Here is a 57671-nt window from a genome sequence, read left to right as displayed (position 1 = left end):
AGTTGGCCCCAAAGGTGAAGGTCAACGCCATCGCCCCGGCGCTGATCTGTTTCAACGAGCATGACGATGCCGCCTATCGCGAGAAGGCCAGGGCCAAGTCGGTATTAGCCAGAGAGGGCGGCGAAGCCGAGGTGTTGCATGCGATAGACTACCTGATGCAGAGCCAGTATGTGACGGGGCGCTCCCTGGCACTGGATGGTGGCCGGCAGCTGAAATAGGCTGCCGCTTGATATCGCCGCCGAGCGAGAGACTAACGATGAGACACAAAAAAGCGAGGCCTTAGCCTCGCTTCTTATTCAACTACCTAGATCAAACCACCCAGAAGTAAGTAAATACTCACACACCACATACCTGACAGTGAGACTGCTTAGGCAGCTTCATCTCGCGAAACTCCATGGTCATGGCATCTATCATCAGGATGCGCCCGCTTAGAGTCTTACCCATCTTGGCCAGCACCTTAATCGCTTCCACCGCCTGCAGGCAACCTATCATACCCACCACGGGCGCCAGAATGCCCGACTCGACGCAGGTCAGCTGTTGGTCGCCAAACAGCTTGCTGTAACAATGATAACAGGGGCTCTGCTCACCATAGTCGAATACGGTAACCGTACCCTCCATACGGATGGCAGCGGCCGACACCAAAGGCACCTTGTGTTGAAAACAGGCCTGATTGAGCTGCTCGCGCACCACTATGTTGTCGGTACAGTCCATCACCAGATCATGCTCGGCCACCAGCGCCAGGATCTGCTCGTCATCGAGCACGGCGTTGATGGTCTCGACCCTGAGGTGGGGATTGAGCTGCATCAAGGAGGTCTTGGCCGACTCCACCTTGGGCTGGCCGATAGTGGCGTCGTGGTGCAGCACCTGCCGTTGCAGGTTCGACAGCTCGACGGTATCGAAATCCACCAGGGTTAGCTGACCCACTCCGGCGACCGCCAGATATTGGGTAGAGGCACAGCCTAGGCCGCCGGCCCCTATCACCAGCACCTTGGACTGCTTGAGTCGCTCCTGGCCTTCGAAGTCCATCGCCTTGATGGAGATATGGCGGCTATAGCGCAAGATCTCCGCATCGGAGAGGATCTCTTCTTGGGTATTCGGCTCCATCTGTCCGCCCCTAGAGTGCCAGCACTGAGTTGAAGGGTTCCACAGTCACCAGGCTACCGTCCGGCGTATCGCCCTGCTCCTGCGCCAGGATAATGAAACAGTTGGCCAGACTCATTGAGGTAAGCATGCCAGAGCCCTGGCCGCCGGTGACACTCACCTCGGCCTCACCTTGGGCATTTTGACTCAGCACACCACGTTGATACTCGACGCGGCCGGGGAACTTACGCAGGTCGCCCTTGAGCTTGGCCTGTAACAGGAGCGGCTTGACCTGAGGCAGCCCCTGCATCTTGTTGAGCAGCGGCCACACCAATTTGTAGAAGGTCACCATGGAGGAGACGGGATTGCCCGGCAGACCACAGAAGACCGCCTCGCCGATACGACCGAAGGCGAAGGGCTTACCCGGCTTGATGGCCAGTTTCCAGAAGGTGATCTCACCCTCCTCGTCGAGGATCTGCTTGGTAAAGTCGGCATCGCCCACCGAGACGCCGCCCGAGGTGATCACCATATCGGCATTAGCCGCGGCATTACGAAACGCGGCGCGGATCGCCTCAGGGTCGTCTTCGATCACCCCAAGGTCTATCCACTCGACGTTGGCGCGGCTCAAGAGGCCCTGAATGCTGTAACGGTTGGAGTCGTAGATCTGACCCGGCGCCAACTCTGTGCCCACGGGGCGCAACTCGTCACCGGTAGAGAAGAAGGCCACCTTGACCAGGCGGGTCACCCGTACCTGGCTGGCACCTATGGTGGCCAGCACGCCCATCTCGGCGGCGCCGATCTGGGTGCCGGCGCAGAGCACCTTGCCACCCGTCATCACCTCTTCGCCGCGACGGCGCACGTTGGCGCCTAATGCCTTTGGCGCCTCAATCACTATGCTGTCGCCGTCGACCTCGACTTTTTCCTGCATCTGCACTGTGTCATAACCCGGCGGTACAGGCGCGCCCGTCATGATGCGTACACAGGTATTGGCACTGGCCTCGCCCTCGAAGGGATGCCCGGCAAAGGAGTGACCTATGAGGGTGAAACGATTGCCCTGGGCCAGATCCTCGAAGCGGAAGGCATAACCGTCCATCGCCGAGTTGTCGAAGGGTGGCAGGTCTATGCTAGAGGCCAGATCCTCGGCCAGCACACGTCCCAGCGCATGGGGAAGCTGCACCATTTCCGATTCTTCCAGTGGACGAACTTGTTCCAGAAGCTTGATGATGGCTTCATCGGGATGCATTAGGCTGGGTTTTGCACAGGGATCGGCTTGCATAGACATAGAGTACCTTAGCGTTAACTGTAGGATATGAGTAAAAGCGAATATTGCCGCTCATTATGCCACGCTGAGATCAGAAGACTATGATCTCGACGGCAGTTTTTGGCCGCAATCCGCCGAGATTCAACCAAAAAGCCGACAGCGGCTGGGCGGATGTCGGCTCGGCTATCTCCAAAGGTATAGATTAACCGGCGCTCAGCTCCAGGGTATTGGCCTGCACCTTCACCTGCTGGCCATCTTGCAGCGTCTCGGCGCCGCGGATCACTACCTGGTCGCTGTCGCTGAGTTCACCCTTGACGGCGATCCACTCCCCTTCACCATCGCCCAGCTCCACGGCCACCTTCACCGCCTTGTTACTCTCGTCTATCTTGAACACGAAGGCACCGGCGGAGCGCAGCACCACGGCGTCGCGGGGCACTAAGGTGGTCAGCTGTTTAGGAGCAATTGGCAGGGCCAGGGAGACCAGCTCGCCGACGTTGAGCATATCCTGCCGCTCCAGCGGTAGGTCGATGCGGGCCTCGAAGGTCTGGGAGCGCACATCAGACACAGGGATCAGGCTGCGGATCTTGGCAGAGAACTCCCCCAGGCCATGATAGACCCTAAGTTCATCCCCCACCTTCACCCGGCGACTGTGCTTGAGCGGTGCATGCAAGCGGATCTCCAGGTTGTCCGGGTCTGTGATGGCGACGATAGACTCGGCGCGGCTGATATCCTCGCCCGCCTGACGCTGACGCGCCGTGATGATGCCGGCAAAGGGCGCCTTCACCTGAGTGCGGGCAATATCATCGAGGATCATCTCGAGTTTAATCTGCGCCAGCTTGAGGTTAGCGGCGGCCAGGTCGCGATCCGAGCGCGCCTTGTCCAGCTCGGTCTCCGAGGCGTTCTTGTTGGCCATCAGCTTCTGCAGACGCTTCAGCTCGCGGTTCAGCCTAGACAGCCCCACAGTCTCATACTCTATCTGCGCCTCCTGCTGAGCCTTCTGCAGCTCGAGACGAGTCTTCTCTATGCGGGCGACCACTTCACCCGCCTTCACCAGGGTGCCGGCCTCGATCACCCACTCGAGCTTGCCCTCGATGCCCGCGGTCAGCTCGGCATAGTTACGGGAGTGCACAGATCCTATCACCATGATCTTGGGCGACAGGGCACGGTTCTCAACCTGAACCACCTGCACCAGACGCTCTGGCGCCTCGCCCTGGGCCCAGCTCATGGGACCGATTAGAGAGAGCGCCAGCACGCCGGCAATTAAGGATCTCATGACTTCACTCCTGTGGTGGATGCGAGGGCGGGCTCGTCGGCCTGCCTATTGGTAACTGGGCTCAGCCTATGGGTCAGACGCAACAGGCTGGGCATCAAAATAAGGGTAAACAAGGCGCTAAAGGTCATGCCGCCGACGATAACCGCCGCCAGGCCGCGATAGATCTCGCTGCCGACACCGGGCACCAGCATCAGCGGCAGCATGCCGAAGATGGAGGTCAGGGTGCTCATATACACGGGGCGGGCGCGGGTCGCCACGGCCTGAGCGATAGCCAGATCGATATCCGGCGTCTCGCGATAACTCTGGCGGGTCTGATCCACCAGCAAGATGGCGTTATTTACCACCAGCCCCAGCAAGATGATGAAACCGATCATGGTCAGCAGATCCAGGCTCTGAAAGCTAAACAAGTTTAGCAGCCGCAGGCTGACCACGCCGCCACAGATCGCCAGCGGCATAGAGAGCAAGACCAGCAGGCTATCCTTGGCCGACTTAAACATGGCGGCCATCAAGAGGAAGAGGATCACCACCGCCAGGGCGAAGTTGGCGCCCATATCCTTGATGGTACTGTCGAGCTTGTCGGCGCTGCCACGATAGCCTAGTGAGCTGTTTTCCGGCAGGCTGGCTCTCAGGGTCGGCACCGCCGACTCATTGAGTTTCTCCAGCGCCTCATCCAGGGACATATCCGCCGGCGGGAAGATCAGCAGGCTGACACTGCGCTTGCCGTTGACTCGCTGCAGCTGGGTCGGCCCCACAGTTCGCTTGAGGGTCGCCAGCTCGCCTATGGTTTGAATACCTGCGGCCTGGGTATAGACAGGAGTCGCCGACAGCTGCTCGGGCACCTGCCACTTGGGCCCCTTGAGCAGTACATCCATGCGCTCGTTGCCGTCGAAATACTCACCCACAAACAAGCCAGAGGTGTAGGCGCGAATGGCGTTAGCTATCTGAATCCGGTCGACGCCCGCCTGGGCCAAGCGACGCTCGTTGGGGATCAGCTGCAGCTCGGGTTGTGCCATGGAGAGGCCTGGAATCGGCCTAACCACGGCGCCGGGCAGCGCCTCTTGAATGAGCCCCATCCCCTTGCCTGCCGTCTCCATCAGAGCCTCCATGTCGGCCCCCTGGAGGTCGATATTGATCGCTCTGCCGCCGTTAAAGCCAAACTGCAGCAGGGAGCCGCGGTTGGTAAAGGCCTGGGTATCGGGCAGTCCCACCAAGATCTCCTTGTTGAGCAGCTCTATCATGGCATCGGCCTGGGACGGGTCTTCGGGATAGATAAACAGCACGTTGAAGGCGCTGTACATGGAGAAGTTATATCCCTTGATATAGGGCTGCTTCTCCTTGTCATAATATGGCTTGAGGCGCTCGATGATCACATCGCCCACCTCCTTCTCCAGCGTCTTGACGTTTGCGCCCGGTGGCAGGGCAAAGAAGGCAAATATGCCGTCCGAGCGCGCCTGGGGCAGAAAGTCGGGTCTCGGCATCAGGACCACCGTCAGCATGGCGGCTCCTAGGATCAGGGTGACACACCAGAAGACGGCGCGTTTGGTGTCGCCGGTTAGGCGCTGCACGGTTGCCGATATCCAGCGCCACAGGCGGCCGCTCTGCTGGCCATCATCCTGGGCCGAGAGCTTGAGCCACAACAGACTAAATACCGGGATCAGGGTGATGGCACTGATAAAAGAGGAGACCACGGCCACCGACAGGGTGAGCGCCAGATCAGAAAACAACTGGCCCTCCACCCCGGGCATAAACAGGATCGGCAGGAAGATGGCGACCGTCGTGGCGGTGGAGGCCAACAGGGCGCCCTTGACCTGATCTGTGCCCTTGGCGATGGCCTCGCGGATCGGCGTTCCCTGCTGCAGGATGCGCACGATATTTTCCTGCACTATGATGGCCGCATCCAACACCAGGCCGACGGCGAAGGCCAGGCCCGCCAAGGAGATCACGTTCAGGGTACGCCCCATCATCTCGAGGAAGAAGAAGGCGATCAGCAGGGCGACGGGGATGGTCGAGGCGATCATCAGGGTCGCCCGGAAGCTGCGCAGGAAGGCATAGAGGATCACCAGCGCCAGCACCACACCTATCGCCAAGTTACCCTTCACCAGCCAGATGGCCCGCTTGATATGCACAGAGGCATCGAAGGAGAGATCCATCACCAGCCCCGCCTCCTTGAGCGGCCCCTGATTGAGCTCGGCAATCGCCTCGTTGACCCCATCGAGCACCTTCACCGTATTGGCATCGAAGGTGCCCTCCACCGTCATATAATAGGCGGGGTAACCGTTACGCTTGGTAAAACCCTGCACATCGGCGCTCGATACTTCCACATCCGCCAGCTCGTTGAGGTAGATGGGACGCCCCTCGTTGTAGGTGACGATAAGATTCCCCAGGTTTTCCGGCGTGTACTGACCGATAAAACGTACCGTATATTGGCGACGACCCACGTTAGCTGTGCCGCCCGAGATATCCGCCGCCCGCGACAGTGTGCTGCGCAGTTGATCCAGAGTGATCCCCAGCGCCGCGGCGCGGTAGGGGTCGAACTCGATATGTAACTCTTTCGGCAGGCGGCTTTGCAGTTGCACCGAGCCTACGCCTGAGATCAGCCTCAGTCTGGGCTCCACCACATCATCGATCAGCTTCTGATATTGGGCGAAGTCGGTGGCCGGATTGTCCGGCGCCATGCGGATCAGCAGAGAGGCCAGATTCGGCGCACCGTTGCCCCCGCCGACATTGATGAAGGGCTCGTTGGCGTCCAGCGGCCGCGGCGGCGTCTGGTTGAGGGCGTTGATCACATTGATCATCCCCGCCTGCATGTCGCTGCCCACCTCGAAGGTCAGTGTGATGCCGCCAAAGCCCTGAGAGATGTTGGAGGTCATCTCCACCACGCCGGGTACCTGGCGCAGCACATTTTCCTGAGGCTCTATGATGTTGGATTCCATCTCCTGTGGCGCCGCCGAGCGCCAGTTGTTGAAGACGGAGATCTGCGGCCGCTGAATATCCGGCAGCAGCTGGATCGGCAGCTTGCCTATGGCTAACACGCCGAATATGGCGATCAGCAATAGGGCCACTAGGGTGCCGGCAGGGTTATTGGTGCTTAATTTGGTGAGGTTCATCGGTTGTCCCACCCCAGGCACGTCGACCCGGCCGGGGTTATGAGCTTAGTTTCTTGACCCTAAAGCCTAGAGACAAAATGTTAATAAATCCGCCTGATTTGGTTAGCAAATGTAACAAGCAGACATGAATGCGCCCCAACAGGCTATTAACGATAATTATTTGCATTTAAAAACATTGAGTTAAGTAAAGATGGTTGCAATTCACTAAGGGGTTAAACACAATGAGAAGGGCCTGTTGACCTTTCCTGTTTGTTTTTGCAGCAGTTTGAAGGTGATTGATACAAGGCAGAGCCTGAGTCGTGTAGTGGTTCTACACAAACAGGCGATAACGCAGTAGAAATAGCCTACAAACACTGCCCAAAGGGTTCATCTAAACGCGCCCAGCCCTATGTTGTTCGCAATTTACATAGTGCAACTATGCTTCATTGCTCTCGCCTCGAGCAAAACGCGTTTAGATAGAACAAAAATTAAACCTGAAAGGTGAACAGGCCCTAGCACCAAGAAATGACTTAATTTAAGGAAGTAACTATGCTGGCACAAACGATGATAGATCAGTTGAACGCGCAAATTAATGTGGAGTTCTTCTCCTCTAACCTCTACCTACAGATGAGCGCCTGGTGTGAAGACAAGGGCTTTGAGGGTGCCGCGAAATTTATGCGTGCTCACGCCGAAGAGGAGATGCAGCACATGCATCGTCTGTTTACCTATGTGAGCGAAACCGGCGGCATGCCGTTGCTGGGGGCGATCGAGGCGCCGCAGTCACAGTTCGATTCGCTGCTGGCCCTGTTCGAATACACCTATGAACACGAGCAGATGATCACCAGCAAGATCAACGCCCTGGCCCACACAGCCTTTACCAATCAGGACTACTCGACCTTCAACTTCTTGCAATGGTATGTGTCTGAGCAGCACGAGGAGGAGAAGCTGTTCAAGTCTATCGTCGATAAGATCCGTCTGGTGGGCGAAGATGGCAAGGCGCTCTTCTTCGTCGATAAAGATCTGGCGCAGATGGCTCAGCAGGAGTCTGCCAGCGTGATGACAGTCGGCGAATAAACCAGATGCGGGGCATGGTGCCCCGCCTTTCCCCCGTTAGACTTTCTGTAAATACACTCTGCAAAGGCACTCGCCTATCAAGCTTCGCCTCAAGCCCAATACCCAAGCACCTCTCCCCAAGCGTTGTTAAGCAATCTGGCTATCGGCAGCGATTGAGTTGAGCAGTCAAAGCAGGGAGGTCGGTTTCTCTCTGACGATACGACGCAGCAAGGGCTCGAGCTCCTTGAGCGGCATGGGCTTGGCCACTAGATAGCCCTGCACGAAGTCACAGCCTAACCCCTGCAGGAAGCTGCGCTGCGGCTCGCTCTCCACCCCTTCGGCCACCAGGCGCATATCCAGGCTCTGCCCCATGGTGATGATCGCCTTGATCAGGTTGGCATCTGCCCTATCTTCCAGCATGTTATCGACGAAACTCTTGTCTATCTTAATCACCGAGATGGGGAACTGTTTCAGATAGCTGAGGGAGGAGTAGCCTGTGCCGAAATCGTCCAGGTAGATCTCCACCCCGAGGTGACGAATCGCCGTCAGCGCCTTAAGCGACAGCTCGGTATCGGCCATCAGAATCGATTCGGTGATCTCGATGTGGACATATTGGGGCGCCACATCATATTTCTGCAGCAAGCCGTTGAGCATGCAGGCGAAATGGCTGGGATCGCCGTGGGCCAGCTGACGACCAGAGACGTTAATCGCCATGTTGATCATTATCCCCTGGCTATGGCACTGGCGCAGATCACGCAGCGCCTGCTGGATCACCCACTCGCCGATTGGCTCGATAAGCCCAGTCTCCTCGGCGATGGGGATAAACTCATCCGGAGGCACCAGGCCTCGCTGTGGATGACGCCAACGCAGCAAGGCCTCCAGGGCGACCCCTTCGCCGCTGCTGGTATCGACAATCGGCTGATAATGCAGGCAGAACTCGTGTTGCAGCACGGCGCTGCGCAGCGACTGCTCCAGGGTGATACGTGCCAGCATGTTGTTGTTCATGTCGGGAGAGAAGTAGCCGAAGCAGTTGCGGCCATCCTGCTTCGCCTGATACATGGCGGTCTCGGCGTTACGGGTCAGCACCTCGACACTGGTGCCGTTGCTGGGGTAACAGCTGATGCCGACACTGGCGGAGATCAGCAGCTCGTTGCGGTTGATGCCAAAAGGCGACGACAGGTGCTGCAATATATGCTGCGCCCGCTGCTCTATCTCCCCCTGATGCTTGGTGTGCCCCATGACCACCACAAACTCGTCGCCACTGAGACGGGCGACAAAGTCATGCTGTTCTAGCAGGGCTTCCAGCCTGGCGGCCGCCACCTGCAGCAGCTCATCGCCCACCGCATGGCCATAGATATCGTTGATGTATTTAAACCTGTCCAGATCGATGAAGAGCACGGCCACAGAGCAGCAACGCTGCTCCGCCAGTTGCAGCATCTGCGACAGACGCGAGGTATAGAGCTGACGATTAGGCAGGTTGGTCAGGGCGTCGTAGTTGGACTTGTACCAGATATCCTGCTCGTACTTCTTACGGTTACTGATATCCAGGAAGAGGCCGATATGCTGCACCACCCGCCCCTTGTCATCCTTCACCACGGTAATGGCCAGGTATTCGGGATAGATCTGGCCGTTCTTACGCTTATTCCAGATCTCCCCCTGCCACTTGCCATATTGCTTGAGCGACTGCCACATCTGTTCATAGAAGTGATGGGGCTGTTGGTGAGAGTTAAGGACGGCCGGGCTGCGACCCTTCACCTCCTCCAGGGTATAGCCGGTGATCTGGGTAAAGGCGGGGTTTACCGCCTCGATCAGGTTGTCCTTGTCGGTGACCACTATCCCTTCGGCGCAGTATTCAAACACCGCAGAGGCCAGGGAGAGTTCACGGTTGGCCTTCTGGCGCTCACTTAACATGGCGTTGAGGGCCATCGCCATCTTGGCCACCTCGTCTCGTCCATCCACCGGCACAGACAGCTGCAGCTGAGTATTCTGCGCCATGCGCTGCATCAGGGAGGCTATGGTGCCAATACGGGTCACCAGGTTGTTGACTATGAGACGACCCAAGACGATCAAAAACAGAAAGTTGCACATGGCTGCCATGATGCCTAACACCAGGAAGCTGAGCGCCTCGCGCCCCTGACGTTGTACCAAGTTAGCGATGTTATTGCTCAGGGTCAGGCTCGCCTGATTCATCTGGCCAAGGGCCTCAGTGGCCAGCGCCCACCAGGCCTCGCTGGCCACCGCAGGGTGTTGGTGTTGCAGCTGAGAAAGAGCCGCCAACATAGCTTGGTCGGCTATGATGGATCGCTCCTCTAGTGACAGGGGGCCGGCATGACCGGATAGCCTCTGCTGGCGCTGGGCGTCCACCGCCTGACGATACTGCTCCACGGTATTATCTATCTGGGCTAGCGCCTCGCGCTGTGGTGAGGTCACATGGGGCAGCTTCTGGGCCTGTTGCAGAAGCCCCTGTATGGCCAGGCAGTCCTCTTCGAACAGTATGATGTTGGTCTCTTCGCCCGAGAGCAGGTAATCCTGATAGTGATCGATCAAGCCGCCATACCCTAGCCTCTCCCTGAGGCGATTGGCCAGCATAATAAGGTTCACCTGAGCCTTCACCCGCCCCTTCATCAGCAGCAGCTCCTGAGTCGCCTCGTTATCTAGGGTCTCCTTGATCAGGGCAAGATCCGCCGGGGAAGTGGTCGAGAGCATTTCGTGGAAGGCGTCCAGCAGGTCATCCTGCATCGAGTATTGGGCGAGATAAGCCTGATGATCTAGGCTGTCGGCGGCCAGCAGACGATTGAGCAGGTCGCGATCTTTACCCGCCAACTCCTGTAACTTGAGCATATGGATAAGGTCATTGTAGGCCTTGGCGAGCAGGGTGTTTTGTACCTGGGACTGGATCTGGGAGATTAGCACCAAGAGGTGCTGAGTGAACTCGCTGTAGAAGTTAAAGCCGCTTCCCTCACCGCGACTATCTATCGCCCGGCGCACCTGCTTGAGGCGAGCACCCAGAGCATGAATGGTATCGACACTCTGTTGCAGGTTGACGCTGGGCCTGTCTATGTCGCTGAGGGAGAGATGCAGGTTAGCGATATTGGGGGCATCCAACAGCTCCTGCAATGCCTTGTCTGTCTGGCGCCGCTGGGTCTGTAGCCGCCGCTCGAATCGATTACCCTGGCTGGCGACAAAACCGGCCGACAGGCCGCGCTCGTTCTGCAGGGCGAAGATGAGCTTCTGGGTCTGCTCAGTGATCATCACCCCCAGGGCATTGCGCTGAGCCGTCTGCTGACGCTCGATCAGATCGAGCATGCGCAAGCTGCCGAAGATCAGCAGCAGCAACATGGGGATAGTCGCCAGCAAGATTAATTTCTGGCTCAGACTATACCGGTTCAGCATAGATGACATCTTAAGCGCTCCTTGCTCGATTATCACAAAAGCAGACGCGAGGAATTTAGGGTCTGAGAGTAGTAACATAGCCTACCCCCCGCCGTCATACCTATTTCACCAAAGTCTAATCTAGGTCACGAAATTAACGCTTCAATAGTGAATTATTAGATAAGCCTTTATTTTTTATTAACATTTAAATTGACAAGAAGATTTTGCAGGAAGGCGTTCGGCGCAAGCAGAGCGAGGCTGGCACAGGGATTGACACAAAAAAAGGCCGATGAAATCGGCCTTTTTATCGATTTTAACTAAACAAATAACCAATAATTGACTGTTTGTTTAATTGTACATGACAAACTAGTTTGCTCATATGAGTTAACTGATTTGCGCAAACGCGTTTGGGTTAGCTTGCCTTTTCCAGCAATGACTTGCGATAGCAGACGATATCTTCGATGGTCAGCACAGGCATCTTATGCTGCTCGCCGAAGGCGATGATCTCTGGCAGACGCGCCATGGTGCCGTCAACATTGGTCACTTCACACAGCACGCCAGCCGGCTTGAGTCCCGCCAGCTTCATCAGATCTATGGTGCCCTCGGTATGGCCGCGACGGGTCAGCACGCCACCGGGCTGCGCCCGTAGCGGATAAACATGGCCGGGACGGGCCAGGTCGCTAGGCTTGGCATCATCGGCGATGGCGGCCTTGATGGTGGTCACGCGATCGGCCGCCGACACACCTGTGGTTACCCCCACCTTAGCTTCGATACTCACCGTGAATGCAGTGCCGTATTGGCTGGAGTTGTCTGCCACCATGGGCGGTAGCTCCAGCTGCTTCACCCGCTCGTCGGCGAGGCAGAGACAGACGATACCGCTGCATTCGCGGATCAGCAGCGCCATCTGTTCTTGGGTCAGGTGTTCTGCGCTATAGATAAGATCCCCTTCGTTTTCGCGATCTTCATCGTCGACCACCAGCACGCCTTGACCGGCTCTAAGCGCGGTGAGGGCTGCTTCGACGCGAGTGATGGCATCGCCAAAGGGAGAAAGTAGAGACTGATTCATGGTTAAATCCTTAGTAAGACTAATAAAATGGTTTTTCCAGAATCAGGGCATGCAGAAAATGACGCGCCTTGGGGTCTCTTTGAAAAAGATATCCAGGCTCGCCGAATAAGAGGTGTGCAGGCACGAGAAAAGCGTGAGGCCAGCCTCATCTTCTCGCGGTCACGCTATCTTATATTCTCTTTCATCCGGACTTAGTGCACTTGGTGCTCATTACCGTCGGCTCTGGAATAGATGGCTTGTTGCACATTTCACCAGATCTGCTGACCCTAGCCGCAAACTAATCTCTAGATGCAAATAGGCGCTCGCGGGCTGACATCCCATAGGATGATTACCGCCGGTGGGGAGTCTCACCCCGCCCTGAGAATGTACTCTCCTTTGATGGAAAGCGCCGCTATGGTGCGCCTAAAACCATCAAAGTACAAGCGCTAGGGGTGACAAATATAAGCCAGATCACCTAAGCTCTTGCTCCAGTACCCGCTCACTTTCGGCTCAGAATAAGGTCAATCCAATGTCAGGGATAACGCCCCCAGTCGCACGCAAACAAGCCCACCCGCTCAAGCATCACAGCAATGAGCGTATCGATGACTATCATTGGCTGAGAGATGATGAGCGCCAATCCCCCGAGGTACTGGCTCATCTGGAGGCAGAAAATGCCTATCACAAGGCCTGTTTTGCCCCCTTCGAACCACTACAGCAGACGCTGTTTCAGGAGCTTATCGGCCGCGTCGACAAGGATGAGTCGAGCGTCCCCTATCGCTGGCACCATCATTGGTACTACAAGCGCTATCAGGGAGAGCAGGAGTACCCGCTGTTTGGCCGCAAACGCAAGCTAGAAGGCGAGGAGCAATTACTGCTCGATGCCAACGAGCGCGCCCAGGGTAAGGAATTTTATAGCATGGGCGGACTGAGCGTTAGCCCCGACGAGACGCTGCTGGCCATCAGCGAAGATACCCTGAGTCGGCGCCTGTATCGCATCAGCATCAAGCGCCTGGACACGGGTGAATGGCTCAGCGACAGCCTAAGCGACACCGATGGCGAGATCGTCTGGGCCAAAGATAACCAGCGCCTCTTCTATATTGCCAAGGATCCTCAAACCCTACTGGGCAATCGCGTCTATTGCCACCGCTTGGGTGATCCCCAGGCCAATGACCGCCTGGTGTATCAGGAGGCGGACGACAGCTTCTACCTGTCGATCGGCAAGAGCCTGGATGAGTCGCGCATCCTGCTCACCCACGAGAGTACGCTCACCAGCGAGGTGTCCATCTTAGATGCCAACCAACCAGAGGCATGCTTTAAGCCGCTGCTTCCAAGGGAAACTGGGCACGAATATTCGGTGGCTAAGCGCGGTGAGGAATATTACATACTCACCAACTGGCAGGCGGTGAACTTCCGTCTGATGAAGGCCACAGAGTCGAGCTTCGCCGATAAGCGCAGCTGGCAGGAGATCATCCCCGCAGATGAGTCGCGCCGCCTGGAAGATCTGCTGGTGTTAAAAGACTATCTTGTGGTGCAGTATCGCCAGCAGGGACTGAGTCAGATCCGCATCCTGCCCCTCAACGGCTACCCGGAATATGAACTCGACTTCGACGATGCAGCCTACGTGGTGGGTCTGGATGTTAACCCGACTCAAGATAGCCATCATCTGCGCATCTACTACGCCAGCCCATCGACGCCCGAGTCCATCTTCTTGGTGGATCTCACCCAGGCCAGCCCGAGACACCTGCTGAAACGGGAGCAAGTACTCGGCGGCTTCGATAGCCAACACTACCAGACTGAGCGGCTCTTCGTCGACGCCAGAGACGGCACCAAGGTGCCCGTGACCCTGGTCTATCGCAAGGACAAGTTCCGCCAGGACGGCAGTAACCCCTTGTATCAATATGGCTATGGCGCCTACGGCTACACCATAGAACCTGACTTCGACAGCGCGATCCTTAGCCTGTTGGATCGCGGCGTCGTCTATGCGGTCGCCCACGTGCGCGGCGGCGAGATGTTGGGGCGCCCCTGGTACGACGCCGGCCGCCTGATGCACAAGCAAAACAGCTTCAACGACTTTATCGACGTTACCCTCGCCCTGGTAGAGCTAGGTTACTGTGCCCGGGACAAGGTGGTTGCCAGTGGCGGCAGCGCCGGTGGCCTCCTGATGGGCGCGGTGATCAATCAGGCGCCGCAACATTATCTGGCCGTGGCGGCCCACGTGCCCTTCGTCGATATCGTCACCACAATGCTCGACGAGTCGCTGCCCCTGACCACCAACGAGTATGATGAGTGGGGTAACCCGAATCAGGCCGAGGCTTACCACTACATGCTGAGCTATTCGCCCTACGACAACGTCAGTCGTCAGGCCTACCCTCACCTGCTGGTCACCACAGGCCTGCACGACTCTCAGGTGCAATATTTCGAGCCCGCCAAGTGGGTGGCGAAACTCAGAGAGTATAAGCAAGACGAGCACCTGTTGCTGTTTCATATCGACATGGAGGCGGGTCATGGCGGCAAGAGCGGCCGCTATCGTCACTTTGAGGACACGGCCGAAGAGTACGCCTTCTTCCTCGGCCTGTTGGGACTCGCCTAAGATGACCCAGGAGAAGTTAGCTAGCACCATCTGGAGCCTCTACATGATCCGCTGCGCCAACGGCCACCTCTATACGGGGATCACCACAGATATCGACCGCCGCTTCAAGGAACATAGCGACAATGGCCCCAAAACCGCCAAATACCTCAGGGGCAAGGGGCCACTGACCCTGGTCTATCGCGAGCGGGTTGGCAGTCGCTCGGATGCCCTGAAGCGGGAGATCGCCGTGAAAAGGCTCACAAAAACGCAAAAAGTCGCGCTAATACACTTTGATGCAAATGGTGAATGCCCCTAAAAATTACAGGGGAAAGCAGCCGTAAATCATAGGCTAAGGCCAGAACAAACCAGGCAAGCCTGGCTCAACAAGATGTAAACCACAGATTTACCTCAGGTTAAACGTCTTTACTTACCCATAACAAACCACTATCTTAGGCGGGCGCGTTTATGTGGAAAGACTATGAATTTACAACAACAAGCAAAGGCAATGGGAATGCCTGCGCAAGACAAGTACCAGGGACGCGGCTTTATTGGGTTACTCTTGTTTCTGCTCTGTCTGCACCTCTTGGTGTTGAACTCGGCAGTCAATCTATCCCTATTTCGATTCTTTAACGGCATTGCGGCCTACGCCCCAGCCGATCTCCTCCTGCTGATCACAGACTTAGGCGATGGCATCACCCTCGGGGTGATCACTCTCTGCTGTCTGGTGAAACGGCCAGAGCTTCTGCTCAGGGTCGTCATCGCCAGCGTGCTGTCGCTGATCTTGGTGCCCCTGCTGAAGCAGACCTTCGATGCGCCTCGTCCGGCAGTAATATTAGAGACACTGAATATCGTCGGTGAGATCCGCCTGAAACACAGTTTTCCTTCGGGCCATACCGCCACCGCCTTCCTGTTTGCCGGCACCCTCTTCTTCGCCTATCGGCAGACCCAGATAAAATGCCTGGCAATCACTTTCGCCAGCCTGGTGGGACTGTCTCGCATTGTCGTCGGCGCGCACTGGCCAGAGGACGTGATCATGGGCGCCTTCGTCGGCCTCTTCTGCGCCTATGCGGCGGCCCATTGCCCCCTGGTCAAGCTCACCCAGTTCCACAAGGCGCTCATCTTGGCCTTCCTCTGGTGTGTGTTGGTGGTGAGCGAGCTGGATAAGAGTTTCGACAAAGATCATATCTGGCCAATACTCATGCTCAGATGGGGCCTAATTGCCACGGCCGCCCTGTTGATCTGGCGTGAATATGGCGCCATGCACAGGGTAAGACGTTGGCTGGCGTTTCAAGGTTAACAGCCCAAAAGGCGTAAGACTTTCACCAACATTCACGCTTTCTTCACACTTAGGTGCCTACACTGGAGGCTTCTAAGATGAAGAGGTGCGCCATGTTCAGACTGACCCAGGCTCAGACCACCAGAGAAACCACCCTGACGATGACCACAGATCGCAGCCGCTACGGCACGCTGATCCTACTGGTCAGCATGCTGGCGCTGCTCTGTCTGAATCAGGATCTCAACCTGAGCCTCTTTCGTGCCATCAACGGCCTCTCACCTAGCCTGCCCCAGTGGCTACAGCTGGGGATAACCGATCTCGGCCACGGCAGCACCCTAGGCACTATCGTACTCATCTGTCTGCTGCGTCGCCCCGAGCTGATGCCGCGGGTACTGACCGCCAGCCTGCTGTCGATGATCTTGGTCCCGCTGCTAAAACAGTATTTCGATGCCCCCAGACCGGCGGCAACCCTGGATTTTCTCTATATCGTCGGCGAGACGCGTCTGCATCACAGCTTTCCCTCAGGCCATAGCACCAGCGCCTTCCTGTTCGCCGGTAGCTTACTGATGGTGATGCAGGATAAGAAGAGTAAGTGGTTCCTGTTGATGGGGGCGGCCATGGTGGCGCTGTCACGCATCCTGGTCGGCGCTCATTGGCCGGTAGACACGCTGGCGGGCGCGCTGTTGGGGCTTAGCTGCGCCTATGTCGCCTCCTATGTTCCTCTGGTGCGTCTGTCGCCAAGGCACTGGAAAATCCTGGTGGGCATCTTGCTGCTAACGCTAGTGGTGTGCCAGTACAAGGAGACCTCTTCGCAGATGGCCTGGCAGATCATAGGCCTTCGTTGGGGACTCCTGCTGCTGGCCGGCGTGCTGGTGCTTCGCCAATACCTACTATCTCGCCAGCCGCTCGTCCCGCGTAAGTGGGTCAGAGCCTAAGCCTTTTAGAGTCTTAATGGGGTGGGCATCGGCTAATCCACGGATTCGTGCGACCCCGAGATTAGCCTCTGCGCCGGGAAGTCCTGGCCTTAGTCTATGCTGACCTGGCCCTGAATATTGTCGAAGCTTAGGCTACCTGAGCCCGCGTCTATGATGTGAAGCCCCTGAGTGTCCACCACACGGATGCCACCAGAGCCATCGTCTATGGTAACTTTACCCTGAACGCCTCTAACCTCTATGGCACCCGAGCCGTCGTCTATCTCCACATCTCCTTGTACCGAGGCTATGGTCAGGCTGCCTGAGCCATCCTTAACCTGGATATCACCCGCCACATTGGTGAGGGTAATGCTGCCCGAGCCATCATCTATGGTGAGCTTATGGCCGCCATCTATCTCGATAGCACCCGAGCCATCTTCGATCTCCATATCCGCCTGCACGCCGCGAATGACAATGCTGCCTGAGCCGTCATGGATATCCAGTTTGATTCCCGCCGGCACCTTCACCAACAGATCTATGTAGGGCGACTTACCGTTTGAGAAGCTGGCGCGGTGAAAGGCATCGAAGTTGGCGACCAGCTTGGCCTTGTTGCCGCTGCGGGTGAGCGTCAGTTCGGGCTCGGCGCCATCAAAACCATAAATGTCGGCATCCAGGGTGATCTGCTCAACCGAGGCGTCGCCCACTATCTTCAGGCTACCGGCGCCGGTATCGGCGACCAGTGTCTCCAGCGACTGAGCATCCAGCGTCAGCTGCGTCTGTTTGTGATAGTCGAAATCATCCCTTCCCGCACTGTTCACATTTACTATGCATCCAGTGAGGCCAAATACCAGTACCGTCGCCATAGTCATTACACGAGCCAACATAAACACCTTCCTTAATCTCTGTTAAAGTCATTTGAACCGCCTCGATGGGGCGGCTTAGATAGCCCAACTAAGCAGATAACATGCCAACAAGTTATCTAATTGTTTTTGCTATGTTATTATCTTGCTTAACCGATTTTTGGATGGTGATGCCGCCACCCGATTCGTAGGATTAGTTATTATTTAGTGAAATACTTCATCAACTTATGAGGCGCGCAGTGGATTATCTGACCCTAAATCGAACGGCCTGGAATCACAGGACCCTAGAACATCTAGACTCTAGCTTCTACGATGTAAGCGGCTTTCTCGCCGGCAACAGCTCGCTGCAGGAGATAGAGCTAGCCGACCTTAAGGTAAAGGGAAAAAGCCTACTGCACCTACAGTGCCATTTCGGCCTGGACACCCTCTCCCTGGCTCGCCTCGGCGCCGAGGTCACTGGCGTGGATCTCTCCGATACCGCCATCCATCATGCCAAGCGACTGACCGAGGCCTGCGCCCTTAAGGCCGACTTTATCTGCAGCGATCTCTACCAGGCGGGCGCTCAACTGCAGCAGCAGTTCGATATGGTCTACACCTCCTATGGCGCCCTCTGCTGGCTGCCGGATCTAGGTCGTTGGGCCGAGTTGATTTATGAATCGCTACTACCCGGTGGTGAGTTTTATATGGTGGAGTTTCATCCCGTGCAGGCAATGCTGGAGGGGTACAGCTACTTTGCCCAGCAAGAGCCGGATGTCGAGGAGGAAGGCACCTATACAGAAAACGCCAGCGACACCAAACACACCATGGTGACCTGGCCCCACTCCTTGGCCGATGTGGTAGGGGCGCTGATCGGCGCCGGACTCAAGATCGATGCGATTCAGGAGTATCCCTTCAGCCCCTATGATGCCTTCGATAATCTTGTGACGGGAGAGAGCATTGGGCTCTCAAGTGATAGGCCCAGGTATTATCAGCTGTATCAGGGTAAACCTATTCCCATGGTCTACAGCCTGTCGGCGCGCAAACCTGAGTAATCCTTCAACTAGGGATAAATAAACAACATAAAAAAAGCAGGCCAGGCCTGCTTTTTGTTTAGTCTCTCAGTACGGGATAGACCCTGTACTGCTTGTCAAAATAGGGACTACGCTCGTAGAACCAGCGCAGCCTCGCCTCGGCATCCTTGGCAAATTCAGGATCCTTGAGCGCAGCCTCAAACTCGGCCGCCAGGGACGCATCCTCCTTGAGCATCTTGACCGCCAGCGGCTCTACCGCGTAGTGCTCGATATATTCGGTGCGGGTAAAGATAGGATTAAAGAAGCCCCACTGCAGCAGCGAGTCGGGTGACTGCGGCTCCAGCAAGAGGATAGCCAGGTCGCCGAGGGGTTGCTGTGTGCTGATCTTCACAGTGCCCGCCGGCAGCGCCACCTTAGCCGTATGGCTCGACACCTGGGCCGAGACCCGCTGGCGTCCCTCGTAATCCTTGGCATCGAACGCGGGCTCACCGAATCGATATTGAGTCAGGGTCAGGGTCTTAGGCTGCTCCAGACGCGTCATGCGTATGCCATGAATGCTTAGACGCTCGATCACCTCCTGCCACTGAGGCGGAATATAGTAAGCCTTGGGACGATTCACCTTGATGTCTGCGCGCGTCTTACCTATCACGGGCAGGCTCTGGTACAGCTTAGGCTCTCCGGTCCAGCGCACGACCGTCTCGCCACTGATAGGGCTCTGCTCCAGGCGATAGTCTATCCCCTTGAAGTCCCATCCCTTGGGCTGGGTCTCTGACTGCCAGGTCAGTGTGATGCGATCGCTATAACGGTAGCTGTCCTGCTTGATGGCGCTGCGCAGCGCCGTGCCCTGCTCGCCCAGCACCTCCAGGGTCGAGGCCAGCATCACATAGGTGCCAAGCACCCTCTGTTTGAAGGGCTTAAGGCTATGGTTCTCGATCAATATGGTCGGCAGATGGCGGGCGTCGCCATAACCGTTGGAGTAGCGTGGACTGGCGTTCCACAAGGATAAGCCCTGGCTCAAATCACGATTGTCGAGGGCGAAGACCAAAGGGCCGGGCACATGTCCCTGCGCGCTGAGCGCCTGCTCGATTTGGGGACGATACTTGTCGTTGAGCCAGCGATAGCTGGCGGGACTCAGCCCCTGAGCCAGGTTATAGCCGAAGGTGACATCATATTGATAATCTATGCCATCGGTGACATGCACATCGATATAGAGATCCGGCTGCCAACGATTAATCGCCGCCAACATATGCTGCATCTCCAGGGTATCGGCCTTGGCATAGTCGCGATTAAGGTTGAGATTGTTGGCCGTAGTGCGCCAGCCCATCTCCACCGGGCCCCTCTGGTTGACCCGGTTAAACTGGCCGCTGCGCTCGTGGGCATCGGCGCTGAAAATAGGCACAAAGAGGAGGTTCGCACCGGTTAACAGCGCCTGCTTGTCTCCCATGACCATGTCACGCAGCAACATCATGCCCGCATCCTTGCCATCTATCTCGCCCGAGTGGATCCCGGCCTGTACCAAGAGCGTTGGCTTACCATTGGCCAGCAGGGCCTCGGGAGTCGCCGCGCCCTCCTGGCTCGCCACTATCATCCAGATATCTCGCCCCTGAGGACTCTTACCCAAGGAAACCTTGCGGAGCTTGTCGCTGGTGGCGAGCAGCTTATCCAGCCAGGCGAAGGTGTCATCATAGCTGGGACTGGACTTGAGACCGCCCTGCTCGAAGGGGGTCGCCCAAGGGTCATCTGCCGCGCGCAGCAAGGCTTCGCTGGCGCCGTGCCAGGTGATGCTCGGCGGCAAGATGGCATCATTGATATAAGTCTTATTTAACGAGATTTGGGCCGGTTGAGGGCCGCTGGTCTCTGCCATGACGGATGCGCCGAAGGTGGCGAGACAGAGGAGCGTAGCGCGAGAATATAGGGACATCTTAAGTTACCTAACGGCTTATTATTAACCGATTATCTTTCAATAAATAGCCAGCAAGTGCAATACGTTAAGGACTTATTTGCACAGAATAACTATGCGGCACAACACCTGCCTTGAGCAAAACGCGTTTAGATTGAACAAAAATCAAACCTGAACGGTCAACAGCCCCTAAAGCAATAAAAAGCCCGGTTTATACCGGGCTTTTTGACGAAATGGCTAGGCCTATTCTTGTGGTGTCGAGTCGGCGACCTGAGTTGCGGCGCCCTTCTTCTCGCGCTTGCTGAAGATGCGCTCGACGATCACGAAGAAGATAGGGATAAAGAAGATCCCCAGGAAGGTCGAACTCATCATGCCGCCCAATACGCCGGTACCGATAGCGTTCTGGCTGCCCGAACCTACGCCCGAGCTGATGGCCAATGGCACAACACCCAGACCGAAGGCCAGCGAGGTCATCAGGATAGGACGCAGACGCACACGCACCGCGTGTAGGGTCGCTTCCACCAGACCCGCGCCCTTCTCGTAGAACTCTTTGGCGAATTCGACGATCAGGATGGCGTTCTTGGTCGCCAGACCTACGGTAGTCAACAGACCCACCTGGAAGAACACGTCGTTAGGCAGGCCGCGACCATTCATCGCCAGCAAGGCACCAATAATCCCCAATGGCACTACCAAGATCACCGCGAACGGCACAGACCAGCTCTCATACAGGGCCGCCAATACCAGGAAGACCACCATGATAGACAGGGCATAAAGCGCCGGTGCCTGGTTACCCGAGAGACGTTCCTCGTATGACAGGCCGTTCCACTCGACGCCGAATCCTGGTGGTAGCTTGGCCACCATGGCTTCGATGTCGGCCATGGCCGCACCCGTACTATAACCTTGTGCCGTACCGCCCTGGATGTTCATCGCAGGCAGACCGTTGAAGCGCTCTAGACGCGGCGAACCATATTCCCAGGTACCTGTGGCAAAGGCCGAGAAAGGTACCATCTCACCCTGGCTGTTACGCACATACCAGGTATCGAGGTCTTCCGGCTGCATACGGTACTGGGCATCACCCTGTACATAGACCTTCTTCACACGACCTCGGTCGATGAAGTCGTTCACATAGCTACCACCCCAGGCAGTACCGAGCACGCTGTTGACCGCGTCGATATCGATACTCAGGGCGCGAAGCTTAGCGTGATCGATATGGATGCGATACATAGGCGCATCTTCCTGACCGTTTGGACGCACGCCCACCAGGTTAGGATTTTGCGACGCCATGCCCAGCAGCATGTTACGGGCCTCGAGCAGCTTCTCATGGCCTTGGCCATTTCTGTCTTGCAGATAGAAATCGAAACCGTTTGCCGTACCCAGCTCGATCACCGCAGGCGGTACGAAGGCAAACACGAAGGCCTCCTTCATCTGCATGAACATGCCCATGGCACGTCCGGCGACCGATTTAACGTCTTGACCCGGGCCGGTACGCTCAGACCAGTCTTTCATGCCCACGAAGGCCAGACCCATGTTTTGACCACTACCGGCGAAGCTGAAGCCAGATACGCTAAATACTGACTTGACGCTGTCGCCCGTCTCGTTGAGATAGAAGTCGGAGATCTTGCTCATCACCTTCTTGGTACTCTCTTGGGTCGAGTTGGTCGGCAGAATAGCCTGAGTAAACAAGATACCCTGGTCTTCGTCCGGCAAGAAGGCGGTCGGCATGCGCATGAAGATCCAACCCACGGCAACCGTCAGGGCCAGATAGATCAACATGACGCGACCGGCGCGCTTAATCATCGCCGCCACGCCAGCCTCGTAACGCGAGGTCATCTTGTCGAAGGTACGGTTAAACCAACCGAAGAAGCCGGTCTCGACCGCATGGTGGCCCTTGGCAATCGGCTTAAGCATGGTGGCACACAGAGCCGGCGTCAGGATGATCGCCACCAGCACAGAAAGCGCCATGGCCGATACGATAGTCACTGAGAACTGACGATAGATCACACCGGTCGAACCCGACATGAATGCCATAGGCACGAACACCGCCGACAGGGTCAGACCGATACCCACCAGGGCGCCGGTGATCTGGTCCATCGACTTCTTGGTGGCCTCTATCGGGCTCAAGCCGTCTTCGGACATCACACGTTCGACGTTCTCTACCACCACGATGGCGTCATCCACCAGCAGACCGATGGCCAATACCATGGCGAACATGGTCAGGGTGTTGATCGAGAAGCCGGTAGCCGACAGGATGGCGAAGGTCCCCAGCAGTACCACAGGTACCGCAATGGTCGGGATCAGGGTCGCGCGGAAGTTCTGCAGGAAGAGGTACATGATCACGAATACCAGTACCACGGCTTCCAGCAGGGTATGCACTACGCCCTCGATCGATTTCTCAACGAAGGGGGTGGTGTCATAGGGATAAACCACTTCCAGCCCTTGCGGGAAGAAAGGCTTCATCTCATCGACCTTCTCACGCACACGCTCGGCGGTCGCCAGGGCGTTAGCCCCCGTAGCCAGCTTGATCGCCAGACCGGCAGCCGGACGGCCGTTATAGAAGGACTCTACCGAATAGCTTTCCGAGCCCAGTTCGACTCGGGCCACATCTTCCAGATAAACCTTGGCACCCGACGGATCTGACTTGATGATGATCTTCTTAAACTCTTCGGCCGTCTGTAGACGGCTCTGGGCCGTTACCGTGGCGTTGAGTTCCTGACCCGCAATAGAGGGCGCGCCGCCCAACTGACCCGCAGATACCTGAGCATTCTGCTCACGAATCGAGGCCATAATGTCCAGGCTGGTGAGGTTGTATTGGGTCAGCTTGAGCGGGTCTAGCCATATACGCATGGCGTACTGGGCACCGAACAGCTGGATCTCACCCACACCGGGCACGCGGCTCATGGGGTCTAAGATGTTAGAGCCCACATAGTCGGAGATATCATTCTTCTCCAGAGAGCCATCCTGGGACACGAAGCCTAATACCATCAAGAAACCCGAGCTGGATTTGTTGACCTTAACCCCTTGTGCCTGCACCTCTTGCGGTAGCAGAGGCATCGCCAGCTGCAGCTTGTTCTGCACCTGAACCTGGGCGATATCGGGATCGGCCTCGGCGTTAAACGTCAGGGTGATCTGCGCATTACCAAAGCTGTCACTGGTGGACGAGATGTAACGCAGATGGTCGATACCCGTCATGCGCTGCTCGATTACCTGGGTCACAGTGTCTTCCATGGTCTTGGCCGACGCACCCGGATAGATGGCGTTAATCACCACGGTCGGCGGCGCAATACTCGGGTACTGCGACACGGGAAGCTTCATGATAGAGAGCACCCCGGCCAACATAACAATAATTGCAATCACCCAGGCAAAGATAGGGCGATCGATGAAAAAACGAGCCATAACTTTACCTTACTTCTGTGGTTGCTTGTCTGATTGCATCTCGCTGAGTGGTTTACCCACCACAGGGGCGCCCGGACGTATCTTCTGTAACCCCTCGACAATCAGCTGATCGCCAGCCTTCAAGCCGCTGGTGATGCGCCACTGATGATCGATCACCTCGGCGGTCGTCACGACTCTTGGCTCAACCTTGCTCTCGGCACCAATCACCATGGCAACGGCCTGACCCTTGGTATTACGGGTAACAGCCTTCTGCGGCACCAGAATCGCCTTAGGATCTGTACCCGCGTTCAATACGGCGCGCACATACATGCCAGGTAGCAAGACGCCATCCGGGTTAGGGAATTCTGCCCTTAGGGTTACCGAACCCGTGTTCTCATCGACACTCACCTCGGCGAATCTGAGAGACCCCATGTGCTCATATTCCGTGCCATCTTCCAGGATCAGACGTACATCGGCATTGTCAGCCGCCTGCAGTTGTCCCTGCTTAAGCTTGGCCTTGAGACGCAGCAGCTGAGCACTGGATTGGGCGATATCGACGTTGATAGGATCCAGCTGTTGAATCGTCGCCAGTGCGGCGCTCTGATTCGCTGTCACCAGGGCACCGGCAGTCACGGAAGACTTACCGATACGGCCCGAGATAGGCGCCTTCACCTGAGTGTATTCCAGGTTGATCTTAGCCGTGTTGATCGCCGCCTTGGCCACAGTCACGTTAGCCAGCGCCTCTTTGTAGAGGGCATCCGCCTCGTCGAAATCTTGTTGGCTGATAGCATCAGTCTTGATCAAGGCCTTATATCTGGCTGCCTTGGCCTTGGCAGATACCAGGCTGGCATTGGCACGGGCCAGATCGGCCTCGGCACTGACCAGCGCCGCCTTATAGGTGGACGAATCGATCTGATAGAGAGATTGGCCTTCGGTTACCTCACCACCCTCGACGAAGCCGCGCTCGGTGATGATACCCGACACCTGAGGACGCACCTCGGCCTCAAGATATGCCTTGCTGCGACCCGGTAGCTCAACCTGAATAGCCTGGGGCTGCTCGACAACCTGAACCACCCCAACCTCCATGCTTCTTGGGGCTGCTGCCGAATGACCTTGGTTCTCGTCCTGGCCACAACCTGTTATCCATAACGCCACACTAACTAACGAGGCAATTTTTACTATTTGCCGCATGAGAACTCCTAATCAAAGCCGCAACAAAAAACACCCATGCACGGGTAAGGCGCTATGGGGTATCTTGAGGAAGCAAAATTAAAAAAAGATTTAGAAACTATTTATCTCACACCTAGCCAAGGTCAACAAGAAGATGTGGGCAGAGATATTGTAAGTTAATGCAAATTTTTATTTTTAATCATGTTTTCTTGTTAAAAAACAGTTAAAAATTGCGTGTTTTCACCCTGTTTTAGCGTTTTTTGTGTCTAAAATGTGATCGCTGTCATCCAGGCATGATGAAAACTAACACCATATGAAACATGGGGTTAATTCAGACCTATTCATAATTGTTCACATCTTTATTTGATCAGTTCATCTGTGCCGATAAGGCCATTCACATCTTACGCCTATAGTCGCCTCATCAGCCAAACAACAGCTAGATGAGATGAAGATGATGATGAAGACCTTAACCCAGTTAAAATGCTCGATATTCCTTGGCAGCCTGTTAGCCGCAAGCGGCGTCATGGCCGAAGCGCAAGACACCCAAGTCTTAGGCGGCAATATCACAGGCAAGCTGACCTTTGCCTCAGATTATGTCTTTCGTGGTGAGTCAGAAACCATGGATGGCGACGTCCCTGTCGTGCAAGGCACGCTGGGGTGGGGAAATGATCAAGGCTGGTACGGCGGTGTGTATGCCTCCAACATCAAGTTTGCCGATCCAAACCTTGAAATCGTCACCGCCCCCTACATTGGTAAGGCGGGCACCTTCGGCGATTCCGGTATCACCTATGATGTCATGCTCTTCTCCTACCTCTACCCGGGCGCCTCATACTCTAACTACACAGAGCTATGGCTCAAGGTGGGTAAGCAGTTCGGCCGCACTAACCTACAACTGGAAGTGACCCCGACCGTCGATGACTGGTTTGGTGTCGATGGCTGGCAAGGCGTGAACTACGCCGTCCATCCAAGCTACCAGTTCGACAATGGCATTAACCTGTCTGCCAGCGTCGGCTATCAAGATCTAGACGGTAACGGCGCCGAAGGCTGGGGCCACTGGAACCTGGGTGTCAGCAAAACCTTTGTCGGCCTGAGTTTCGATCTCAGATACCACGGCAGCACAGTGGATGAGAGCCACAAGGTTTACGGTACACAAACCAAGATTTTTGATGACCGAGTCGTTATCGGCGTCAGCAAGAGTTTTTAAGCACAGCAGTTTCCAATCTCTGCACGTCTTTGCCAGCCCTCGGGCTGGCTTTTTTGCGCATGGATGTGCTTATCCCCGATGTCCATGGATGGACAAAGAGGGGATTTGTATAGGGCCAAAAATGTTCCAGACATTTTTTGGCATTTCCCCCATCCATGGGGGTCAGAATACTTTTCCCAAATGTTTAGACGGAGCTAGGTTATATCCGGTTATCACCCACGCCACAGGCGAGGATACGGCTGATCTCCGCCAAAGAGCGACCAGACTGCCCCTGCCATTCATTGAATACCTCCTGCACCTGGGTCAAGCCACGTTTAGAGGTAAAACCGGCATCGATCAGTTTGTGAGCCTGAAAATATCCCTTGATATCTTCGGTCAACAGAAAGGTATCTTTACCTATGGTGCGCAGAAAATAGGGGCCGGTATTGCCACCCAGGCGGCAGCCCAGGCGTTTCAGCTCGGCCCAGAGTCCCACGATATTATCGTTGGGCCACTGAGCAATAAACTTGGCAAAGCTGCCGTAAGCGAGCTTAATATCATGCACCATCAGAGCGTTGTCATATATCGCCATGGTCTTCTTCAGGTGGCGGATCAACTCGGGGTCGCTGGCACGCTGCTGGATCTGCTCAGGCGATAGCATCAAGATCTTGTGAGGCTCGAAGTTGAAGAAGGCCGCCTCATAGGCCGGCCACTTGTTGTCGACGATGCGCCATACAAATCCCGATTGAAATACCTTCTTACTCAGCTCAGAAAGCAACTCGGCATCCGTATACTCGGCAATCTGATCCTGAGATAACACCTCAGGCAGGCGAGCGGCCAAGCCTGCTTCTCCGCCTTTGCGCTCACAGGCGCGCTGGTAAATACTGTCGAACGATTCTAATCGCGCCATAATATAAGCAGCTCCTTAAATGCTTGTTGAATACAGATTACGCGCCATGCAGCCATGTCGATCACCCACCAAACGACACGAGACGACCCCGGCCAACTTTGACATATTGGTTACCATGAACAATAAATAACCCATATATGGGGTTATTTTTACAACATTAGTAAACAATAACCAGAGATGATTGCAATTGGCTTGCACCTAGACCGGTGAGAGGCCCTTGAGGTTAATTATGGACGCATCGCAACTCTATCGTATGTTGGTCTTTGCCAGTGTGGTCGAGCATGGCTCCTTGACCCGCGCCGCCGAGTCGCTAAACATTAGCCGCTCCATGGTGAGTCAACACCTAAAGAAACTGGAGCATAGATGCCAGTCGCGTCTATTAAACAGGACCACCCGCAGCCTGTCGCTCACCCAGGAGGGTCAGTCTTTTTACCGCTACTGCGCCGAGCTGCTCAAACTCGCCAAGCAGGCGGAAACCTCGCTGCAGCCAGCAGATGCCGAGCTGCAAGGCAGCATCACCCTCGCCGTCCCCCAGGCGCTAGGCGATGGAGTGATAGCCCCCATCATCAAGGAGTTTCACCAGCATTATCCCAAGGTGCATCTCTCCCTGCTGATCCAGGACAGACAGCTGGACCTCACCGAGCATCAGATAGATGTGGCGATTCAGATAGGTTCCGCCAGTCAGCCAAGTATCAACGAGACCAGACTGGGCCGCTTCGATGAGTATCTGGTGGCGAGCCCTGATTATGTTGCACACCATGGCGCGCCCGTGCATCCGGACAATCTCAGCCATCATCATTGGATAGGCCTGGCAGGCGACAGGCTCCCCAGGCATTGGCAGTTTGAAAACAGCGAAGGCGAGCGTGTCCGCCTGCAGCTTAGCCCTTTTATCAACTGCAACAGCCTACAGGGAACCCTAAGCCTGGTGATGCAGGGGCTGGGCGTTGCCTCGCTGCCCTCCCCCTTGATAAGCCAGCACCTTGCCAATGGACAGCTGGTACAGCTGCTGCCCGACTATCATCTGGGGCGTGGTGCCCTCTACCTGGTGCATCCCTATCTTGAGGTGATCCCGCCAAGAGTCAGGGCACTTATCGAACTGCTGACCGAGCGACTCACACCGACAGCATAAGACTGGCTAAAAAGCAGGCCAGATGCGGGATTTCGAACTAATATTAGCTTATTGGTTCTGGGCAAATGGGAGGTGCATTTGATGGAACTCTTCTACCATCCCCTGTCACGATATTCCCAAAAAGTCTTGATCGCCCTCTACGAGAAACAGGCCAACTTCTATCCCAGGGTGATAGAGCTGAGCGATCCCTTTTCCCGCAACGAATTTAAGCAGCAGTATCCCTTGGGAAAATTACCCCTGCTCAAGACGCGCACCGGCGACCTCTTGCCCGAATCCAGCATCATCATAGACTACATAGACCATGAATTTGCCACCGGCACCCGGCTGCTGCCACAGGATTACTCTCAGCGCCTACAGGTGCGCCTATACGATCGTCTCATCGACAACGACCTGAACAATCCTCTCTATCTACTGGAACAGATGGATGCCCGCGAAGAGGACAATCCGATTAGGGTGAGACAGTTAGAGAAGGAGATCATGCTGCTACTGAATGAGTTGAACGACAAGTTGCAGCGGCATCACTGGCTCTGCAGCGATGCCTTTACCATGGCGGATTGCGCCCTGATCCCTTGCCTGATCCACGCCAGAAATCGCTTCAAGCTGTACCAGCTGGATCCCATCGACAGATACCTGAATCAGGCCAACACCCGAGGCGCCTGGATCCAGGTACAGGAGGAGATAGAACTCACCCGCGCCGCAGTGCAGGCCGGATTTCGCCCCATCCCCTAAATCCTACCCCCTAAAGGAGTTAAGCTGGCAGGTTGCGCTCTTTCTTCAGCGTGAGGAAGGCTTTCCACTTCTCGATTTCCGGCGGTAGGCAAGGTTCGGGGCCTTCGAAGCCCGCCTCCTTGAGCATCTCCTTAATCGGTACCTGCTTGCGGTTATTCACGAACACGCCGCGCACATGCACGATACAGTGAAGGGTGTCGCCGCTGACGAAGCGCTGCTCGACATAGAAGTATTTCTCGTCCCAACCCACCACTCGACTCTGAATGTCGAATTTACACAGGGGTTTGATGTCGCGAATATAGGTGAACTCGGCGGCGTTGACGATAGGCAACCACTTGAGTTTCAAGAAGCGTTTCAGCAGCCCCATCTCGGCCAACATGTAGGTACGGGCCAGATCCATCAGGGCGGGATAGCGGGAGTTAGTCAGGTGCAGGTTAATGTCGCAATCCAGCGGCAAGGCACGATAGCTGATGGTACTCGTGCCCAGAAAATCGATACGACGACAATGGCGTACCCGCCAAAACATCAACCAAAACAAACGAAAATAGAGGTTCATCTCACCCGGCTCCCTTAAATGAAGGGCAAAGGCTACCAGAGGTCAGACCAGGTGACAAGCAAGATCGCGCCGAGGCAAGGGCTGTTGCCAGGGCGCGATGAATAGAGAGTTGAGGCTAATCCTTGAGGGTCAGCAAGTGCTCGGCATATAGCTTAACGTCTTCCCAGTCGGTGTAATCGATCACCGCCTTAGGATCGGTTGGGCCATCGGTGATCTTCATGATTAGCTGGATCATCCACCTGTCATACCAACGCCAGGAGGGGTAGTCCACCTTGCCGGCAATCACCTTAACGTCATTCGGCTTCCAGGGAGAGAGCTCGATAAACTTCTGCAGATACTTGTTGTTCTCGGGGATCCGTTTCTCGGGGTTACGGGCCACCACGTTGACGCTGAAGAAGCTGTTAGGCTTGGCCGCCAGCTCGGCCTGGTAGCGGGTGACAAATTCGAACACAGACTTATGGTAGCTGCCATAGAGTACGCAGGCGCCCACGGCAACATAGTCGTATTTTTCCCAATCGATATGCTCAAACTCGCCAATACGCAGGGCGTCGCAACTATGCCCTTGAGCGTCCAAGTGCGCCGCCATCGCTTGGGCAATCTTGGCCGTATGGCCACCGCGAGAATAGTAAACAATTAGTACTGAAGCCATAAGCGACTCATCTGTATCGGAAAAGAGAGCCACATTGTTGCAGCAAAGTGTCAGAGAAACCCCAAATTGGATCACAATTTAGTTAAGGTTTTTGTGAAATACACCACCAATTGGATATTTAACTCGGGGTAAAATAACTACAAAATCATGAGCAATCCTAAAAGGACACAGGTCGGCTCCCATTGAGTTATCCAGGCTGGCTGAGTATCATTGCTTTCACTTCCCCATTCAATTAGAATAATCTAATTAATAGAGTACAAGAGAGTTGCCGTATGCAAAAAGATATTGATGTAGATGCAATGGTCACCAATGCCCAGAGCGCAGCCAAGTGGCTTAAGGCAATAGCCAATCCCTATAGATTGATGATCTTGTGCCAGCTACTCGACAATGAACTGAGCGTGACACAGCTGAATGAAAACGTGCCTCTGAGCCAGTCTGCGTTGTCACAACACCTGGCGGTACTGCGCGCCGAAGATCTGGTGGCGACCCGCAAGAGCTCACAGATCGTCTACTACACATTGAAGAACGAGCAGGTCACCGAGGTGATCTCGATTCTCTACAAGCGTTACTGCGTATAATTCCTGCGAAGATGAAAGCCTTTAACGCTCGCTAAAGGCTTTCGCAAACTCCTGCACCTTATCCCAATCGGTAAATTCATAGGTACCCGAGGTATCTGTGGGGCCCTTAGTGATCCACATGATGAAACGGATCATGAACTTATCGAAGAAACGATACTTGGGATAATCGATCTTACCCGCAAAGACACCCAGCTGCTGAGGCTGCCACAGCGACAGCTGCAGAAACTTCTTCATGTAAGGGTTAGTCTCGGGCGTATTCTTCTCCGGCTTTCTCGCCACCACGTTCACGGTAAAGAAGGCGTTCTTCTTGCCGTTTAATACGGCTCTGTGGCGATTCACGTACTGGAACAGCTCGGGTCTGTGTTTGCCGTAACGAATGCTCGCCCCTATGATGACCTTGTCAAAATAGGAGAGATTGACCGACTGCGCCTCTTCCAGGCTGACCATGGTCACCAGTTGGGTATCCGACTTACACTGCTCGGCAATCTGATCACAGATGGCTTTCGTCTGACCGTCTACGGTCGAATAGATAATTAGGGTACGACTCATTAATTCTTCCAAAAAGTCGGTGTAAACAACACCAATAAGGTAAACACTTCCAATCGACCGAATAGCATGGCCACCACCAACACCCACTTCTCGCCATCGCCAATGCTGGCATAGTTACTGGCCACCTCACCTAGCCCAGGCCCCAGGTTATTCAAACAGGCCGCGGTGGCGCTGAAGGCAGTGATATTATCCATGCCCAGCGCCATCAGGATCAACATGCAAACCACAAAAACGAGGGCGTAAGCAGAGAAGAAGCCCCATACCGCATCTATGATGCGATCCGGCAGTGCCTTGCCATTGATACGGATGGAAAACATGCCCCTTGGGTGCACCAGGCGTTTGAGTTCTCGGGAGCCCTGCAGCAACAGCAAGATCATCCGCATCACCTTGATGCCACCCGCAGTCGAGCCACCGCAGCCACCGATGAAGCTGGAGAAGATCAGCAGCATAGGCAAAAACAGCGGCCACATGTGGAAGCTTTCGGTACCGAAACCGGCCGTGGTAGAGATAGACACGGCCTGGAACAGGGCGAAGTCAAAGGTCTCCTCGGCACTGTCATAGATGCCGGTATGGTACAGGGTCGCAAAACAGATCAGCGTCAGCGCCAGCTGGATCACGATAAGCGCCTTAAACTCGGCGTCTCTCAGGTAGACCTTGAGGTTGATGCCGCGGCGGGTAAAGGCCGCAAAGTGCAGGCTGAAGTTCAGCGCCGCAATCAACAAAAACACCACACACACCATGTTGATCGCCGTGCTATCGAAGTAGCCCATGCTGGCGTCGTGGGTGGAGAAGCCGCCGATGGCAATGGTTGAGAAAGAGTGACAGATGGCGTCGAACACATCCATGCCGGCAACCCAGTAGGCGAAGGCACAGGCGATGGTCAGCGCCAGATAGATATACCAGAGCGCCTTGGCCGTCTCGGCGATTCGCGGCGTCATCTTACTGTCTTTCACCGGCCCAGGGATCTCCGCCCGGTAGAGCTGCATCCCCCCGATCCCGAGAACAGGCAAGATGGCCACAGCCAGGACGATGATTCCCATACCGCCGAGCCACTGCAATAGGTGGCGATAGAAGAGGATCGCCTTGGGCAGGCTATCGAGCCCCACCAGCACGGTCGCCCCTGTGGTGGTGAGCGCCGAGAAGGACTCGAAGAAACTGTCGGTGAGAGAGAGGTCCGGCTGACTGGAGAAAATAAAAGGCACGGCACCTATGGAGCCCAGCACACCCCAGAAGAGCACCACCAGCATGAAGCCCTCGCGGGTGCGCAGGTCCTTCTTGTGGCGCCTGTTGGGATACCAGAGCACGAAGCCGAGTAACAAGCTGAGGAAGAAGGCCTGCAGAAAGGCGGTGCCCCCGCCATCTTTGTAGATCACGGCAACCAGCGCTGGCGGCAGAAGCGACAAAGAAAACAGCCCCATGAGTAGGCCTGTAATTCTTATAATGGTTCTATATTGCATTAGGGCGTTTTTATTATTCCGTTTGCGAAGACGCACTGGCGCATTCTCGCATAGTTTATCCAGGCAGTTGTATAAAATTTATTGGCGCTTTGTGACCCAAGGCAAAAAGCCCTTTGCAAACATGTTAGCCCGCTCTCGCTTCCCCTTGGGCATCAGTCAGAAAACTCAGCCTTGAGGCGTCCCTGACTCAGGGTCGCAAGCTCCTGATTGAAACGGCTCTGAGTCGCCTTGGGCATCTCGAAGCTCAGGCTCACCCTGTCGGTAAACACCTTGTCGACGATCAGCCCCTCACAGAGCTCGAGAAAGTGCTCCACATCTTTGAGCTGATGATAGTCGCACGCCAGTCGCCCCGGATAACGAATCTGCTTTATCTCGGTCTCCAGCTGCGCCAGACCCTGTTTGATGCCAGAGCTATAGGCGCGCACCAGGCCGCCACCCCCTAACTTGGTGCCGCCAAAATAGCGCACCACGACGGCACCTATCTCGCCTATCTCGGCGCCTTGCAGGCTGGCCAGCATGGGACGCCCGGCGCTGCCGGACGGCTCACCATCATCGCTACTGCCCATGGCCACATTATTATCCGGTGCTCCGGCGATAAAGGCGTAGCAATAGTGATTCGCCCCCGGATACTCCGTCTTGATGTTAGTGAGCGCACACTTCAGTGCATCTTCCGATGGGCAGTGAAATAGAAAAGAGATAAAGCGGCTATGCTTTATCTCTTCTTCTATGGTGATCGGCTTGGCCGGAATGGGATAACTCTCGCTCAAAAACGCCTTACCTGTTAACCGTGCAGACCCAGATCGCGAGTCATATTTTCGTTATGATCGCTATGGACGATCACATTGTCTTCGATACGAATACCACCGAAGGGGCGCACCTGATCCACCATCTGCCAGTTAACCCAATCGGCGCGACCATCCTGTTTCAGCTCATTGAGCAGGCTGTCGATGATGTAAAGCCCAGGCTCTATGGTCAGCACCTGGTTAGCGGCCAGGGTGCGGGTACAGCGCAGGAAGGGATGCGCCTCCGGCGGTGCAATGTGGGTGCCGCGCTCGTCGTGGAGGAAGCCGCCCATATCATGTACCTGTAGGCCCAACATATGCCCCAGACCATGGGGGAAGAAGGCGCTGGTGATCCCTTGCTCTATCAGTCCCTGTGGATCGCCTTGGACCAGCTTGAAGTCCAGCAGCAGCTGCGCCAGCTTCTGGTGTGTTGCCAGATGCAGATCCACATATTTCACGCCCGGACGCATCATCTCTATGATGGCCAGCTGTAGCTTGTCCATGGCGGCAATCAGGTCGCCGAACAGGTTCTTTTCGAAGGCGTAGGTACGGGTGATGTCCGAGGCATAGCCATGGAAGCTACCACCGGCATCGATAAGGAAGGAGAGTCGCTGCTTGGGCGACACATGCTCCAGCGCCGTGTAGTGCAAGATTGAGGCGTTTTGATTCAACGCGATGATGTTGCCATAGGGCACATCGTTCTCGCCCATATCGGTCGCGGCCAGGTAGGCTTGCTGGATCTCAAACTCGCTCGCGCCCGCATAGAAGGCGCTCTTGGCCGCCACATGACCACGCACGCCTATCTCACTCGCCCGGCGCATGCAGGCCAACTCATAGGCTGTCTTGCTGGCTCTGTGATAATGCAGGTAGCTCATCACCGCCTCAGGGTTACGGCTACCAAAGCCCAGCACGTCGGCGACATCCAGATGCTCGCCAATATAGGCCCACTCCTGCAAATTACCCGGCAGCAGATCCGCCACCTTGTCGGCCTTGGTCAGCACCTTGATCTCTATCTCGGTCGTCCAAAAATCCTCTGGTAGATCGGCGACCTTATGCCAAAAATCCACAGGACGATAGAAGATGAGTTGCGGCTTATCCCGACCGTTGACGATCAGCCAGCAGTGGGGATTATCGATAACCGGAAGCCAGGCCTTGAAGTGCGGATTGACCTTAAAGGGGTAATCCAGATCATCGAGAAACTGACGATGGGGCTGACCCGAATGAATCACTAAGCCGGCCAACTGCTCTCTTGCGGTGATCTCGGCGACGCGCCGGTTCAGTTCAATAATGTGGGCGGGATAGAGGGTGGCTAAGTTTTCCATAATAAGCTTCCTGTTATTCTTCTGTGGCCCTAGGTTGCACCCCATTCTTTTGGCTGAAATGCGCGATTCCAAGGCCCTATTTTTAGCACAGCGACTATGATCTAGTGAGTCTAACATAAGGGCAAAAATCCCCCTAATCGAACAAAATTAAACAAGTGTTTAAATTGGGTGTTGAAATTTATCTGATTTAGACGCACACTGAGCAGCAACTGGTCAAATGATGGCCTGCTGTAAGATAGAGATTTTTACCTACGCTATAAGATTCTAATAGTGGGTGGCGCTCTTTAAGCAATAAGGAAGCAAGCAATGATCTACCAAAGTCCTACGATTCAAGTGGAATTACTTGAAGACAATATCGCTCGGCTCTGTTTTAACGCCGAGGGCTCAGTCAATAAGTTTGATCGAGAGACCCTCAACTCCCTTAACGACGCACTCGATGCCCTAGCACAAACCCAAGGGGTTAAGGGCCTGATGCTCACCTCGGGCAAAGATGCCTTTATCGTAGGCGCCGATATCACAGAATTTCTGGGACTTTTTGCACAAGACGACAGCGTGCTGCAGGGCTGGCTGGAAGATGCCAACAAGGTGTTTAACAAGCTCGAAGATCTGCCCTTCCCAACCATCTCAGCCATCAAGGGCTTCGCCCTGGGCGGCGGCTGCGAAACCATCCTAGCCACTGACTTACGTATCGCCGACACCTCGGCGCGTATCGGCCTGCCAGAGACTAAGCTTGGCATCATTCCAGGCTTTGGTGGTACCGTGCGACTACCTCGCGTGATAGGTGCCGACAACGCACTTGAGTGGATCACCACAGGTAAAGATCAGCGCCCGGAAGCTGCCCTCAAGGTTGGTGCCATCGACGCCGTAGTTGCTCCAGAATTGCTGGAAACGGCGGCGCGCCAGATGCTGCAAGATGCCATCAGCGAGAAGATTGACTGGCAAGCCCGTCGTCAGCGCAAGCTGTCGCCGCTGACCCTGCCTAAGTTGGAAGCCATGATGTCATTTGCCACCGCCAAGGGCATGGTATTCAAGGTTGCCGGTAAACACTATCCTGCGCCTATGGCGGCTGTGGATGTTATCGAAAAGGCGGCTACCTGCGAGCGCGCCGAGGCACTACAGGTAGAACATCAGGCCTTCATCAAGCTGGCCAAGACAGACGTGGCCAAGGCACTTATCGGTATCTTCCTTAACGACCAACTAGTTAAAGGCAAGGCCAAGAAGGCAGCCAAACAGGCACAGGCGGTTAACTCCGCCGCCGTGCTGGGCGCAGGCATCATGGGTGGCGGTATCGCCTACCAGAGCGCCAGCAAGGGCACGCCTATCGTGATGAAAGATATCAATCAGGCGGCACTGGATCTTGGTCTCAACGAGGCAGCCAAGCTGCTCACGGCGCAGATCAATCGTGGTCGCTCGACACCGGCCAAGATGGCAGGCGTACTCAACAACATCACGGCAACCCTGGACTACAACGCGCTTAAGCAAGCCGATGTCGTGGTCGAAGCCGTGGTGGAACATCCTAAGGTGAAGGCGACCGTACTGGCTGAAGTCGAGCAGGTCGTGGGCGAAGATGCCATCATCACCTCTAACACCTCGACCATCTCAATCAATCTGCTGGCCAAGAGCCTGCAGAAACCAGAGCGCTTCTGCGGCATGCACTTCTTCAACCCGGTACACAAGATGCCACTGGTTGAGGTCATTCGCGGCGAGCATAGCTCTGAAGAGACAGTTGCCTCTGTCGTGGCTTATGCCGCCAAGATGGGCAAGACGCCTATCGTGGTCAACGACTGCCCGGGCTTCTTCGTTAACCGTGTACTCTTCCCCTACTTCGCCGGTTTCAGCGGCCTGCTAGAAGATGGCGCCGACTTTGCTGCCATCGACAAGGTGATGGAGAAGCAGTTCGGTTGGCCTATGGGCCCCGCCTACCTACTAGACGTAGTTGGTCTGGACACAGGTCATCACGCCCAGGCCGTTATGGCCGAAGGCTTCCCTGACAGAATGGCGAAAGAAGGCAAAGACGCCATCGACGTCATGTTCGAAGCCGATCGCTTCGGTCAGAAGAATGGCAAAGGCTTCTACCAATATTCGGTGGATCGTCGCGGCAAGCCGAAGAAAGAGGTTGACCCGCTCAGCTATGAGTTACTGGGCAACGCCTTCGGTGAGCAGAAGGAGTTCAGCAGCGACGAGATCATCGCCCGCACCATGATCCCTATGATCATCGAGACGGTTCGTTGTCTGGAAGAAGGCATCATAGCCACGCCGGCCGAAGCCGATATGGGACTCGTTTATGGACTCGGTTTCCCTCCATTCAGAGGAGGTGTGTTCCGCTACCTGGACACCTTAGGTGTCGCTAACTTCGTCGCCCTTGCCGACCAGTACGCCCACCTGGGTGGCCTGTATCAGGTAACCGAGAAGATGCGTGAACTGGCTGCCACCAACGGCAGTTACTACCCAGCCTAATCACCCGGAAGGAATAGAATAATGAAACAAGCAGTTATTGTAGATTGCATCCGTACTCCCATGGGCCGCTCTAAGGCTGGGGTATTCAGAAACGTGCGCGCCGAGTCGCTCTCTGCCGAGCTGATGAAGGCCCTCTTGGTTCGCAATCCTCAACTCGATCCTAATACTATTGAAGACGTAATCTGGGGTTGTGTGCAGCAGACGCTGGAACAGGGCTTCAACATCGCACGTAACGCGGCGCTACTAGCCGGCATTCCGAAACAGGCCGGGGCGGTGACGGTAAACCGTCTGTGTGGGTCTTCCATGGAAGCCATTCATCAGGCCGCTCGCGCCATCATGACAGGGATGGGCGATACCTTTATCGTCGGCGGTGTCGAACACATGGGCCACGTGCCGATGAACCATGGGGTCGACTTCCACCCAGGCCTGGCTACCAATGTCGCTAAGGCCTCGGGCATGATGGGCCTCACCGCCGAGATGCTTGGTAAGATGCACGGCATCACACGCCAACAGCAAGATGAGTTTGCGGTACGTTCACACCAACGTGCCCACGCGGCAACGGTCGAAGGCCGCTTTGCCAACGAGATCCATGCTATCGAGGGTCATGATGCCAACGGCGCACTGATAAAGGTAATGCATGACGAGGTGATTCGTCCCGAGACCTCTCTGGAATCGCTGGCGACCCTGCGTCCGGTATTCGACCCAGCCAACGGTACTGTCACCGCGGGTACCTCTTCGGCATTGTCTGACGGCGCCTCGGCCATGTTGGTCATGGAAGAAGAGAAAGCCAAGGCCTTGGGTCTGCCTATCCGCGCTCGTATCCGTTCTATGGCGGTTGCTGGTTGTGACGCCGCCATCATGGGCTATGGTCCGGTACCGGCCACCCAGAAGGCGTTGCAACGCGCCGGCCTCACCATGAACGACATAGACCTTATCGAACTCAACGAGGCCTTCGCCGCGCAGTCACTGCCATGTGTGAAAGATCTTGGTCTAATGGATCTGGTGGATGAGAAGGTGAACCTCAACGGTGGCGCTATCGCCCTGGGGCATCCACTGGGCTGCTCGGGCGCGCGTATCTCGACCACGCTGATCAACCTGATGGAAAGCAAAGATGCGACCCTAGGTCTGGCGACCATGTGTATCGGTCTGGGCCAAGGCATAGCAACCGTATTCGAACGCGCCTAACGCGTCCATTACCGTTTTGCCTAAGTAAAGGAGCGACCCAGTCGCTCCTTTTTTGTTTCACGTGAAACACCAAGACCACACTTTCCTCAGCAGGCCTTATACGCCTCAAGCGACTAATACCAATCACAGTAAGTAGATGGTCAGAAATAGCGCTGGGAAAACGCGTGAGAACAAGGCAGGATTTTTAGATAAGTAGTTATTCTACAATCAAAAACACTAACGCCGTTATCGCGCATTTTAACAAGCTAGAATGAACAGCTATTTACTACGATTGGTATAAGATAGTTTCTGGCTTTAACTTCCTAACCACTGCTGTAATATCAACATCAGGCGCTTGATTTAAGATGGAGGCATATGGACATTATTCGGTTGATAGACAAGCCAGAGGCCATAGGCCAAGTGGCCACCTGGTATCATGGAGAATGGGGTCACCTGGGGCCGAATCGAACCCAAGCCGAGTTGACCCACACCCTGAGCCAATATCTGCAATTGGCGGGCATTCCCCAACTCTGGCTAGCCCTGCATAACAATGTTCCCGTCGGCGCTATCCAGCTCAGGTATCAGGAAAACCCTCAATATCCTGCCGATAGCGTCTGGCTCGGCGGCATCTTTGTAAGCCCCTCTCATCGAGGTCTGGGCATAGCTAAAGCGTTAATCGCCGTTGCCGAACAATATGCCTTAGCCTTCGATGCAGACGGCCTCTATCTGCAAACGGAAGCCAAAAACCTCGCCCTCTATCACAGCCTAGGCTGGCAGCTTGTCGCTACACTTCCCTACTCAGACCTATTGGTCAGCGTGATGCGTAAATCCTTAGAAAGAGAGAATCATGACACCCGCAACTAAGATGCTCGATAAGGCCAAGATCCCCTATCGTCTCCATGAATATCAACACGACGTCAATGCCGGCGCCTATGGACTAGAGGCGGCAGAGAAACTTCAGCTTCCACTGGAATGGGTCTTTAAGACCCTGGTCGCCGAACTCGATACTGGCACCCTGGTGGTCGCCATCATCCCCGTAGACAAGAAGCTCAACCTGAAACAATTGGCGAAGGCGGCGAAAGCCAAGAAGGCTGCCATGGCCGCGCCGGAAAAGGTGCAGCGCAGCACAGGATATGTGTTAGGTGGCGTTAGCCCTATTGGACAGAAGAAACGACTTGCCACCTTTATCGACGAGAGCGCCCAGCAGCTAGCGCAGATCTATGTCAGTGGTGGACGCCGCGGCCTGGATATCGAACTCACCCCAACGGCTCTGCAAGATGTTACTCAGGCGCGTTTCGCCTCTCTGGTATAATCCAGGGTGTTTCACGTGAAACGTCCTTTATAGGATCACAAATCCAGGGGGAGCGACTTGGCTTAAAAGCCCGGCTAGCGTAATATTAGCCCCCTCGATCTTATCCGGTCTCACTTCAATTAAGGTTTACGATATGAGCGACCCTTTTGCACAAGCACAACACCAACTCGACGCCCTGGGACTACGTTGTCCCGAGCCTGTGATGATGGTGAGAAAGTCGGTGCGCAAGATGAACGAGGGAGAGACCCTACTAATCATCGCCGACGACCCAGCGACCACACGTGACATTCCCAGCTTCTGCGAGTTTATGGATCACACCCTGATCGCCAGCCAGACCGAGTCAACGCCTTATCAATATCTGATCAAGAAGGGCCTCTAATTCAACTAGACCTCCACCGATTAAGGCAGTCGCTCATGCTCTTCTGTCTTAATCGACCCGCGCCTTCCCCAGCTCCTTCGAGCTCATCCGGCCCCCAGCCGATTCCCCTTGCCAGCGGTTCGAGTCACGGTTTACACTGAGATTCGGCATTCAAAAGGATTGATAGAAATGGCAAGTTTACAAGGCATTAGCTACAAGGTAGTCAAAGGTGGACCCATGCTGGAAACCTCGGCGGCGCTCGTCACCACCAGCACAGGGGTTGCACAAGATGTATTTGGAAAGCCAGGTAAACGTCAGGTCACCCTACTGTCGGCGCAGCAATGGCTCGCCGCCTGCGAGGCACTCGATACCGAACTTCCCTGGACCACCCGCAGAGCCAACTTACTCATAGATGGCATCAGCTTCAGCGAAAAAGATCTCGGCAAGGTGATTCACATAGGCGCCTTACAACTGGAGATCACAGGTGAAACCGATCCCTGCAAGAAGATGGAGATGGCCTATGCAGGACTCGAGGCGGCCCTGCGACCAGACTGGCGCGGCGGCGTCACTTGTCGCGTACTCAACGATGCCGAGATCTGCATTGGCGATAGCGTACAGTTAGCCGATTAACCCAGCTTTATCTCCTCCACAGGCAGCCATCTAGGCTGCCTTTATGCTTTCAACTAGGTTTCACTCCCGATTACACAACTTAAGCAGCTAGGTAATACCGACTTAGCCATCCCTTGATATATTCATCAAGGCATTCGGCCTATATAACTTAAGCCCAATTTAAGCCATCCAGGCTATCCCCACCATTCACCAAATGTCACAGAATTTAGGTTTTACTGTTATCGAATTTATGCGATAACTAGTGCTGATTGTATACAACTAGCTTTCCTTAGCCACCATAAGGCGCCCAACCAAGGATAATAATGAAACTGGGAACTCCTATGCTAAAACAAAAATTAACGCCCCTATGCACGGCAATAGCCCTCACACTTGCCCTGCCCAGCTGGGCAGCAGACAAAGATGTGCCTCCGGCCTGGCAGGTTAATGCACCGGCCAAGGCACCGCTGGAACAGGTGAAGATAGATGTCACCGAAGGCACCTGGATGAACGTCAGCGTCAGCCCAGACGGCAAACAGATAGTGTTCGACCTGCTGGGTGATATCTATCAGATGCCCATCGAAGGCGGCGAAGCTAAGCCACTGGCCCAAGGTATCGCCTGGCAGATGCAACCCGTCTATAGCCCCAATGGCAAGTACATCGCCTTCACCTCAGATGAAGATGGCGGCGACAATATTTGGGTGATGAACGCCGACGGCACAGATCCCCGCCCTGTCACTAAGGAAACCTTCCGCCTGCTCAACAGCCCGGCTTGGAGTCCAGATTCACAATATCTCATAGGCCGTAAACACTTTACCGGCAGCCGCAGCCTGGGAGCCGGCGAAGTCTGGCTATATCACGTTGCCGGCGGTACAGGCGTTAAGCTGACAGAGCGCCCCAACGAGCAGAAAGACCTGGGGGAACCTGCCTATTCACCAGATGGCCGCTACGTCTACTTCAGCCAAGATGCCACCCCGGGTAAGACCTTCCATTACTCCAAGGACTCGGTTAAAGGCATCTATAAGATCAAACGCTATGACACCCAGACCGGTGACATAGAGGTATTGATCGAAGGCACTGGCGGCGCAATTCGCCCAACCCCGAGCCCGGATGGCACTAAACTCGCCTACATCAAGCGTGATGGTTTCCAATCTACCCTCTACCTATTGGATCTAAAGTCTGGCAAGAAGACCAAGCTCTACGACAAGCTAGATCGTGACATGCAGGAAACCTGGGCCATCCATGGTGTCTACCCAACCATGAGCTGGACGGCCAACAACCAGGAGTTAGTCTTCTGGGCGGGTGGTAAGATCAATCGCCTGGACGTCGAGAGCAAGTCTGTCAAAGAGATCCCCTTCAAGGTGAAAACCGAACTGGCGGTACAGCCATCGGTGCGCTTCAAACAGAATATCGACCAAGACAGCTTCGACGTAAAGATGCTGCGCATGGCGCAGGTATCACCGGACGGCGACAAGGTGGTATATGAAGCCCTGGGCAAACTCTGGGTTAAGCATCTACCCGAGGGTAAGGTTAGCCGCCTGACGGACTTGGACGACCAGGTCAGAGAACTCTATCCTCAGTGGTCTCGCGACGGTAAGAAGATCGTCTTCACTACCTGGGACGACGACAAGCAAGGTAGTGTTCGTGTCATCAACGCCAGAGGTGGTCGCAGCAAGACCCTGACCCAGGAGCCGGGCAAATATGTAGAACCCACCTTCTCGCCCGATGGCGAGCTCGTGGTTTATCGTAAGATCAAGGGCGGCTATATCACGCCACGCACCTGGTCACAGGAACCCGGCCTCTATGTGGTTGACATCAAGGGTAAGGAAAACCGTAAGATCACCCCAGATGGCTATCAGCCACAGTTTGGTGCCGAGAGTGACCGTGTCTACTTCATGGATCATGGCGAGACGCCTCAACTCGCCTCGATCAACCTGCATGGCTTCCAGAAACGAGTGCACTACACCAGCAAGCATGCCACCGAATTCAGGGTCTCTCCAGACGGCAAGCAACTGGCCTTCGCCGAGCGTTTCAAGGTCTGGGTAACCCCATTTGCCAAGCATGGCGAGACCATAGAGATAGGTCCTAAGGCCGATAATCTACCAGTGACTCAGCTCAGCGTGCGCGCCGGTGAAAGCATCAGCTGGAACGGCGACAGCGACCAGCTCTACTGGACCCTAGGCCCAGAGCTGTACCAGATGGATGTCGACGCCGACTATCAGAGTGATGAAAAGGCTGTAGCCATCGAACCTAAGATCACTCAGATTGGTTTCGAGAAGCAGGCTGATGTTCCACGTGGAACCATAGCCTTCGTCGGTGGCCGAGTGATCACCATGGAAGATGACAAGGTGATCGAAAACGGTGTGGTGATCGTCGAGAATAACAAAATCGTCGCCGTCGGCGACGCCAACACTCAGGTGCCAAAGGGTGCACAGGTTATCGACATCAAGGGTAAGAGCATAATGCCAGGCCTGTTCGATGCCCACGCCCACGGCGCTCAGGGCGAGAATGAGATCATTCCACAGCAGAACTGGGAGCTCTACGCTAATCTGGCACTTGGGGTAACCAGTATTCACGACCCTTCAAACGACACCACAGAGATCTTCGCCGCATCAGAGCAGCAGAAGGCCGGTAATATCGTCGGGCCGAGAATCTTCTCTACCGGAACGATTCTCTATGGTGCCAACATGCCTGGCTATACCTCGCACATCGACTCGCTGGACGACGCCAAGTTCCATCTGGAGCGCCTCAAGAAGGTGGGCGCCTTCAGTGTGAAGAGCTATAACCAGCCAAGACGCAACCAGCGTCAACAGGTGATTGCCGCGGCGAGAGAACTCGAGATGATGGTAGTCCCGGAAGGCGGCAGCCTGCTGCAGCATAACCTGACCATGATCGCCGATGGCCACACTACGGTTGAGCATTCGCTGCCCGCCGCGGCCATCTACAGCGACATCAAACAGTTCTGGAGCCAGACAGAGGTTCACTATACGCCAACACTGGTCGTGGCCTATGGTGGTATCTCGGGTGAGAACTATTGGTACGATAAGACGGATGTCTGGGCGCACCCTCGCCTGTCTAAGTATGTGCCGAGCGATCTGCTGCAGGCCCGCTCTATGCGTCGCCCTACCGCGCCCGATGCTCACTATAACCACTTCAACGTTGCCAGAGTCGCCAACGAACTCAACGAGCTGGGTGTAAAACCCAACATTGGTGCCCACGGTCAACGTGAAGGCTTAGCCGCTCATTGGGAGATGTGGATGTTTGCCCAAGGTGGCATGAGCAACATGGAGGTGCTGAAGACGGCAACCATCAACCCGGCGGAAACCTTCGGCATGGATCATCAACTCGGTTCGATCAAGACAGGTAAGCTTGCCGACCTGATCGTTATCGACGGAAATCCCCTTGAGAATATCCGTGTCACAGATAAGGTGAGTTACACCATGGTCAACGGTAAGTTGTTCGATGCCGAGTCGATGAATCAACTCAATGGTGACAAGACTAAACGTAAGCCGTTTTTCTTCGAAATTTAAACGTTTTCAATTTTAAAATCTGGCAGAGATAAGCCACAAATTTTAATTTCAGAAAAATTTAAAAACAGATCGAAAATGACCAAAAAAAGCAAAAAGGGTGTTTCACGTGGAACATCCTTTTTTTATATCTTGCATTTACACTCGCCAGTAAATTAGCCTAAGCTAATCGACCAAAGCTCAATCTGGAAGAGCACAACCAAAAGGATGCTGGAAATGAAATCCCTAAAACTTCCCCTACTCATATTATTATCCGCCTCGGCCATAGCCTATTTGATGCTAGAGGCAAACCATGCTCAGCCAAGAGATGAGCCAAAGATCCCCATCGCCCAGACTCAAACAAGCAGCAAGGTAGAAACAGTAAGCCTTATGAGTGACACCGGCGGCGGCAATAAGGTCGATACAGATACACCCGAATCGAATGAGATAGAGGACGACAAGCGGACCTCGGCCAAGCAGCTTGTGGCTCAAATCATTGACGCGCAGGGGGTCGTTGATGGTGAGCAGATAAAAAAACTATTTGATCAAGACCTGGAAGCCTATGTCGATCTCATCGAGTCCCTCGACAACTATGATGCCACCAGCCAACAGCGCCAGACGGCTCTGTCGGACAGACTCACCCGTTTGCCGGAGACCATATACAGTGAAAAATATGCCTGCGGAGACAGAATCTGCGTCCTAAGCCTTACAACAGACACTATCAGCCAACAAAGTATTGATAAACTGAGTGAATTTGATAAAAACTACGCATTTATAAAGCAGACCCAACTCGACACGGGTGAGACACAATTTCAGGCCATCTACTTACAGACAGATGACCCTTCCACCATGCGCTTTAAAGGTTACTAAGCACCTTAGTTAGACTTATCTTGGTAACAGAAACAGTCGGCGGTGTGGTCGTTGACCATGCCTACCGCCTGCATGAAGGCATAGCAGATAGTCGGGCCGACAAAATTAAACCCAAGCTTTTTCAATGCCTTTGACATGGCTTCCGACTCGGGGGTCTGTGCCGGCAGCTGATCCAGTCGTTGAAAATGATTCAGCTTGGGCTGGCCGTCGACGAAACTCCAGAGAAACTCGGAGAAGTCGTTGCCCTGCTCCACGAAGGCGATGTAACCCTTGGCATTCTTGATGATGGAATTGACCTTGAGCCTGTTACGTATGATGCCGGGATTTTGTAGTAATTCCTCTACCTTTGCCTCGTCGAACTTGGCTATGACATAGGGGTCAAAATCGGCAAAGGCCGCCTCATAATTTTGCTGCTTCTTGAGTATAGTGATCCAGGATAGACCCGCCTGTTGCCCGTCGAGACAGAGCTTGGCAAACAACTCCTGACTGTCATACACGGGACGTCCCCAAACCTCGTCATGATACGCCTTATATAGCGGATCCTCGCCGACCCAGCCACAACGCTTTACATCCATGGTGTTTTTTCCTATTTTTCCGCCGTTAAGGTAAAAAATAACCTACATAAGCCTTTTTCAACAAGGTATAATCGAAACCATTTTCTATCACAAGCTGACAGTAGTAGACATGACGACGAAACATGACGTAAAAACATTCCAGGGTTTCATCTTAACCCTGCAGGAATACTGGGCGCAGCAAGGTTGCGCTATCGTTCAACCGCTGGACATGGAAGTAGGCGCGGGCACTTTCCACCCTATGACCTTCTTGCGTTCTCTTGGCCCTGAGCCGATGAGCAGCGCCTATGTTCAGCCATGTCGTCGTCCTACCGATGGTCGTTACGGTGAAAACCCTAACCGTCTGCAGCACTACTACCAGTTCCAAGTAGTACTTAAGCCTTCGCCAAGTAATATCCAGGAACTCTACCTGGGTTCTCTTGAGGCCTTGGGCGTCGACATGAATATCCATGACGTACGCTTCGTGGAAGACAACTGGGAATCACCTACCCTGGGTGCCTGGGGTCTGGGCTGGGAAGTCTGGCTAAACGGCATGGAAGTGTCTCAGTTTACCTACTTCCAGCAGGTAGGCGGCCTGGAGTGTAGCCCTGTGACAGGTGAGATAACCTATGGTCTCGAGCGTCTGGCCATGTATATCCAGGAAGTCGACAGCGTCTATGATCTGGTGTGGACCGACGGTCCTATGGGCAAGATCATGTACGGCGATGTGTTCCATCAAAATGAGGTTGAGCAATCTACCTATAACTTCGAACACGCCAACGTAGAAGTACTGTTCAAGCAGTTTGACGATTGTGAGAAAGCCTGTAACGAGCTGCTAGCACTCGAGACGCCACTGCCCTTGCCTGCCTATGAGCAGGTGATGAAAGCCTCCCACGCCTTCAACCTACTCGATGCCCGTCATGCTATTTCGGTCACCGAGCGTCAGCGCTATATCCTGCGCGTGCGCACCATGGCCAAGTCAGTGGCTGAGTCCTATTACCAAGCCCGTGAAGCACTCGGCTTCCCAATGTGTAAGTAGAGGTATATTAAGATGAAATTTGAAAACTTACTCATTGAAGTAGGCACAGAAGAGTTACCGCCAAAATCACTGCGCACCTTAGCCGAATCTTTCCTGGCTAACTTCGAAGAAGAGCTGCAGAAGGCCGAACTGAGCTATGAGTCGGCCACCTGGTACGCGGCGCCTCGCCGTCTGGCCCTAAAGGTTAATGCCCTGGTGACCGCCCAGGCAGACAAGGTTGTCGAGAAGCGTGGCCCGGCAATTGCCCAGGCCTTCGACGCCGAAGGCAACCCAACCAAGGCCGCCATGGGCTGGGCCCGTGGTAACGGCATCACGGTCGAACAGGCCGAGCGTCTTACCACAGACAAGGGCGAATGGTTACTTCACAAGGCCAAGGTCGTCGGTGTAGAAACCAAGTCACTGGTCGCCGAGATGGCCCAGCGCGCCCTGGACAAGCTGCCTATCCCTAAGCCTATGCGTTGGGGCAGCAATAAGACCCAATTTATCCGTCCGGTACACACAGTCACCATGCTGATGGGCGACGAGCTGATCCCTGGCGAACTGCTGGGCATTGAATCGGCGCGCACCATCCGCGGCCACCGCTTCATGGGTGTCGATACTCTGGAACTGGATCATGCCGATAACTACCTCACCGCGCTGGAAACCCAGGGCAAGGTGATGGCCGACTATCAGGCGCGTATGGCCATCATCAAGGCCGACGCTCAGGCGGCAGCCGACGCCATGGGCGGCATCGCCGAGATCGATGAAGATCTGCTGGAAGAGGTGACCTCTCTGGTCGAGTGGCCGGTAGTTCTCACCGCCAACTTCGAAGAAAAATTCCTCGACGTACCGGCCGAAGCCCTGGTCTACACCATGAAAGGCGATCAGAAATACTTCCCGGTATTCGACAAGGCGGGCACTCTGCTGCCGCATTTCATCTTCGTATCGAACATCGAATCTAAGGATCCGGCGCAGATCATCGCAGGTAACGAGAAGGTGGTTCGTCCACGTCTTGCCGATGCCGAATTCTTCTTCGAGACAGACAAGAAGCATAGCCTGCAATCTCGTCTCGCCAGCCTGGAAACCGTGGTATTCCAGCAGCAGCTTGGCACCATCAAAGACAGAGTCGAACGCATCTCTGCCCTCGCCGCCTTCATCGCCCAAGGTATCGGTGCCGACAGCGAGCAGGCAGGCCGTGCGGGTCTACTCTCTAAGTCAGATCTCATGACCAACATGGTGATGGAATTTACCGATCTACAGGGCACCATGGGTATGCACTATGCGCGCCTGGACGGTGAAACCGAGGCGGTTGCCCTGGCGCTTGAGGAGCAGTACAAGCCTAAGTTCTCAGGCGACAGCGTGCCGACTCAGCCTATCTCTATCTCTGTGGCACTGGCTGAGAAACTCGATACCCTAGTGGGTATCTTCGGTATAGGTCAGGCACCAAAAGGTGCGGCGGATCCTTTCGCCCTGCGCCGCGCGGCTATCGGTATCCTGCGTATCTGTGTAGAAAACAACTTGCCACTCGACCTGGTCGATCTGGTTGCCAAGGCACAGGAGCTTCACGGTGCTAACCTGAGCAACGCCGACACCGCCGAGCAAGTACTGGAATTCCTGATGGGCCGCTTCCGCGCCTGGTACCAAGATCAAGGCATCAGCGTCGATGTGATCCTGGCGGTACTGGCACGTCGTCCAACCTCGCCGGCCGATTTTGACAGCCGCATCAAGGCAGTTACCCACTTCAGAAGCCTGGAGCAGGCCGCAGCATTGGCCGCAGCCAACAAGCGTGTGTCGAACATTCTGGCCAAGGTCGAGGGCGAGATCGCCAGCGATATCGACAGCAACCTGCTACAAGAGAGCGCCGAACAGGCGCTAGCCAGCAAGCTCAATGAGCTGCAGCCACAACTGGAGCCGCTGTTTGCCAACGCCGACTACCAACAGGCACTGGCCTTGCTGGCCAGCCTGCGTGAAAGCGTCGACACCTTCTTCGAAGATGTGATGGTAATGGCCGACGACGAGGCCCTCAAGCAGAACCGTCTGGCGCTGCTGTCTAAGCTCAGAGCCCAGTTCCTGCACGCCGCCGATATCTCGCTGCTGCAATAAGTTACTGCTTAAAAACAAAAAACGCATCCTCAGGGGTGCGTTTTTTTTATGTCCGGACATGCTATTGATGGCTATTGCGCCTCAAGCTCGTTAGACTCAAATGATGAGAGACAGTCATAGGTTTATCCCCTCTTTGCAAATCAATATCTATCCCCTGGGCGAGCGCGCCCTGGTACTCGATCCCACGCCCGATGCCGCACTCTCTTGGGCCGTGCAGTCTAAGCTATGCTGGCTAGCCGAGCAGCTGCGCCAGTTACCCATAGTCGAAGAGGCTATCCCCGGCATGAACAACCTGACCATAGTCGTAAGAGAGACCAGGCAGTTAAAAGCCATGCAGGCAAAACTCGACTCCCTTTGGCACAGCGCGCCAACTGAGGAGATCGACAGCCGCACCATAGAGATCCCGGTAAGTTATGGCGGCGACGGGGGGCCGGATTTGCTCTCTGTGGCCCAATTCCATCTCCTCAGCCCAGAAGAAGTGGTCAAGCTTCACAGCCAGGCCAGTTATCAGGTGTTCTTCATCGGCTTTCAACCAGGATTTGCCTACCTCGAAGGCCTGTCCAAGCGCTTACATACCCCCAGGCTGGCGACTCCCAGATTAACCATTCCCGCAGGCAGCGTTGGCATAGGCGGCGAGCAGACGGGCATCTACCCGCTGGCGAGTCCGGGTGGCTGGCAGATCATAGGCCAAACTCAACTAGCGCTTTTCGATCCCACCAGCGATACCCCATGCCTGCTCAAGCCGGGCGACAGGGTACGGTTCACCCCTGTGGAGATAGCGCTATGATACGGCTAGATAGGGTAAACGGCCTGGCCAGCATTCAAGATCTCGGCAGGCAGGGACAGGGGCACCTAGGTATACCAAGCGGCGGCGCCATGGATAGCTTCTCGCTGATCCTGGCCAACCGCCTGCTGGGCAATGAGGATAACGCCCCCGCCATCGAGCTCGCCAGCGGTAGCTATGAGTTCACCTTCGAGACCCCGAGCTGGGTCGCCCTTTGCGGCGCCACCTTCGAGGCTAGAATAGAGAGTGAGATAAAGGGAAAGGCAGACGGCCGCCCCCTGTGGCACGGCTGGCGCGGCCGGGTGAATCCAGGGGAACATCTAACGATTAAGGGGCCAAGACAGGGCGTGTGGGGCTACCTGGCTGTACTCGGCGGCATAGAGGTCCCCGAGGTTCTCGGCGGTCACGGCACCTTCCAGCCTGGACAATTCGGTGGCTATCAGGGACGACAACTCGCCTCTGGAGACATACTAAACCTGAGTCCCCATGCCGAAGCGAACTTCAGTCGTCCGGTTGGCGCAGTGCACAGGGCCAACGACGGCATACTGCGCGCCCTACCCGGGCCAGAGATGAGCCAGTTCAACGATCAAGATCGCAAGGCCTTCTGGCATGGCCACTGGACCGTTTCGCCCCAGAATGATCGCATGGGCGCCCGGTTGACAGGCGAGTCTCTGGACTCGGCCAAACATCTGAGTCTGCGCTCCCACGCCGTGCTGCCGGGCGTGGTGCAGGTGCCGCCTGGTGGCCAACCTATAGTGCTACAGGCCAATGCCCAGACCAGCGGCGGCTACCCGAGAATGGCCATGGTGATCGAGGCCGACCGCTGGAAACTGGCCCAGGCCAGAGCAGGCCAAGCGATCCGCTTTCAGCATGTCAGCCCCAATCAGGTGGAAGATGCTAACCTTGAATGGCAACACTATTTCTATCGCTTAGCGAGGGCAATGGATGGGAGTTAAGCCGCTAAGAATTGACCTCAACGCCGACCTAGGCGAGGGAGGCCCACAGGACGAGGCGCTGCTGACACTAGTGACCTCGGCCAATGTCGCCTGTGGCGGTCACGCCGGCGATCGCCAGAGCATGCTGGCGACGGTCAAACTCGCCAAGGCGCACCATGTAAAGGTTGGGGCTCACCCCAGCTATCCCGACAGGACCAATTTCGGCCGCCTATCTATAGCCATAGAGGCTGAACCGCTTTTTGACTCGCTATTACAACAGATTAACGCCTTAAAGGCCGTATGCGACGAGCTAGGGGTCGATCTCCACCACGTGAAGCCTCACGGTGCCCTGTACAATGATGCGGCTCAGGACCCCGCCCTAGGCCGTATTCTCATTCGGGTCATAGAGGCGATCAATCCAAAGCTTAAGCTGATGATATTGGCGGGTAGCCCCTTGGTAACTCAGGCGAGACGCGCCGGCCTAGAGGTTATCGAAGAGGCCTTCGCCGATCGAGGCTACCTCGCCGATGGTCGGCTCGCTCCCCGCTCACGGCCTGGCGCACTTATCGAAGATACCCATAAGGTACTCGAACAAGTTAGCTCCATAGTCGAAGAGCAGAAAGTGACGGCGGTGACGGGTGAATCGGTAAGCTGCCAGGCCACCAGCCTCTGCCTTCATGGCGACACCCCGCAGGCATTGGAGTTTGCCAGGGCAATTCGCGCCAGCCTAGAGCATCAAGAGTAAAACATCCAATACTCGCTAAAGATTATTTTCTGTAGCGCAGATACAAAAAAGCCCCGGAAGACCGGGGCTTTTAAAACTCGCTAGCCGTTATACGTCCAGGTTGGCCACGTTAAGGGCGTTAGACTCGATGAAGTCACGACGCGGCTCAACCTGATCACCCATCAGACAGGTAAACAGCTGGTCGGCGGCAATGGCATCTTCGATAGTCACCTTAAGCATACGACGCGACTCAGGATCCATGGTGGTTTCCCACAGCTGCTCTGGGTTCATCTCACCCAATCCTTTGTAGCGCTGGATGTAGAGGCCACGCTTAGAGTCGTTCATCAGCCAATCCAGGGCGTCGACGAATGAAGAAATTTCCTTCATGCGCTCGCCACGCTTCACATAACCGCCCTCTTCGATCAGACCTTCAAGCGCCTCGGCCAGGGCCGTCATACGCTGGTAGTCGCTCGACTGCAGGAAGTCGTAAGAGAACAGGTAGTGGGTATCGATACCATGCTTACGTACCGTCACCTTAGGCAGATAGACCTGACGCTCTGGGTCGAGGAAGGCCTCGGCGCTGAAGATGAAGCCACCCGATTCTGCTTCGGTCAGGGCAGCCACATAGTTGTCGCACCACTGTTTCACCTTGGCTTCGTCGGCCAGGATATCGTTGCTCAAGCCAGGTTGATAAAGCATGCGCTCGGTCAACATAATTGGGAAACGCTGCTCGAGACGATCGAAAATCGCTTCCACTTCGCGGTACTGATACACCAACTTCTCTAGTGGCGCGCCAGACATGGCCGGTGCGTCTTGAGACGGATGGATCTCACCACCGTCCAAGGCTAGGTTAGTCAGGTATTCGGTCAGTGCCGGATCATCTTTCAGGTACTGTTCCTGCTTACCCTTCTTCACCTTGTACAGTGGCGGCTGGGCGATAAATACATAGCCACGCTCGATAAGCTCTGGCATTTGACGGAAGAAGAAGGTCAACAGCAAGGTACGAATGTGCGAGCCGTCGACGTCAGCATCTGTCATGATAACGATGTTATGGTAACGTGTCTTATCGGGATCATACTCGTCACGGCCAATACCACAGCCCAAGGCGGTGATCAGGGTCGCGACTTCCTGAGAAGAGAGCATCTTGTCGAAACGGGCCTTCTCAACGTTAAGGATCTTACCCTTAAGCGGTAGAATCGCCTGGTTCTTACGGTTACGACCCTGCTTGGCACTACCACCCGCAGAATCACCCTCCACTATGTAAATTTCAGAAAGCGCAGGGTCTTTCTCCTGGCAATCCGCCAACTTACCTGGCAGACCACCTAAATCTAATGCGCCTTTACGACGGGTCATCTCACGGGCCTTACGCGCCGCTTCACGGGCACGGGCCGCGTCGATGATCTTACCGACGATAAGCTTGGCTTCGTTAGGGTTCTCCAGTAGGTAGTCACCCAACTTCTCACCCATGGTCTGCTCAACGGCCGACTTCACTTCGCTCGATACCAGCTTGTCTTTGGTCTGAGAGCTGAACTTAGGATCCGGCACCTTCACCGAGATCACGGCGGTCAGGCCTTCACGGGCGTCATCGCCGGTGGCAGAGGTCTTGCCTTTCTTGTTAAAGCCTTCCTTGTCCATGTAACTGTTGAGGTTACGGGTTAAGGCGGCACGGAAACCAGCAAGGTGAGTACCACCATCGCGCTGAGGAATGTTGTTGGTGAAACAGAAGATGTTTTCCTGGAAGCCGTCGTTCCACTGCATCGCCACTTCTACTGTGATACCGTCTTCACGCTCCTGCACGAAGTGGAAGATCTCTTTGTTGACCGGGGTCTTGTTCAGGTTGAGGTAATCGACGAATGCACTGATACCGCCTTCATACTTGAAGAACTCATCCTTGTTATCACGCTCGTCGATTAGGCGAATCCCTACGCCCGAGTTAAGGAATGACAGCTCGCGAACACGCTTAGCCAGAATATCGAAATGGAAAAGAGTGTCCGAGAAGGTCTCGGCGCTTGGCCAGAAACGGATCTCAGTACCTGTGTTGGTGGCTTCGCCTATCGCCTCGATCGGCGCATCTGGCTCACCCATGGTGTAGAACTGTTCATACAACTTGCCGTCACGACGAATGGTCAGCTTAAGCTTCTCAGACAGGGCGTTCACCACAGAAACACCCACGCCGTGCAGACCACCAGATACTTTATAAGAGTTATCGTCGAACTTACCGCCGGCGTGCAGTACCGTCATAATAACCTGAGCCGCCGATACCCCCTCTTCTGGGTGGATAGCAACAGGAATACCACGTCCGTCATCCTTTACCGATACCGAGCCGTCGGCATGGATAGTAATGATCACGTCATTACAGTAGCCCGCTAACGCCTCATCGATAGAGTTATCGACCACTTCGAACACCATGTGATGCAGACCCGTACCGTCGTCGGTGTCACCAATATACATCCCAGGTCTCTTCCGTACCGCATCAAGGCCCTTTAGTACCTTAATACTCGAAGAATCGTAACTATTCTCTGACATATTATTCTCTCGTCGGTTATTCAATTACCGTTACACGCCCTTGTTCCACATGGAACACCTTAACGGGTGGCGTGTTTAACGAATCCATTATTGCCGCAGGCTCGATGGCGGTGACAAAGACTTGTGCGCCCGTATCGCTTAGCTGCTGCAGCAAGAGTTGCCTGTGCCTAGCATCCAATTCCGATGGCAGATCGTCCACCAGATAAATACTGTTTTTATCTATTTGTTGTTTGAGCAACTTTCCCTGTGCAATACGCAGTGCGCATACAAGCAACTTCAATTGCCCTCGGGACAGGGCATCTTGTACCGGCAAAGTCCCGACCCTTAATCTCAGGTCGGCCTTATGAGGACCACTGGCCGTGTGTCCCGCCGCTAAATCTCTGGGATATTGTGCCTGCAACAGGGTCTGATAATCAGTTTTACTATCCCAGCCTCGGGTAAAGGAAACCTTAACATCAACCTGAGGTAAAAACTCTTCGATTATACCCTTAAGTCGTTCATTTAACGAGCCTACATATCGCTTTCGTATCTCTGTTACGATTTCGGCATAGCGCACCAATTCCTTATCCCAAAACTGAATCTGCTGATAAGGGGTTTCGCTTTTAAGCATCTGATTTCTATGCTTTAAAATTCGCCTTACATTTGTCCAGGCGGTATAGAAACTCTTGTCGGTATGGAAGGCGCCCCAGTCGATAAACTGGCGACGGGATTTTGGCCCCTCAAAAAGCAGTGAAAAACTCTCCGGCGTGATCACCTGAATGGGCAAAGTTTCGGCTAAGGTGGACAGACGTTTCACCTTTTCGCCGTTCATTTTGACCTCGGTTTCACCCGAGCGATAACGTCTAAGCCCTATCTTGGTCTCCTGCTCACCCTGCTCTAGCTGGGCAAACAGGGTCAGCTTGTCCTGATCGTTCTGAATCACTCGCTGAGACAGGTGGCTACGAAAGGAGCGTCCCATCCCCAAAAAGAAGATCGCCTCTAGAATACTGGTCTTGCCGCTGCCGTTCTGACCATAGATAAGATTCAGGCCGTCACCGAGCTGCAACTGGGCACTGGCGATATTACGAAAGGAATCGATATGAAGGCGAGATAAACTCATCTAATACTCATGGCAATGGCGCTAGGGCCATCTTAGAAGATGCACGCCCTTGCGGGCGCGCATAGCTTAAGACTAGAGACGCATCGGCATCACGACGTACATAGAATCTTCTTCGACGTGATTTTCGATCAGGGCGCTGGAGTTACCATCGATCAGCGTGATGCGCACGTCATCCGATGGCAGGTTGTTGAGCACATCAAGGAGATAGCTGACGTTAAAGCCGATCTCCAGCGGTGCGTTGTCATATTCGATATCGAGGATCTCTTCCGCCTCTTCCTGCTCGGGGTTGTTGGCGGTGATCTTAATCAGGTTCTGCTCCAGCTGTACGCGCACACCGCGGAACTTCTCGTTCGAGAGAATCGAGGCACGCAGCAGCGCCTGCTTGAGATGGTTACGGCTGGCGATAACGATCTTGTCACCGCCCTTAGGCAGCACGCGACGATAGTCAGGGAAGCGACCATCCACCAGCTTACTGGTAAACACGGCGCTCTGAGTCGTGGCACGAATGGCGTTTTCACCGATTGACAGGGTCACATCCAGATCTTCACCTTCGAACAGACGCTGCAGCTCCAATACGCCTTTGCGCGGCACGATCACCTGCTTCTCAGGCAGGGAATCTTGCACCATGCGATGACTCAAGGCCAGACGGTGACCATCGGTGGCGATGGCACGCAGCACATTACCTTCGGTTTCCAGCAACAGACCATTCAGGTAGTAACGCACATCCTGGTTAGCCATGGAGAACTGAGTCGCATCGATCAGTGACTTCAGGGTGCCCTGCTTGAGGGTAAATTCGATGTCGGCCTGGAAGGCATCCACATTGGGATACTCTTCGGCTGGCAGGGTAGCCAGGGTAAAACGGCTACGACCCGAGCGCAGCAACAGACGGTTGTCCTGCTGCTCTATCTTGAGTTCGACTTGATCGGGAAGGGACTTAACGATATCGAGAAATTTCTTTGCCGGTACTGTGGTGCGGCCCTCTTGAACCTCACCCTGCAGCTCTGCCTGGCCAACTAATTCGACCTCTAAATCGGTACCGGTCAACTTAAGTGAGTGACCACTTACTTCAACTAAAAGGTTTGCCAGAATAGGTAAGTTATGTCGTCTCTCCACCGCCCCACTCACGAGTTGAAGCGGCTTTAATAGGGCATCCCTATCAATTGAAAATTTCATCAGTTTCAATTTCCCAGAGTTTATGAAGATAGCGTACGGATTAAGTTAGCATAATCTTCTTTAATGTCATGACTTTCTTCACGTAGCTGGGCAATTTTGCGACAGGCGTGTAGCACTGTCGTATGATCACGGCCACCAAAGGCATCGCCAATCTCGGGCAAACTCTGGTTAGTTAACTCTTTCGACAATGCCATCGCCATCTGTCTCGGTCTGGCGACGCTGCGTGAGCGGCGCTTCGACAGCATGTCGGCCATCTTGATCTTATAGTATTCAGCTACGGTTTTCTGAATGTTGTCTATAGTGACCAATTTTTCCTGCAGAGCCAAGAGATCTCTTAGGGCTTCACGCACAAAATCGATAGTGATCGGACGTCCGGTAAAGTTGGCGTTGGCGATCACCCTATTCAGCGCGCCTTCTAGCTCACGAACGTTAGATCGCAGACGCTTGGCAATAAAGAAGGCCACCTCATCGGGCAGGTTGATGCCACTCTCTTGGGCCTTACGCATCAGGATCGCCACGCGGGTCTCAAGCTCGGGCGGCTCGATGGCCACCGTCAGACCCCAGCCGAAGCGGGACTTGAGGCGATCTTCCACCCCGTCGATCTCCTTGGGGTAGCGATCTGAAGTCAAGATCACCTGATGATTACCCTCTAACAGGGCATTAAAGGTATGGAAGAACTCTTCCTGGGATCTGTCTTTGTTAGCAAAGAATTGAATATCATCGATAAACAGCGCATCGACGCTACGGTAGTAACGTTTGAACTCTTCGATCGCGTTGTTCTGCAGCGCCTTCACCATATCCTGCACGAAGCGCTCGGAATGCATGTAGACCACCTTGGCATTCGGATTGTTCTTGATGATGCCATTACCCACGGCATGCAGCAGGTGGGTCTTACCCAGACCAGTGCCACCATAGAGAAACAAAGGGTTATAGGCGCCACCCGGATTTTCAGACACCTGTAAGGCGGCTGCCTTACCCAGCTGGTTAGACTTACCCTCGACGAAGTTGTCGAACTGGTAGGTGGGGTTCATATTGCTTCTATGATTCGCCGTGGCCGCGGGTTCGTTGCTATTAAATGACGGCTTGCTTGGGGATTTGCTGGCCGCGGGTGCAACTGGGCTCTTGGTCGAGGCAGCCGGCGCCGCCGGTTTGCTCGCAGGGCGACTACCGATGTCGAAACGCAGCTTGGGGGCATCGCTACCCATCTGTTCGGTGAAGAACTGATTGATGGTATTGAGGTACTTGTCTCTCACCCAATCGAGTACGAATCGATTCGGTGCATATAGCACTAGAGTTTCCCCATCCATTTCGGCTTGTAACGGTCTGATCCACATGCTGAATTGCTGAGCGGAAAGCTCGTCCTGTAGTCGTCCGATACATTGCTGCCAAAGTGAAACCGCCAC

General features: G+C 54.9%; 46 protein-coding genes and 1 riboswitch (1 of these 47 running past the window's edge). Of the genes, 24 read left to right on the top strand and 22 right to left on the bottom strand.

Features of this window, described 5'->3' with window-relative positions:
• On the top strand, nt 1-218 hold the end of the coding sequence (gene folM, locus K0H80_RS00230; RefSeq protein WP_220072730.1) for a dihydromonapterin reductase. It extends 490 nt beyond the left edge of the window; the window shows 218 of its 708 coding nt (coding positions 491-708); the start codon falls outside the window, past its left edge; the stop codon is at nt 216-218.
• 118 nt (nt 219-336) lie between these two features.
• Here the strand turns inward: folM and moeB are convergent, their stop codons facing one another.
• The 4 genes from moeB to K0H80_RS00210 form a co-directional block, all read right to left on the bottom strand.
• Nucleotides 337-1104: a molybdopterin-synthase adenylyltransferase MoeB gene (moeB, locus tag K0H80_RS00225; protein WP_220072729.1), complete on the bottom strand. Its 768-nt coding sequence runs from the start codon at nt 1102-1104 to the stop codon at nt 337-339.
• A 10-nt stretch (nt 1105-1114) separates the two neighbouring features.
• A complete protein-coding gene (moeA, locus tag K0H80_RS00220) occupies nt 1115-2362 on the bottom strand; it encodes a molybdopterin molybdotransferase MoeA (RefSeq protein WP_220043825.1) in 1248 nt (415 codons plus the stop codon).
• Nucleotides 2363-2543: 181 nt separating this feature from the next.
• On the bottom strand, nt 2544-3614 hold the full coding sequence (locus K0H80_RS00215) for an efflux RND transporter periplasmic adaptor subunit (RefSeq protein ID WP_220072728.1): 1071 nt from the start codon (nt 3612-3614) through the stop codon (nt 2544-2546).
• Nucleotides 3611-6721, bottom strand: a complete 3111-nt coding sequence (locus K0H80_RS00210) for an efflux RND transporter permease subunit (protein ID WP_220072727.1) — start codon at nt 6719-6721, stop codon at nt 3611-3613. Before K0H80_RS00210 ends, K0H80_RS00215 begins: the two co-directional genes overlap by 4 nt.
• Before the next feature lie 528 nt (nt 6722-7249).
• On the opposite strand from K0H80_RS00210, the gene ftnA reads away from it, so the two are divergent.
• Nucleotides 7250-7774, top strand: a complete 525-nt coding sequence (gene ftnA / locus K0H80_RS00205) for a non-heme ferritin (RefSeq protein ID WP_011863852.1) — start codon at nt 7250-7252, stop codon at nt 7772-7774.
• Nucleotides 7775-7939: 165 nt separating this feature from the next.
• On the opposite strand, the gene K0H80_RS00200 is transcribed toward ftnA, so the two are convergent.
• A complete protein-coding gene (locus K0H80_RS00200; RefSeq protein ID WP_258406145.1) occupies nt 7940-11155 on the bottom strand; it encodes an EAL domain-containing protein in 3216 nt (1071 codons plus the stop codon).
• A gap of 382 nt (nt 11156-11537) precedes the next feature.
• Nucleotides 11538-12191 carry a 3,4-dihydroxy-2-butanone-4-phosphate synthase gene (ribB, locus tag K0H80_RS00195; RefSeq protein ID WP_220072725.1) on the bottom strand — a complete coding sequence of 218 codons (654 nt, stop codon included), beginning with the start codon at nt 12189-12191 and terminating at the stop codon, nt 11538-11540.
• Between the two features lie 169 nt (nt 12192-12360).
• A riboswitch (FMN riboswitch) is annotated at nt 12361-12560 on the bottom strand.
• Between the two features lie 139 nt (nt 12561-12699).
• On the opposite strand from ribB, the gene K0H80_RS00190 reads away from it, so the two are divergent.
• The 4 genes from K0H80_RS00190 to K0H80_RS00175 all read left to right on the top strand — a co-directional run bounded on the left by K0H80_RS00190 (nt 12700) and on the right by K0H80_RS00175 (nt 16950).
• Nucleotides 12700-14760, top strand: coding sequence for a S9 family peptidase (locus K0H80_RS00190; protein ID WP_220072724.1), 2061 nt, complete (start codon nt 12700-12702; stop codon nt 14758-14760).
• Nucleotides 14675-15055 (top strand): GIY-YIG nuclease family protein, encoded by a 381-nt coding sequence (locus tag K0H80_RS00185; RefSeq protein WP_434086630.1) that lies wholly within the window; start codon nt 14675-14677, stop codon nt 15053-15055. The genes K0H80_RS00190 and K0H80_RS00185 overlap by 86 nt, the downstream gene beginning before the upstream one ends.
• A 162-nt stretch (nt 15056-15217) precedes the next feature.
• A complete protein-coding gene (locus K0H80_RS00180) occupies nt 15218-16036 on the top strand; it encodes a phosphatase PAP2 family protein (RefSeq protein ID WP_220072722.1) in 819 nt (272 codons plus the stop codon).
• Between the two features lie 92 nt (nt 16037-16128).
• The gene (locus K0H80_RS00175; RefSeq protein ID WP_220072721.1) at nt 16129-16950 is read left to right on the top strand and encodes a phosphatase PAP2 family protein; all 822 of its coding nucleotides are present in this window, start codon (nt 16129-16131) and stop codon (nt 16948-16950) included.
• Nucleotides 16951-17039: 89 nt separating this feature from the next.
• Here K0H80_RS00175 and K0H80_RS00170 read toward each other — a convergent pair whose 3' ends face one another.
• Entirely contained in the window at nt 17040-17810 is a 771-nt protein-coding gene (locus K0H80_RS00170) for a DUF4097 family beta strand repeat-containing protein (RefSeq protein ID WP_220072720.1), read from the bottom strand.
• 215 nt (nt 17811-18025) lie between these two features.
• On the opposite strand from K0H80_RS00170, the gene K0H80_RS00165 reads away from it, so the two are divergent.
• Nucleotides 18026-18817 (top strand): class I SAM-dependent methyltransferase, encoded by a 792-nt coding sequence (locus tag K0H80_RS00165; RefSeq protein ID WP_220072719.1) that lies wholly within the window; start codon nt 18026-18028, stop codon nt 18815-18817.
• Between the two features lie 58 nt (nt 18818-18875).
• Here K0H80_RS00165 and K0H80_RS00160 read toward each other — a convergent pair whose 3' ends face one another.
• The 3 genes from K0H80_RS00160 to K0H80_RS00150 all read right to left on the bottom strand — a co-directional run bounded on the left by K0H80_RS00160 (nt 18876) and on the right by K0H80_RS00150 (nt 25259).
• Nucleotides 18876-20660, bottom strand: coding sequence for a M14 family metallopeptidase (locus K0H80_RS00160; protein WP_258406261.1), 1785 nt, complete (start codon nt 20658-20660; stop codon nt 18876-18878).
• A 279-nt stretch (nt 20661-20939) separates the two neighbouring features.
• Nucleotides 20940-24089, bottom strand: a complete 3150-nt coding sequence (locus tag K0H80_RS00155) for an efflux RND transporter permease subunit (protein ID WP_220072717.1) — start codon at nt 24087-24089, stop codon at nt 20940-20942.
• Nucleotides 24090-24098: 9 nt separating this feature from the next.
• Nucleotides 24099-25259 (bottom strand): efflux RND transporter periplasmic adaptor subunit, encoded by a 1161-nt coding sequence (locus K0H80_RS00150; RefSeq protein WP_144202315.1) that lies wholly within the window; start codon nt 25257-25259, stop codon nt 24099-24101.
• A gap of 436 nt (nt 25260-25695) precedes the next feature.
• Here K0H80_RS00150 and K0H80_RS00145 point away from each other — a divergent pair, with 436 nt between their 5' ends.
• Nucleotides 25696-26442, top strand: coding sequence for a TorF family putative porin (locus K0H80_RS00145; RefSeq protein ID WP_220073880.1), 747 nt, complete (start codon nt 25696-25698; stop codon nt 26440-26442).
• 199 nt (nt 26443-26641) lie between these two features.
• On the opposite strand, the gene K0H80_RS00140 is transcribed toward K0H80_RS00145, so the two are convergent.
• Nucleotides 26642-27331, bottom strand: a complete 690-nt coding sequence (locus K0H80_RS00140) for a DNA-3-methyladenine glycosylase I (protein WP_220072716.1) — start codon at nt 27329-27331, stop codon at nt 26642-26644.
• A gap of 229 nt (nt 27332-27560) precedes the next feature.
• Here K0H80_RS00140 and K0H80_RS00135 point away from each other — a divergent pair, with 229 nt between their 5' ends.
• Both K0H80_RS00135 and K0H80_RS00130 read left to right on the top strand, forming a co-directional pair.
• Nucleotides 27561-28460 carry a LysR family transcriptional regulator gene (locus K0H80_RS00135; protein WP_220072715.1) on the top strand — a complete coding sequence of 300 codons (900 nt, stop codon included), beginning with the start codon at nt 27561-27563 and terminating at the stop codon, nt 28458-28460.
• Between the two features lie 81 nt (nt 28461-28541).
• On the top strand, nt 28542-29189 hold the full coding sequence (locus K0H80_RS00130; RefSeq protein WP_220072714.1) for a glutathione S-transferase family protein: 648 nt from the start codon (nt 28542-28544) through the stop codon (nt 29187-29189).
• A 19-nt stretch (nt 29190-29208) separates the two neighbouring features.
• Here the strand turns inward: K0H80_RS00130 and K0H80_RS00125 are convergent, their stop codons facing one another.
• Nucleotides 29209-29745, bottom strand: coding sequence for a thioesterase family protein (locus K0H80_RS00125; RefSeq protein ID WP_144202305.1), 537 nt, complete (start codon nt 29743-29745; stop codon nt 29209-29211).
• Between the two features lie 115 nt (nt 29746-29860).
• Nucleotides 29861-30394: a menaquinone-dependent protoporphyrinogen IX dehydrogenase gene (hemG, locus tag K0H80_RS00120; protein ID WP_220072713.1), complete on the bottom strand. Its 534-nt coding sequence runs from the start codon at nt 30392-30394 to the stop codon at nt 29861-29863.
• A 272-nt stretch (nt 30395-30666) separates the two neighbouring features.
• Here hemG (K0H80_RS00120) and K0H80_RS00115 point away from each other — a divergent pair, with 272 nt between their 5' ends.
• The gene (locus K0H80_RS00115; RefSeq protein WP_011863834.1) at nt 30667-30972 is read left to right on the top strand and encodes an ArsR/SmtB family transcription factor; all 306 of its coding nucleotides are present in this window, start codon (nt 30667-30669) and stop codon (nt 30970-30972) included.
• 21 nt (nt 30973-30993) lie between these two features.
• Here K0H80_RS00115 and hemG (K0H80_RS00110) read toward each other — a convergent pair whose 3' ends face one another.
• From hemG (K0H80_RS00110) to pepQ, 4 genes are all read right to left on the bottom strand, one after another.
• A complete protein-coding gene (gene hemG, locus K0H80_RS00110; RefSeq protein ID WP_144202301.1) occupies nt 30994-31521 on the bottom strand; it encodes a menaquinone-dependent protoporphyrinogen IX dehydrogenase in 528 nt (175 codons plus the stop codon).
• Nucleotides 31521-32978, bottom strand: coding sequence for a TrkH family potassium uptake protein (locus tag K0H80_RS00105; RefSeq protein ID WP_011863832.1), 1458 nt, complete (start codon nt 32976-32978; stop codon nt 31521-31523). Before K0H80_RS00105 ends, hemG (K0H80_RS00110) begins: the two co-directional genes overlap by 1 nt.
• Nucleotides 32979-33130: 152 nt before the next feature.
• A complete protein-coding gene (locus K0H80_RS00100; protein WP_220072712.1) occupies nt 33131-33745 on the bottom strand; it encodes a YigZ family protein in 615 nt (204 codons plus the stop codon).
• A 14-nt stretch (nt 33746-33759) separates the two neighbouring features.
• Nucleotides 33760-35082, bottom strand: a complete 1323-nt coding sequence (gene pepQ, locus K0H80_RS00095) for a Xaa-Pro dipeptidase (RefSeq protein ID WP_220072711.1) — start codon at nt 35080-35082, stop codon at nt 33760-33762.
• 306 nt (nt 35083-35388) lie between these two features.
• Between pepQ and fadB the strand changes: the two genes are divergently transcribed.
• From fadB to K0H80_RS00055, 8 genes are all read left to right on the top strand, one after another.
• Nucleotides 35389-37539 (top strand): fatty acid oxidation complex subunit alpha FadB, encoded by a 2151-nt coding sequence (gene fadB, locus K0H80_RS00090; RefSeq protein ID WP_220072710.1) that lies wholly within the window; start codon nt 35389-35391, stop codon nt 37537-37539.
• A gap of 21 nt (nt 37540-37560) precedes the next feature.
• Nucleotides 37561-38724, top strand: a complete 1164-nt coding sequence (gene fadA, locus K0H80_RS00085) for an acetyl-CoA C-acyltransferase FadA (protein WP_144202293.1) — start codon at nt 37561-37563, stop codon at nt 38722-38724.
• Between the two features lie 354 nt (nt 38725-39078).
• Nucleotides 39079-39567, top strand: coding sequence for a GNAT family N-acetyltransferase (locus tag K0H80_RS00080; protein WP_220072709.1), 489 nt, complete (start codon nt 39079-39081; stop codon nt 39565-39567).
• Entirely contained in the window at nt 39551-40015 is a 465-nt protein-coding gene (gene ybaK / locus K0H80_RS00075; RefSeq protein ID WP_220072708.1) for a Cys-tRNA(Pro) deacylase, read from the top strand. Before K0H80_RS00080 ends, ybaK begins: the two co-directional genes overlap by 17 nt.
• A gap of 133 nt (nt 40016-40148) precedes the next feature.
• Nucleotides 40149-40394: a sulfurtransferase TusA gene (tusA, locus tag K0H80_RS00070; RefSeq protein ID WP_011863825.1), complete on the top strand. Its 246-nt coding sequence runs from the start codon at nt 40149-40151 to the stop codon at nt 40392-40394.
• Between the two features lie 168 nt (nt 40395-40562).
• Nucleotides 40563-41003 carry an MOSC domain-containing protein gene (locus tag K0H80_RS00065; RefSeq protein ID WP_220072707.1) on the top strand — a complete coding sequence of 147 codons (441 nt, stop codon included), beginning with the start codon at nt 40563-40565 and terminating at the stop codon, nt 41001-41003.
• Nucleotides 41004-41323: 320 nt separating this feature from the next.
• Nucleotides 41324-44509: an amidohydrolase family protein gene (locus tag K0H80_RS00060; RefSeq protein WP_220073879.1), complete on the top strand. Its 3186-nt coding sequence runs from the start codon at nt 41324-41326 to the stop codon at nt 44507-44509.
• A 213-nt stretch (nt 44510-44722) separates the two neighbouring features.
• Nucleotides 44723-45355: a hypothetical protein gene (locus K0H80_RS00055; RefSeq protein ID WP_220072706.1), complete on the top strand. Its 633-nt coding sequence runs from the start codon at nt 44723-44725 to the stop codon at nt 45353-45355.
• A gap of 5 nt (nt 45356-45360) precedes the next feature.
• Here K0H80_RS00055 and K0H80_RS00050 read toward each other — a convergent pair whose 3' ends face one another.
• Complete coding sequence (locus K0H80_RS00050; protein WP_220072705.1) at nt 45361-45930, bottom strand: DNA-3-methyladenine glycosylase I; 570 nt, start codon at nt 45928-45930, stop codon at nt 45361-45363.
• 109 nt (nt 45931-46039) lie between these two features.
• Here K0H80_RS00050 and glyQ point away from each other — a divergent pair, with 109 nt between their 5' ends.
• From glyQ to pxpA, 5 genes are all read left to right on the top strand, one after another.
• The gene (gene glyQ, locus K0H80_RS00045; protein WP_011863820.1) at nt 46040-46945 is read left to right on the top strand and encodes a glycine--tRNA ligase subunit alpha; all 906 of its coding nucleotides are present in this window, start codon (nt 46040-46042) and stop codon (nt 46943-46945) included.
• Between the two features lie 12 nt (nt 46946-46957).
• On the top strand, nt 46958-49027 hold the full coding sequence (gene glyS / locus K0H80_RS00040) for a glycine--tRNA ligase subunit beta (RefSeq protein WP_220072704.1): 2070 nt from the start codon (nt 46958-46960) through the stop codon (nt 49025-49027).
• Between the two features lie 133 nt (nt 49028-49160).
• Complete coding sequence (gene pxpB, locus K0H80_RS00035; protein WP_258406144.1) at nt 49161-49814, top strand: 5-oxoprolinase subunit PxpB; 654 nt, start codon at nt 49161-49163, stop codon at nt 49812-49814.
• The gene (locus K0H80_RS00030) at nt 49811-50767 is read left to right on the top strand and encodes a 5-oxoprolinase subunit C family protein (RefSeq protein ID WP_220072702.1); all 957 of its coding nucleotides are present in this window, start codon (nt 49811-49813) and stop codon (nt 50765-50767) included. The genes pxpB and K0H80_RS00030 overlap by 4 nt, the downstream gene beginning before the upstream one ends.
• Nucleotides 50757-51491, top strand: coding sequence for a 5-oxoprolinase subunit PxpA (pxpA, locus tag K0H80_RS00025; protein ID WP_220072701.1), 735 nt, complete (start codon nt 50757-50759; stop codon nt 51489-51491). Before K0H80_RS00030 ends, pxpA begins: the two co-directional genes overlap by 11 nt.
• A gap of 87 nt (nt 51492-51578) precedes the next feature.
• Here the strand turns inward: pxpA and gyrB are convergent, their stop codons facing one another.
• The 4 genes from gyrB to dnaA form a co-directional block, all read right to left on the bottom strand.
• A complete protein-coding gene (gene gyrB / locus K0H80_RS00020) occupies nt 51579-53996 on the bottom strand; it encodes a DNA topoisomerase (ATP-hydrolyzing) subunit B (protein WP_220072700.1) in 2418 nt (805 codons plus the stop codon).
• Nucleotides 53997-54012: 16 nt separating this feature from the next.
• Nucleotides 54013-55095: a DNA replication/repair protein RecF gene (gene recF / locus K0H80_RS00015; RefSeq protein WP_220072699.1), complete on the bottom strand. Its 1083-nt coding sequence runs from the start codon at nt 55093-55095 to the stop codon at nt 54013-54015.
• 72 nt (nt 55096-55167) lie between these two features.
• Nucleotides 55168-56268: a DNA polymerase III subunit beta gene (gene dnaN, locus K0H80_RS00010; RefSeq protein ID WP_011863812.1), complete on the bottom strand. Its 1101-nt coding sequence runs from the start codon at nt 56266-56268 to the stop codon at nt 55168-55170.
• Between the two features lie 20 nt (nt 56269-56288).
• A complete protein-coding gene (gene dnaA, locus K0H80_RS00005) occupies nt 56289-57671 on the bottom strand; it encodes a chromosomal replication initiator protein DnaA (RefSeq protein WP_220072698.1) in 1383 nt (460 codons plus the stop codon).

The organism is Shewanella aegiceratis, from assembly GCF_019457495.1.
GTDB classification, from domain to species: domain Bacteria; phylum Pseudomonadota; class Gammaproteobacteria; order Enterobacterales; family Shewanellaceae; genus Shewanella; species Shewanella loihica.
This window is presented reverse-complemented; position numbering and strand designations above follow the sequence as displayed.

Bases quoted from the DNA above. Each gene is read 5' to 3' on its own strand.
- moeB (WP_220072729.1), bottom strand. From the start codon at position 1,104: ATGGAGCCGAATACCCAAGAAGAGATCCTCTCCGATGCGGAGATCTTG.
- moeA (WP_220043825.1), bottom strand. From the start codon at position 2,362: ATGTCTATGCAAGCCGATCCCTGTGCAAAACCCAGCCTAATGCATCCC.
- K0H80_RS00215 (WP_220072728.1), bottom strand. From the start codon at position 3,614: ATGAGATCCTTAATTGCCGGCGTGCTGGCGCTCTCTCTAATCGGTCCC.
- K0H80_RS00210 (WP_220072727.1), bottom strand. From the start codon at position 6,721: ATGAACCTCACCAAATTAAGCACCAATAACCCTGCCGGCACCCTAGTG.
- ftnA (WP_011863852.1), top strand. From the start codon at position 7,250: ATGCTGGCACAAACGATGATAGATCAGTTGAACGCGCAAATTAATGTG.
- K0H80_RS00200 (WP_258406145.1), bottom strand. From the start codon at position 11,155: ATGTCATCTATGCTGAACCGGTATAGTCTGAGCCAGAAATTAATCTTG.
- ribB (WP_220072725.1), bottom strand. From the start codon at position 12,191: ATGAATCAGTCTCTACTTTCTCCCTTTGGCGATGCCATCACTCGCGTC.
- K0H80_RS00190 (WP_220072724.1), top strand. From the start codon at position 12,700: ATGTCAGGGATAACGCCCCCAGTCGCACGCAAACAAGCCCACCCGCTC.
- K0H80_RS00185 (WP_434086630.1), top strand. From the start codon at position 14,675: ATGGCGGCAAGAGCGGCCGCTATCGTCACTTTGAGGACACGGCCGAAG.
- K0H80_RS00180 (WP_220072722.1), top strand. From the start codon at position 15,218: ATGAATTTACAACAACAAGCAAAGGCAATGGGAATGCCTGCGCAAGAC.
- K0H80_RS00175 (WP_220072721.1), top strand. From the start codon at position 16,129: ATGTTCAGACTGACCCAGGCTCAGACCACCAGAGAAACCACCCTGACG.
- K0H80_RS00170 (WP_220072720.1), bottom strand. From the start codon at position 17,810: ATGTTGGCTCGTGTAATGACTATGGCGACGGTACTGGTATTTGGCCTC.
- K0H80_RS00160 (WP_258406261.1), bottom strand. From the start codon at position 20,660: ATGGCAGAGACCAGCGGCCCTCAACCGGCCCAAATCTCGTTAAATAAG.
- K0H80_RS00155 (WP_220072717.1), bottom strand. From the start codon at position 24,089: ATGGCTCGTTTTTTCATCGATCGCCCTATCTTTGCCTGGGTGATTGCA.
- K0H80_RS00150 (WP_144202315.1), bottom strand. From the start codon at position 25,259: ATGCGGCAAATAGTAAAAATTGCCTCGTTAGTTAGTGTGGCGTTATGG.
- K0H80_RS00145 (WP_220073880.1), top strand. From the start codon at position 25,696: ATGAAGACCTTAACCCAGTTAAAATGCTCGATATTCCTTGGCAGCCTG.
- K0H80_RS00140 (WP_220072716.1), bottom strand. From the start codon at position 27,331: ATGGCGCGATTAGAATCGTTCGACAGTATTTACCAGCGCGCCTGTGAG.
- K0H80_RS00135 (WP_220072715.1), top strand. From the start codon at position 27,561: ATGGACGCATCGCAACTCTATCGTATGTTGGTCTTTGCCAGTGTGGTC.
- K0H80_RS00130 (WP_220072714.1), top strand. From the start codon at position 28,542: ATGGAACTCTTCTACCATCCCCTGTCACGATATTCCCAAAAAGTCTTG.
- K0H80_RS00125 (WP_144202305.1), bottom strand. From the start codon at position 29,745: ATGAACCTCTATTTTCGTTTGTTTTGGTTGATGTTTTGGCGGGTACGC.
- hemG (WP_220072713.1), bottom strand. From the start codon at position 30,394: ATGGCTTCAGTACTAATTGTTTACTATTCTCGCGGTGGCCATACGGCC.
- K0H80_RS00115 (WP_011863834.1), top strand. From the start codon at position 30,667: ATGCAAAAAGATATTGATGTAGATGCAATGGTCACCAATGCCCAGAGC.
- hemG (WP_144202301.1), bottom strand. From the start codon at position 31,521: ATGAGTCGTACCCTAATTATCTATTCGACCGTAGACGGTCAGACGAAA.
- K0H80_RS00105 (WP_011863832.1), bottom strand. From the start codon at position 32,978: ATGCAATATAGAACCATTATAAGAATTACAGGCCTACTCATGGGGCTG.
- pepQ (WP_220072711.1), bottom strand. From the start codon at position 35,082: ATGGAAAACTTAGCCACCCTCTATCCCGCCCACATTATTGAACTGAAC.
- fadB (WP_220072710.1), top strand. From the start codon at position 35,389: ATGATCTACCAAAGTCCTACGATTCAAGTGGAATTACTTGAAGACAAT.
- fadA (WP_144202293.1), top strand. From the start codon at position 37,561: ATGAAACAAGCAGTTATTGTAGATTGCATCCGTACTCCCATGGGCCGC.
- K0H80_RS00080 (WP_220072709.1), top strand. From the start codon at position 39,079: ATGGACATTATTCGGTTGATAGACAAGCCAGAGGCCATAGGCCAAGTG.
- ybaK (WP_220072708.1), top strand. From the start codon at position 39,551: ATGACACCCGCAACTAAGATGCTCGATAAGGCCAAGATCCCCTATCGT.
- tusA (WP_011863825.1), top strand. From the start codon at position 40,149: ATGAGCGACCCTTTTGCACAAGCACAACACCAACTCGACGCCCTGGGA.
- K0H80_RS00065 (WP_220072707.1), top strand. From the start codon at position 40,563: ATGGCAAGTTTACAAGGCATTAGCTACAAGGTAGTCAAAGGTGGACCC.
- K0H80_RS00060 (WP_220073879.1), top strand. From the start codon at position 41,324: ATGCTAAAACAAAAATTAACGCCCCTATGCACGGCAATAGCCCTCACA.
- K0H80_RS00055 (WP_220072706.1), top strand. From the start codon at position 44,723: ATGAAATCCCTAAAACTTCCCCTACTCATATTATTATCCGCCTCGGCC.
- K0H80_RS00050 (WP_220072705.1), bottom strand. From the start codon at position 45,930: ATGGATGTAAAGCGTTGTGGCTGGGTCGGCGAGGATCCGCTATATAAG.
- glyQ (WP_011863820.1), top strand. From the start codon at position 46,040: ATGACGACGAAACATGACGTAAAAACATTCCAGGGTTTCATCTTAACC.
- glyS (WP_220072704.1), top strand. From the start codon at position 46,958: ATGAAATTTGAAAACTTACTCATTGAAGTAGGCACAGAAGAGTTACCG.
- K0H80_RS00030 (WP_220072702.1), top strand. From the start codon at position 49,811: ATGATACGGCTAGATAGGGTAAACGGCCTGGCCAGCATTCAAGATCTC.
- pxpA (WP_220072701.1), top strand. From the start codon at position 50,757: ATGGGAGTTAAGCCGCTAAGAATTGACCTCAACGCCGACCTAGGCGAG.
- gyrB (WP_220072700.1), bottom strand. From the start codon at position 53,996: ATGTCAGAGAATAGTTACGATTCTTCGAGTATTAAGGTACTAAAGGGC.
- recF (WP_220072699.1), bottom strand. From the start codon at position 55,095: ATGAGTTTATCTCGCCTTCATATCGATTCCTTTCGTAATATCGCCAGT.
- dnaN (WP_011863812.1), bottom strand. From the start codon at position 56,268: ATGAAATTTTCAATTGATAGGGATGCCCTATTAAAGCCGCTTCAACTC.